General features: G+C 44.3%; 52 protein-coding genes (1 of these 52 cut by a window edge). 13 read left to right on the forward strand and 39 right to left on the reverse strand.

The features are described 5' to 3' along the window. From HMPREF9193_RS00930 to HMPREF9193_RS00940, 3 genes are all read left to right on the forward strand, one after another. The coding region (locus HMPREF9193_RS00930; RefSeq protein WP_021686160.1) for a leucine-rich repeat domain-containing protein at nt 1-1,664 on the forward strand (1,664 nt) is incomplete at its 5' end. A 78-nt stretch (nt 1,665-1,742) separates the two neighbouring features. Continuing rightward, the gene (locus HMPREF9193_RS10635) at nt 1,743-2,951 is read left to right on the forward strand and encodes a C40 family peptidase (protein WP_051305960.1); all 1,209 of its coding nucleotides are present in this window, start codon (nt 1,743-1,745) and stop codon (nt 2,949-2,951) included. A gap of 4 nt (nt 2,952-2,955) precedes the next feature. Continuing rightward, complete coding sequence (locus HMPREF9193_RS00940; protein WP_021686162.1) at nt 2,956-3,684, forward strand: hypothetical protein; 729 nt, start codon at nt 2,956-2,958, stop codon at nt 3,682-3,684. A gap of 99 nt (nt 3,685-3,783) precedes the next feature. Here HMPREF9193_RS00940 and HMPREF9193_RS00945 read toward each other — a convergent pair whose 3' ends face one another. The 6 genes from HMPREF9193_RS00945 to HMPREF9193_RS00970 form a co-directional block, all read right to left on the reverse strand. Beyond that, entirely contained in the window at nt 3,784-4,074 is a 291-nt protein-coding gene (locus HMPREF9193_RS00945) for a type II toxin-antitoxin system RelE family toxin (RefSeq protein ID WP_021686163.1), read from the reverse strand. Next, nucleotides 4,058-4,288, reverse strand: a complete 231-nt coding sequence (gene relB, locus HMPREF9193_RS00950) for a type II toxin-antitoxin system RelB family antitoxin (protein WP_021686164.1) — start codon at nt 4,286-4,288, stop codon at nt 4,058-4,060. The genes HMPREF9193_RS00945 and relB overlap by 17 nt, the downstream gene beginning before the upstream one ends. A gap of 174 nt (nt 4,289-4,462) precedes the next feature. Beyond that, on the reverse strand, nt 4,463-5,137 hold the full coding sequence (locus HMPREF9193_RS00955) for an ABC transporter ATP-binding protein (protein WP_021686165.1): 675 nt from the start codon (nt 5,135-5,137) through the stop codon (nt 4,463-4,465). After that, nucleotides 5,134-6,588: a hypothetical protein gene (locus HMPREF9193_RS00960; RefSeq protein WP_021686166.1), complete on the reverse strand. Its 1,455-nt coding sequence runs from the start codon at nt 6,586-6,588 to the stop codon at nt 5,134-5,136. The genes HMPREF9193_RS00955 and HMPREF9193_RS00960 overlap by 4 nt, the downstream gene beginning before the upstream one ends. Before the next feature lie 17 nt (nt 6,589-6,605). Next, nucleotides 6,606-7,802: a TraB/GumN family protein gene (locus HMPREF9193_RS00965; RefSeq protein ID WP_021686167.1), complete on the reverse strand. Its 1,197-nt coding sequence runs from the start codon at nt 7,800-7,802 to the stop codon at nt 6,606-6,608. Nucleotides 7,803-7,815: 13 nt separating this feature from the next. Next, the gene (locus HMPREF9193_RS00970; RefSeq protein ID WP_021686168.1) at nt 7,816-9,384 is read right to left on the reverse strand and encodes a tetratricopeptide repeat protein; all 1,569 of its coding nucleotides are present in this window, start codon (nt 9,382-9,384) and stop codon (nt 7,816-7,818) included. Between the two features lie 62 nt (nt 9,385-9,446). On the opposite strand from HMPREF9193_RS00970, the gene HMPREF9193_RS00975 reads away from it, so the two are divergent. From HMPREF9193_RS00975 to ppk1, 3 genes are all read left to right on the forward strand, one after another. Then, on the forward strand, nt 9,447-11,369 hold the full coding sequence (locus HMPREF9193_RS00975; protein ID WP_021686169.1) for a hypothetical protein: 1,923 nt from the start codon (nt 9,447-9,449) through the stop codon (nt 11,367-11,369). Nucleotides 11,370-11,501: 132 nt separating this feature from the next. Next, nucleotides 11,502-12,944, forward strand: a complete 1,443-nt coding sequence (locus HMPREF9193_RS00980) for an MGH1-like glycoside hydrolase domain-containing protein (RefSeq protein ID WP_040847262.1) — start codon at nt 11,502-11,504, stop codon at nt 12,942-12,944. Between the two features lie 9 nt (nt 12,945-12,953). Continuing rightward, nucleotides 12,954-15,194 carry a polyphosphate kinase 1 gene (gene ppk1 / locus HMPREF9193_RS00985; protein ID WP_021686171.1) on the forward strand — a complete coding sequence of 747 codons (2,241 nt, stop codon included), beginning with the start codon at nt 12,954-12,956 and terminating at the stop codon, nt 15,192-15,194. 11 nt (nt 15,195-15,205) lie between these two features. On the opposite strand, the gene HMPREF9193_RS00990 is transcribed toward ppk1, so the two are convergent. The 4 genes from HMPREF9193_RS00990 to HMPREF9193_RS01005 form a co-directional block, all read right to left on the reverse strand. Next, entirely contained in the window at nt 15,206-15,703 is a 498-nt protein-coding gene (locus HMPREF9193_RS00990; protein WP_021686172.1) for a TRAP transporter small permease, read from the reverse strand. A gap of 10 nt (nt 15,704-15,713) precedes the next feature. Then, complete coding sequence (locus tag HMPREF9193_RS00995; protein WP_021686173.1) at nt 15,714-17,000, reverse strand: TRAP transporter large permease; 1,287 nt, start codon at nt 16,998-17,000, stop codon at nt 15,714-15,716. A 16-nt stretch (nt 17,001-17,016) separates the two neighbouring features. After that, nucleotides 17,017-18,021: a DctP family TRAP transporter solute-binding subunit gene (locus HMPREF9193_RS01000; protein ID WP_021686174.1), complete on the reverse strand. Its 1,005-nt coding sequence runs from the start codon at nt 18,019-18,021 to the stop codon at nt 17,017-17,019. A gap of 174 nt (nt 18,022-18,195) precedes the next feature. Beyond that, nucleotides 18,196-18,975 (reverse strand): glycyl-radical enzyme activating protein, encoded by a 780-nt coding sequence (locus HMPREF9193_RS01005; protein WP_021686175.1) that lies wholly within the window; start codon nt 18,973-18,975, stop codon nt 18,196-18,198. Between the two features lie 126 nt (nt 18,976-19,101). Here HMPREF9193_RS01005 and HMPREF9193_RS01010 point away from each other — a divergent pair, with 126 nt between their 5' ends. After that, nucleotides 19,102-20,058, forward strand: coding sequence for an ROK family protein (locus HMPREF9193_RS01010; RefSeq protein ID WP_021686176.1), 957 nt, complete (start codon nt 19,102-19,104; stop codon nt 20,056-20,058). Nucleotides 20,059-20,077: 19 nt separating this feature from the next. Next, nucleotides 20,078-22,486, forward strand: a complete 2,409-nt coding sequence (locus HMPREF9193_RS01015) for a glycyl radical protein (RefSeq protein ID WP_021686177.1) — start codon at nt 20,078-20,080, stop codon at nt 22,484-22,486. 60 nt (nt 22,487-22,546) lie between these two features. On the opposite strand, the gene HMPREF9193_RS01020 is transcribed toward HMPREF9193_RS01015, so the two are convergent. From HMPREF9193_RS01020 to HMPREF9193_RS01030, 3 genes are read right to left on the reverse strand one after another with little or no spacing between them, the layout of a single operon-like run. Continuing rightward, a complete protein-coding gene (locus HMPREF9193_RS01020) occupies nt 22,547-23,485 on the reverse strand; it encodes a sugar ABC transporter substrate-binding protein (RefSeq protein ID WP_021686178.1) in 939 nt (312 codons plus the stop codon). Nucleotides 23,486-23,521: 36 nt separating this feature from the next. Further along, nucleotides 23,522-24,475, reverse strand: a complete 954-nt coding sequence (locus HMPREF9193_RS01025; protein WP_021686179.1) for an ABC transporter permease — start codon at nt 24,473-24,475, stop codon at nt 23,522-23,524. Between the two features lie 15 nt (nt 24,476-24,490). Continuing rightward, entirely contained in the window at nt 24,491-25,975 is a 1,485-nt protein-coding gene (locus tag HMPREF9193_RS01030; protein WP_021686180.1) for a sugar ABC transporter ATP-binding protein, read from the reverse strand. A 228-nt stretch (nt 25,976-26,203) separates the two neighbouring features. Here HMPREF9193_RS01030 and HMPREF9193_RS01035 point away from each other — a divergent pair, with 228 nt between their 5' ends. Beyond that, entirely contained in the window at nt 26,204-26,962 is a 759-nt protein-coding gene (locus HMPREF9193_RS01035; protein WP_021686181.1) for a DeoR/GlpR family DNA-binding transcription regulator, read from the forward strand. Nucleotides 26,963-26,966: 4 nt separating this feature from the next. Here HMPREF9193_RS01035 and mnmG read toward each other — a convergent pair whose 3' ends face one another. Together mnmG and metA are read right to left on the reverse strand one after the other, a co-directional pair. Continuing rightward, a complete protein-coding gene (gene mnmG / locus HMPREF9193_RS01040; RefSeq protein ID WP_021686182.1) occupies nt 26,967-28,829 on the reverse strand; it encodes a tRNA uridine-5-carboxymethylaminomethyl(34) synthesis enzyme MnmG in 1,863 nt (620 codons plus the stop codon). A gap of 12 nt (nt 28,830-28,841) precedes the next feature. Beyond that, nucleotides 28,842-29,750, reverse strand: coding sequence for a homoserine O-acetyltransferase MetA (metA, locus tag HMPREF9193_RS01045; protein ID WP_021686183.1), 909 nt, complete (start codon nt 29,748-29,750; stop codon nt 28,842-28,844). A gap of 49 nt (nt 29,751-29,799) precedes the next feature. On the opposite strand from metA, the gene HMPREF9193_RS01050 reads away from it, so the two are divergent. Both HMPREF9193_RS01050 and HMPREF9193_RS01055 read left to right on the forward strand, forming a co-directional pair. Continuing rightward, complete coding sequence (locus HMPREF9193_RS01050) at nt 29,800-30,705, forward strand: alpha/beta hydrolase fold domain-containing protein (protein WP_021686184.1); 906 nt, start codon at nt 29,800-29,802, stop codon at nt 30,703-30,705. 3 nt (nt 30,706-30,708) lie between these two features. Further along, nucleotides 30,709-32,106 carry a peptidase U32 family protein gene (locus HMPREF9193_RS01055; RefSeq protein WP_021686185.1) on the forward strand — a complete coding sequence of 466 codons (1,398 nt, stop codon included), beginning with the start codon at nt 30,709-30,711 and terminating at the stop codon, nt 32,104-32,106. A gap of 111 nt (nt 32,107-32,217) precedes the next feature. On the opposite strand, the gene HMPREF9193_RS01060 is transcribed toward HMPREF9193_RS01055, so the two are convergent. From HMPREF9193_RS01060 to HMPREF9193_RS01120, 13 genes are all read right to left on the reverse strand, one after another. Continuing rightward, nucleotides 32,218-34,149, reverse strand: a complete 1,932-nt coding sequence (locus HMPREF9193_RS01060; RefSeq protein WP_040847269.1) for a RelA/SpoT family protein — start codon at nt 34,147-34,149, stop codon at nt 32,218-32,220. Next, complete coding sequence (gene prmC, locus HMPREF9193_RS11355) at nt 34,064-35,209, reverse strand: peptide chain release factor N(5)-glutamine methyltransferase (protein ID WP_021686187.1); 1,146 nt, start codon at nt 35,207-35,209, stop codon at nt 34,064-34,066. The genes HMPREF9193_RS01060 and prmC overlap by 86 nt, the downstream gene beginning before the upstream one ends. 67 nt (nt 35,210-35,276) lie before the next feature. Next, nucleotides 35,277-36,812 (reverse strand): hypothetical protein, encoded by a 1,536-nt coding sequence (locus HMPREF9193_RS01070; protein WP_021686188.1) that lies wholly within the window; start codon nt 36,810-36,812, stop codon nt 35,277-35,279. A gap of 97 nt (nt 36,813-36,909) precedes the next feature. Next, nucleotides 36,910-37,860 carry an acetyl-CoA carboxylase carboxyltransferase subunit alpha gene (locus HMPREF9193_RS01075; protein WP_021686189.1) on the reverse strand — a complete coding sequence of 317 codons (951 nt, stop codon included), beginning with the start codon at nt 37,858-37,860 and terminating at the stop codon, nt 36,910-36,912. Nucleotide 37,861: 1 nt separating this feature from the next. Beyond that, a complete protein-coding gene (gene accD, locus HMPREF9193_RS01080; protein WP_021686190.1) occupies nt 37,862-38,629 on the reverse strand; it encodes an acetyl-CoA carboxylase, carboxyltransferase subunit beta in 768 nt (255 codons plus the stop codon). After that, a complete protein-coding gene (locus tag HMPREF9193_RS01085) occupies nt 38,629-39,954 on the reverse strand; it encodes an acetyl-CoA carboxylase biotin carboxylase subunit (RefSeq protein WP_021686191.1) in 1,326 nt (441 codons plus the stop codon). Before HMPREF9193_RS01085 ends, accD begins: the two co-directional genes overlap by 1 nt. Then, nucleotides 39,954-40,517 carry an acetyl-CoA carboxylase biotin carboxyl carrier protein gene (accB, locus tag HMPREF9193_RS01090; RefSeq protein ID WP_021686192.1) on the reverse strand — a complete coding sequence of 188 codons (564 nt, stop codon included), beginning with the start codon at nt 40,515-40,517 and terminating at the stop codon, nt 39,954-39,956. Before accB ends, HMPREF9193_RS01085 begins: the two co-directional genes overlap by 1 nt. A gap of 26 nt (nt 40,518-40,543) precedes the next feature. Further along, nucleotides 40,544-41,728, reverse strand: coding sequence for an enoyl-ACP reductase FabV (gene fabV, locus HMPREF9193_RS01095; RefSeq protein ID WP_021686193.1), 1,185 nt, complete (start codon nt 41,726-41,728; stop codon nt 40,544-40,546). Nucleotides 41,729-41,761: 33 nt separating this feature from the next. Continuing rightward, nucleotides 41,762-42,193 (reverse strand): 3-hydroxyacyl-ACP dehydratase FabZ, encoded by a 432-nt coding sequence (gene fabZ, locus HMPREF9193_RS01100; RefSeq protein WP_021686194.1) that lies wholly within the window; start codon nt 42,191-42,193, stop codon nt 41,762-41,764. Continuing rightward, a complete protein-coding gene (gene fabF / locus HMPREF9193_RS01105; RefSeq protein WP_021686195.1) occupies nt 42,190-43,437 on the reverse strand; it encodes a beta-ketoacyl-ACP synthase II in 1,248 nt (415 codons plus the stop codon). The genes fabZ and fabF overlap by 4 nt, the downstream gene beginning before the upstream one ends. Before the next feature lie 57 nt (nt 43,438-43,494). Then, nucleotides 43,495-44,238, reverse strand: coding sequence for a 3-oxoacyl-[acyl-carrier-protein] reductase (gene fabG / locus HMPREF9193_RS01110; protein ID WP_040847271.1), 744 nt, complete (start codon nt 44,236-44,238; stop codon nt 43,495-43,497). Between the two features lie 52 nt (nt 44,239-44,290). Continuing rightward, the gene (locus HMPREF9193_RS01115; protein WP_040847273.1) at nt 44,291-45,343 is read right to left on the reverse strand and encodes an ACP S-malonyltransferase; all 1,053 of its coding nucleotides are present in this window, start codon (nt 45,341-45,343) and stop codon (nt 44,291-44,293) included. Nucleotides 45,344-45,355: 12 nt separating this feature from the next. Then, nucleotides 45,356-46,315 (reverse strand): beta-ketoacyl-ACP synthase III, encoded by a 960-nt coding sequence (locus tag HMPREF9193_RS01120; protein ID WP_021686198.1) that lies wholly within the window; start codon nt 46,313-46,315, stop codon nt 45,356-45,358. Nucleotides 46,316-46,553: 238 nt separating this feature from the next. On the opposite strand from HMPREF9193_RS01120, the gene HMPREF9193_RS01125 reads away from it, so the two are divergent. Then, nucleotides 46,554-48,347 (forward strand): M3 family oligoendopeptidase, encoded by a 1,794-nt coding sequence (locus tag HMPREF9193_RS01125; RefSeq protein WP_021686199.1) that lies wholly within the window; start codon nt 46,554-46,556, stop codon nt 48,345-48,347. Further along, on the forward strand, nt 48,325-49,059 hold the full coding sequence (locus HMPREF9193_RS01130) for a tRNA threonylcarbamoyladenosine dehydratase (protein WP_021686200.1): 735 nt from the start codon (nt 48,325-48,327) through the stop codon (nt 49,057-49,059). The genes HMPREF9193_RS01125 and HMPREF9193_RS01130 overlap by 23 nt, the downstream gene beginning before the upstream one ends. On the opposite strand, the gene HMPREF9193_RS01135 is transcribed toward HMPREF9193_RS01130, so the two are convergent. The 11 genes from HMPREF9193_RS01135 to dnaA all read right to left on the reverse strand — a co-directional run. Beyond that, a complete protein-coding gene (locus HMPREF9193_RS01135) occupies nt 49,043-50,059 on the reverse strand; it encodes a peptidylprolyl isomerase (protein ID WP_021686201.1) in 1,017 nt (338 codons plus the stop codon). The genes HMPREF9193_RS01130 and HMPREF9193_RS01135 overlap by 17 nt on opposite strands. Before the next feature lie 3 nt (nt 50,060-50,062). Beyond that, nucleotides 50,063-50,953, reverse strand: a complete 891-nt coding sequence (locus HMPREF9193_RS01140; RefSeq protein ID WP_021686202.1) for a DUF6675 family protein — start codon at nt 50,951-50,953, stop codon at nt 50,063-50,065. Further along, the gene (gene jag / locus HMPREF9193_RS01145; protein ID WP_021686203.1) at nt 50,943-51,659 is read right to left on the reverse strand and encodes an RNA-binding cell elongation regulator Jag/EloR; all 717 of its coding nucleotides are present in this window, start codon (nt 51,657-51,659) and stop codon (nt 50,943-50,945) included. The genes HMPREF9193_RS01140 and jag overlap by 11 nt, the downstream gene beginning before the upstream one ends. Before the next feature lie 12 nt (nt 51,660-51,671). Further along, nucleotides 51,672-53,522, reverse strand: coding sequence for a membrane protein insertase YidC (gene yidC / locus HMPREF9193_RS01150; protein WP_021686204.1), 1,851 nt, complete (start codon nt 53,520-53,522; stop codon nt 51,672-51,674). A 33-nt stretch (nt 53,523-53,555) separates the two neighbouring features. Continuing rightward, nucleotides 53,556-53,792 carry a membrane protein insertion efficiency factor YidD gene (gene yidD / locus HMPREF9193_RS01155; RefSeq protein ID WP_021686205.1) on the reverse strand — a complete coding sequence of 79 codons (237 nt, stop codon included), beginning with the start codon at nt 53,790-53,792 and terminating at the stop codon, nt 53,556-53,558. Then, nucleotides 53,789-54,178 carry a ribonuclease P protein component gene (gene rnpA / locus HMPREF9193_RS01160; protein ID WP_021686206.1) on the reverse strand — a complete coding sequence of 130 codons (390 nt, stop codon included), beginning with the start codon at nt 54,176-54,178 and terminating at the stop codon, nt 53,789-53,791. The genes yidD and rnpA overlap by 4 nt, the downstream gene beginning before the upstream one ends. After that, nucleotides 54,159-54,314 carry a 50S ribosomal protein L34 gene (gene rpmH, locus HMPREF9193_RS01165; protein WP_021686207.1) on the reverse strand — a complete coding sequence of 52 codons (156 nt, stop codon included), beginning with the start codon at nt 54,312-54,314 and terminating at the stop codon, nt 54,159-54,161. The genes rnpA and rpmH overlap by 20 nt, the downstream gene beginning before the upstream one ends. Nucleotides 54,315-54,424: 110 nt before the next feature. Continuing rightward, nucleotides 54,425-54,829, reverse strand: a complete 405-nt coding sequence (locus tag HMPREF9193_RS01170) for a DciA family protein (RefSeq protein ID WP_021686208.1) — start codon at nt 54,827-54,829, stop codon at nt 54,425-54,427. Then, nucleotides 54,816-55,895, reverse strand: coding sequence for a DNA replication/repair protein RecF (gene recF, locus HMPREF9193_RS01175; protein WP_021686209.1), 1,080 nt, complete (start codon nt 55,893-55,895; stop codon nt 54,816-54,818). The genes HMPREF9193_RS01170 and recF overlap by 14 nt, the downstream gene beginning before the upstream one ends. A 5-nt stretch (nt 55,896-55,900) precedes the next feature. Next, nucleotides 55,901-57,004, reverse strand: coding sequence for a DNA polymerase III subunit beta (gene dnaN, locus HMPREF9193_RS01180; protein ID WP_021686210.1), 1,104 nt, complete (start codon nt 57,002-57,004; stop codon nt 55,901-55,903). A 214-nt stretch (nt 57,005-57,218) separates the two neighbouring features. Further along, nucleotides 57,219-57,671, reverse strand: partial view of a chromosomal replication initiator protein DnaA gene (gene dnaA, locus HMPREF9193_RS01185; protein ID WP_021686211.1) — the 3' portion only. It continues 1,008 nt past the right edge of the window; 453 of the gene's 1,461 nt are visible here — the last part of the coding sequence; its start codon lies off the right edge, out of view — the gene reads right to left on this strand; the stop codon is at nt 57,219-57,221.

A 57,671-nucleotide genomic window follows, 5' to 3' on the forward strand; every position in this document is an offset into this window, starting at 1 on the left:
TTACCTACACGCTCAAAGTTACGGCAAACGCACAGGTTTTTGTATTCTTTAAACGGAACGGTGAGCCGCCTCCTGCCATGTGCACGGTAACGCTTACCGAGCCGGAGCACGGCAGTGTAGATACTGTGCCGGTAATCCCGCCCGGCCATCACAAAGTGCCCGAAGGCACCGAACTTATCTTTACGGCAGTACCGGATGCAGGCTATGCGGTGAATAAATGGACGGTTTCGTCGGGCTCATTTTTACTAGGCGGCAGTCCGGGAAGCACGAGCGCGACGCTCAAAATTACCGAAGACGTTACCGTAACGGTTACCTTCGGCAATGTAATCTTCGGCGTAGACGGCGGACACGGTACGCTCAAGGCGGAAGTTGACGGAGCCGAAATCACCTCTCCTGCGCAAGTGGAAGAGGATAAAACGATTGTCTTTACCGCCTCTCCTCATGCAGGCTACATGGTAGACACGTGGACGATTACAGGCGGGCAGCTCCTTGCAGGCGGAAATCCTGAAAATACGACGGCTATGGTAAAAATAACCGAGCCGATAACGGTTGCCGTCTCCTTTAAGCTAAGACCTCCTACCACCTATGCCGTAATCTTCGGCGTAGACGGCACACCGCCGAATGGCACCATAAGCGCAACATACAAGGCGGGCGGAGCAGCCTTTACTTCCGGCACTGCGGTTGCAGAAAATACCGTACTTGTCTTTACGGCGTCTCCTGCTGCGGACTACAAGGTGGAAAAATGGACGGTAAACGGCACGGCCGTTCCGGGTCATATCTCAAACACCTACGAGCACACCGTAACAGAGGCGGCGGATATACGGGTAACTTTTGTGTCTTCCGTAACGATTCCCGATAATTTTACGCTCCCGAACGGTGCAGAGTATAAAGTAACCGACAAGGTGCAAAAGCAGGTAATAATGACAAAGCGGGAAAGCGATGCCGGCGGCGCTGTCTATACCGTCAATGTAAATCCCGAATATTCGGGTATTACATATACCCTCACCGGTTTCAGCAAACAAGGCATAATCAGCTTCGACGGTTTGCTGTACTTAGAAGCTTTTGCGTTAAGCGGTCCGAGTAACTTTTTAAGCGTAGAAGGCGGGGTTTTATTCGATAAGGATAAAACAAAACTGATTCGCTATCCGCGCAATAAAGCCGGCACCTCTTATATGGTACCTTCCTCCATTGAAGTACTGGGGACGTACTCTTTTTCCGTCAGTAATAATCTTACTTCCCTTATTTTACCGGACGGTCTTACAACGGTAGAAGATTTGGCTTTGTACGCTTGCCAGAAATTAAAAACGGTCTACATTCCTTCATCGCTTACTTCCATAGGGAGCCACTTCCTTGGCGCCAGCAAGGTTGAAGATGTCAAGATTCCCGAAGGCGTTACCAAATTAGGCTACCAGTTCCTTGACGGCTGTTCGGCGCTAAAAACGCTTGAACTGCCTGCAAGCCTTACTAAGGCGGGTAATCTCTGTACTGGCTGTACGGCACTGCAAAGCGTTACCTGTAAGGCGGCAACTCCGCCTGCTCTGGAAAGCGCTTTTGGCGGCGTAATCTTAGCCGGCGTAACATTAAAAGTGCCCGCCGCCTCGGTCGGCGACTACCAAAATGCCCCGATATGGAAGGACTTCAAAAAGCCGTTCGTGGGGTTTTGACGGTGCCGTGAGGGTTTGAAAAACTGTACGTCCGTGCGCGCTCTTGTACCTTTAGCGCTAATGGCGTATACTAAGTGCATGCGAAAATCCGTAGACGGCGCGGGAAAAGTATTTTTTGCCGTGCCGTTTTTTTGTTTTTTTTTACCGCTGTGCGTACCGCTTGCGGCACAGCAAACGGTTAAAAATCCTTCAGCAAGCGAGCTGCGTTCACGGGTTGTCGCAGCTGCAAAACAATATGTCGGCGTGCCCTACCGTTACGGCGGCACAAATGTATCCGGCATGGACTGTTCCGGTTTTATCTATACGGTTGCCCGCGAAGCCGCCGGAGTGCAGCTGCCGCGTACGACAACGGCAATGTACTCCTTTTGCCGCATTGTTCCGGACAAAGACAAAGAAATCGGCGATATTTTATTTTTTAAAACGGTCGGCTCAAAAATCTCGCATGCCGGTTTTTATATCGGAAACAATCAATTTATTCACGCGGTAAGCGACGGATTAAACACCGGCGTTATCGTATCGTCTTTAAACCAGCATTCGTGGAAAAGCGTGTATGCCGGCTGCGGTCAATTTTTGCCGCCGGGAAAAAAGCGTTCAAACGATACAAGCGAAACCGACCCGATGCTGACCGCACGCACGGACGAAAGCCCTGCCGCTGCGCGCGGGGAACCCGGCGAAGAGGGGAAGAGAGCTCGTGTTGCAGCCGGAAAAACAGCGCGCACAGCAAGCGCAGAACACAACAAGGAAGCGGCACAGAATACAACCGCCGCTTCTTTTTTTAACAACTGCGCTTTCGATTTTTCAACTCAAGTCGGCTGGAATTTTTATACGGTAAACAGTTTTTTATTTAACTTTCGCGGCGTGTATATGCAAGCGCATGCACGCTGGACAAAATGGACCGTGCAGCCGGGCTTTGCTGCAGAAATCCGCATAGAACCGCCTATGGGAATGTTTCAGTTTCCGCTCCTTTTTACGCTCAGTGTTCCGCACGGATTCCGCATATACGCAGGACCGGTTTTTACTGCAGGAAACGTACATTTAATCGGAAGCGATCAAATCGTTTCGGCTTCGATTTTTCCCGGAACCTTCGGTGCAGGATGGCAAAGTCCGGGGGTAAAAATCGGACGCACGGAACTTTCTTTTATTCAAGACATACGCTGGACGGTATTTAACAACCTTGACAATTCCGCTTTGCCGCCTAAAGAATCCGTTGTTGCCGGCTTAGTGTTTTCTACGGGAGTATGCGTAACGCTCAAAGCTTCCGATTTGTTAAAACAAAGGAGTTTATAATTTTATGAATAAAAAATCACGTTTTTTTGCAGCGGCTGCATATATTTTATGCGTCGCTTGTATTTTTACGGGTCTGGGCTGCAGCGCACGCGCTTCTCTTTCGGTAGCGCAAGACAAAAGCGCCGTATTGACTTTTAAAACCGCTACCGGAAAAACGCTTGACGGAACAATCCGTTCAATTACGGGAGCCGAACAAAACGCTTTGCTGTTTGACGAACAGGCAATCCGCAGCGCTTTTTCCCAAACGGGGCTGTCTTTAAAAGAACTGACGTTTCCTTCATCAACGGGCATATCGCTTACAGCCGAAAGCGCAGATTTAAACAGGGTAGGAAAGTCAAAATTATTTAATTTGCAAAACAGCCAAACGGGCGGTAAGCTGAGCGTGCATTTAACGCCGCAAACTTTAAATGAGCTTTTAAAAGCGCTGCCCGAACAAACAGCCGACTATGCCGATTTGCTTTTAGCGCCCGTTTTTACCGGAGAAAAAATGAGTGCAGATGAGTATGTTCAGCTTATCGGCAGTATGTATGGAAGCAATTTACAAAAAGAGCTGCAAAACGAGCGTTTTGTATTCGATATTGAAGTTCCCGGCCGCGTTACAAAAGCAAGCCTTACGCCTGCAGCTTCGGGCAATATACGTAAAACAGGCTCTTCGGTTTCGGCAGATTTATCGCTGTATAAATTTCTTGCCAATGCCGACGAAACGCAATTATACATCGAATGGGAAAATTAAAACGATTCTCCTTTTATCGTTGTTTATAAGAAATTTTGATACTTTGTCCCGAATATTTCGCCGAGTTTTCGCGCCATACGCGGACTTATCGCTCTTTTCCTATGTATTTGTCAGCCGCTTTTTAGCGATTTTATAAACTTCTCTTCGATGCGCTACAACCAACATAAACACAATAAGTTTATCATCCCGTAGCTGTGCAATAAGCCGATAATCGCCGACTCTATATTTCCAAAAAGTTGATAAATTATCCTGCAACGGTGCACCTAAACTTCTCGGATCCTGCCGTTCTTCTATCTTATTGATGTATTTCTGAATCTGCCGCTTTACAGAACCGTCAAGATTTTCAAACTCGGCAAGAGCTTTCTCTCCAAATTCAATCTTGTAAGCCATTGCGTCGTTTTACTTCTTCCCAAGAAATTGTTGAGCTGCGACCGGCCTCTAAATCCGCCAATCTGCTTTTTGCTAAATAAAGAAGCTCCATATCTTCCAATTTTTCATTCACGGCTTGTTTAATATAATATGATTTGGTTTTACCGGTCATTTTAGCAAGTGTTGTAAGCCTTTCAATCGTATCGGCATCAAACTTAGTAAGAACTGCTTCCATATGGTCTTCCTCCTATATACTTATTATCGTTGTTTATAAGAAATTTTGATACTTTTTATAACCATATATTGGTTATAATGTCAAGTTTCTTATACTATTCCCATTTGCGATCATAAAGACATGCGCTGTTTTTCCCGTGCCGCCATACGGCAACTATTACAGGGTTAAGAGTTTTCAGCTGTTTATTGCAATCTTTCCGTCTAAAATATGAATGCAGCGGTCGGCGCTGTGTCCGATAGTGCTGTCGTGGGTAACGATAATAACAGTTGTACCCCGTCCGTTTATTTCGCGGAACAATTCCATCACTGCTTTTCCGGTATGCGAATCCAAAGCTCCGGTAGGTTCGTCGGCTAAAATAATACGCGGCGCACAAGCTAACGCACGGGCAATTGCCGTGCGTTGTTTTTGTCCGCCCGACAACTCCGAAGGCCGGTGTTTTACGCGCTCGCTTAAGCCCACTTGCTCCAAAGCAAACATAGAGCGTTCGCGTCTTTCGCGAACCGAAAGTCCTTGGTAGCGCAGGGGCAGCATAACGTTTTCCAGCACGTTCATCGTCGAAAGTAAGTGATATTGCTGAAACACAAAGCCGACCGTTTCGTTTCGCAAATGTGCCAATTCGGTTTCGCTCATTTCGGCAGTTTTTTTTCCGTTTATAATAACATCGCCTTTTGTCGGGCGGTCTAAACAGCCGATCATATTCATGCATGTCGATTTTCCCGAACCGGACGGCCCCATTATGGAAAGAAATTCTCCTTGTTCAACTTCAAAGCTGATGCCGCGCAACGCGTCTACTTGCAATTCTCCCATTTCGTAAGAGCGCCACACGTTTTCCAATTTTATAATGCTCATCGGCTGTCTCCGCCGTTTACAAAAAGAAGCGTAAGATCGATATTGTAAATCAAACAATCCAATTCGGTTCCGTTTGTTTTATACAAAATACTTTCGTATGCGGTTTTTGCCCTAAGCACGTCGTCGGCAGAAACAATACCGTCTTTGTACCATTTTTGCGTATCTTCATACAAACGTTTGCCCAAATTCAGCTCTTCGGCATTTTTTTTGCGCTGCCACTCCAAATCGTCGGCTTTTACGGCAAAAAGCCGTATTTGCCGGTCAGCTTCTTTTTTTGCCGCTTGCACGGAAAACCCGTCCAGCTCTGCTGCATAAACACCGTCTTTTCGGGTAAAATCGGCACTTTTATGCTTGTTCATATCCCAGCCGAACGACAAATTAAATTTAGGTTTTTCCGGCGTTTCGACGGGAACGGAAACACCAGCGGCAGCCGAAACACCTTTCCATGAAGATATCAAGCCTGCCGAAAGCGTATTTACGCCGTTTGTGCTTGCCGCAGTGTTCGTATACGAGTAGCCGGCGCTCCCCCGAAGCGAAAAGTTTTTTTTTGCCGAACGTGCTTTTTCGGCATATTCGCTGTTCCATTCGGCTTGTTCGGTTTTTACATAGCGCTCTTTATCAAAATCCATAACGGAAAGCAAGGGCTTGTGAACCGCTTCATCCGGCACCAGAGGAAGCTCCCTTATATCCGAAGCGGAAAGTCCGCAATTTAAAGCAAAGTCAGCCAAAGCGCTGGCAAGCTCGCGCCGTTTTTTTTCCAGCTCGTGTTCATCGGTTTTTACTTTTAATTCGGCACCGCGGTATTTTGAAGAGCCTTTTTCATAGCCTTGCGTTTGCACCGAAGCAAGTTCTTTTTTTGAACTAAGCAGGATATCTTGCAGTTTTGCCGCCGCGGCAGCTTCGGTATATAAAGCGCGTAATTGTGTCCAAAAGTTTTTTTCCACTTGCAAAAAACGGTTTTCTAAAGCCCGGCGGGCAAGCTCCGTTGTGCGGCGCGCTTTTTCGTTTGCCAAATTCCGCACGCTTTTTGCACTCGAAACAATGTCGGTACTCAGCGAAACACCGGCTTGAGAAAGCTGACTTTTTGAAACGCTTCCGTCCGCCGTTTGCAGCGAAGAAGGAACTTCCGCTTTTATTTCCGTATTATTTAAAGAAGGCAGCGTCAGCTTTATTTCCGGCGATACCGAAACGGAAGTGTTTTTGCCGTCTGCAGTAAAAGTCATTGTACCGGTCGAAAGTGAAAGATTTACGGTATTTTCGCCGACCGTTTTTTGCTCGGCAAGGAGAGCGCGGCGCAGTTTTACATCCAGTTCTTTAAGTTCAATGTCGTTTTCGGCATAACCGGCAAGCAAGCGGTTAAAATCGAGTGCGGCAAGAAAAACAAAAGAGCACAGCGCAAAGCATATACACAACAGCAGTTTTTTTGCACGTTTACCGATCTGTATCCGCACTGGTAACTCCTTGTTCTTTAATGAAATAAAGAACTTATTAAAGCCGGAACGGCAATAAAATTTCCTATAGCGCCGCCCAAGCTGGAGAAAAAAAACACTAACAATACGCGTCCGATACGGTTTTTATACAAACCTTTTAAAGAAACCGCATCGTCGATAAGGTGTTCCATATCTTCAACTTTCGGCTTTCGCGCCCACGCTTGCACAAGGCCGGTAAACAGTCCGACGGCAAGAAAGGGGTTAAGCGTTGCCAAAGGGGCACCGAAAAAACCGACCAACACCGCCAAGGGGTGTCCGAAAGCGGCAAGCGTTCCCAGTGCGGCAAGAGAACCGTTCCACAACAGCCAGCGGGAAAGCATTGTAACCGAAGTTTGTGCGCCGTGCATAAAAAAGCCTGCACCGATCAAACACACAAGCAGCAGAGGGAAAATCCACCCTGCAATTTTTGAACCGATTCCGCTTACCGGTACGTTTTCAATTTCACTCACATCCGTGCTTTCTTTGCCTGCGGCAATTTGAGTAAGGTGTTCTTGAACGCCGGGAAGATGTCCTGCGCCTAAAACCGCAACGATTTTTTTGCCCGGACAATCCCAAATATGAGAAGCAAGGTATTGATCGCGCTCATCTATAAGCACTTGCTTTACCGTCGGCAGCGAATTTGCCAATTCTGCCATCATAGAATCCATTTCGTTTGAACTTTTTAAACTTTCGATTTGTTCGGCAGAAATTTCTTCTTTTTCAAAAGCTGCAGCCAGCAAAGCTGTCAGCAATTTTATTTTTCCCCACAAAGAATTTTTTGCCCACGCGCGTTTAAGTGTCGTTTGAATAGGGCGATCGACCATAACGGAAGTAATATGCATATCTTCGGAAACATGTAAAGCGCGGCGCATTTCATCTCCGGGTTTTACCCCGATATCGGCACCCATACGCCGCTGAAAAGCGCTTAACACCACATTTGCAAGCATAATAAAACCGCGTTTTTCTTTAAGCACTTTTACAATATCCAGATTTTTCCACGAATCCGGATCTTTTATGGACGCATAGCGCTGTTCATCCAACTCTATGGCAACGCAATCGGGATTGCGCTCCCGAATGGTTTTTTCCACTTCTTCCACACTTTCTTTTGAAATGTGCGCGGTTCCGACTAAAATAATTTCTTTGCCGCTATCGGTAAATGACAGTTCTTTTACGGTTTGCTGCATATTTGTTTCCATATTTGAAGGATGTCTATTCTTTTGTTTGCGCCGCTTTTTTGTCTTGCGGTTTCATTTTTTCAACCGCCCACTGCGTTAAACGGTATTCAAAAAATAAGGGCGCGTTCATATCGGCAACTTCAAGGTACAATTTGTTTGCCAAAGATTGTTTCCCGGTTAATTCATAAAAAAGTGCCATATAGTACAGCATTTTTCCCTTTGTAGTTCTGCTGTCTTGGTTTACCACTTTATTTAAAACGGCATTATCGCCCGTATCGTCATAATACAGTCTCGCCATTGCATAGTCAAGGCTTTTTCTGTCCAACGGTTTTATAACCTTTGTTAAAAAATCTTTGCTTGCCTTTGTTTTACCCATTTTGCGGTATACGGCAGATACCATAAGCGCATAAGATATGTTGTCGGGGTTGCCTTCTTGCGCTTTTATAAAATTTTTGAGCGCTTCTTCCCAATTTTCCACACGCCACGCGAGAAGGGCAGCCGATTCGTAAGCATAATAGTACTTGGGATTGCACCGGATAACGTTTTGATAGTCGGCTAGCGCTTCTTTATAACGGGCACGCTCGTCTCGCAAACCTCCGCGGTACGTATAGGCAAGAAAATAATTCGGATCGATTTCAATTGCACGTGTCCACGCTTTATCGGCGTTGTCGTAATCGTTTACGCCCAAATAATACGAACCGGCGTCAAGCCAATGATAATACGAATTGTTTTCGTATTTGAGCGCCGTTTTTATATAATCCAAAGCTTTTGCATAATTGCGGCTTTCTCCTGCAAGCTTTGCAAGGTACGCCCACGCCATATCGTTTGTAGGATCGAGTTCGGTTAATTTTGTAAACGTTTTTTTTGCAACGTCGATTTTGTCTAAATACCAGCTTGTTTGCGCATAACCGAATAAAGAAGAACGGTGTTCCGGATCACGCTCAAGACCTTTTCTAAAATAAACGTTTGCTTGCTTAAAATTACGCGTCAGCATAAAGGTGTCGGCAAACGCAGCATTGGCATCGGGGTCTCCCGGATCTTGTTTTAAAATATCTTTAATAATATCTTTACTTTTTTTTGCATCCCCGCCGGCTTTTGCTACCATAGCGCTTAACAATTTTATTTGTTTATCGTTCGGATTTTTTTTAAGCAATTCCGCGGTTTTTTCATCCGCTTGTTTAATGTCGCCGGCGGAAAGTAAAAGAGAAGCGTGCAAATAGTTTACGTCAGGGTCGTTTTTGCATTCATCCGGCATATCTTTAAAGGAAGCAAGCGCTTTTTCTATACCGCCTTTTTGCAAAACTTGCTGTAAATTGTCCGTAAAGCGTTGCGCCGGCGTTCTTTTTGCTTCCGCCGCACTGCCGTTGCCGGTTGCGCCGCTTTTGGCGGTTCCAGCGGTATTTGTTTTAGAAACGGCAGCAGCCGGAGCTGTCTCCGTTTTTTTTACGGATTCTGCAGTATTCGGCGCAGCTGATGTTTTTACCGCAGTTGCGGCAGAAGATACTGCGGGAGTTTTGCAAGAAATAACATGCCCCGAAAAGCATAAAAATCCTGCTGTGCATACAATCGTAAACATCTTTTTTTTCAAAAATCGGCTTCTCATTTTTTTTCCTTATCATTAACGGGGGAGTTGATTTTAAGAGCACCGTTGTGTACACTAAAACAATGGCACGTCATCCCGTTCGTAAATTTACCGCCCTTTTTGTCATATACGGTATTATTATTTTCGGCATTTTTGTATTGCAATTTAGAAATGAATCATCCGTTTCCAAAACTTTCGGCTCCCTTCAATTACGCCTTACTTTAGCCGACGTTCCCAAAAACAGCTTTTATGTATCTGCACACGGCTTAACACTGTATGCAGACGAGGCAAACCCGCTTGTATTGGAAAGCTCCGACAAACACAAAACGCCGCTTATGCTTCAAAGCTGGCAAGAAACAAGCAATACGTCTTTTGAATTGTTTTTTTCCGAAAATGTCGTTCTTTCGTTCGACGGTTCGGGCGATCAGTTTACTTTAAATACAACCGTCCCCCTAAAAAAACAAATCCTAAACATACCTTATAAAACAACAAAAAATCACAGCGTTACGGAAATCGGTCAACAGCGCGCGCTTATAAAATCAAAACTGCACACGTACATATTGCAAGCAGAAGCACTTAGCTACGATTATATACACACAAACAAAGCATCCGCATTTGTACACTTTACCCCATACACCGAAGTATTTACGTTTTCTTTTGCTTCGATTGCTTCGTTTAACGGCGCACAGCCGGAAACACTGAACTTACTGCGTTCACAAGCACGCACAAAACTGGTTGAAAAATTCGCAGATTCCTCTGCCGATAAATTAAACGAACAAAGCGTTGCCGCATACATAGCAGAAAACGCGTTAACCGGAAATTACCGCGGAGCTTTGGAAAACACTCCCGCAGCATTTAAAGACAGTTCAAAGCGTACGTATTTTACCGCTCCGTATTTTAATTCGCTGGCAAAAATGAACCAAACGCTGGTTATGGAGCAAGAAAACATCGCCTACCGCATTCAATATTCTTTAGATAAAAAAACGCCCGATGTTTTTGAACTTGACCGCTTTTGCTCCATTGTACGCCAAAATTCTCCGGAAAAAACAGCTGAAATTTTGGCGCTGCCGGCTTCTTTACCTGACTTTAAGCCGACTCTTGCTCAAGCGGCTGGTATTTTGTCGGTATATGCGAGATTGCACAGTCAAATGCCCGCTTCCGCCGCATATTTGGATTTGGTTTTAAGCATGTGCGTAGACAGCCTTGAAAGCGCGTGTTCTTTATCCGATAACGAAACGCTTTCTCTTTCGGAAAACGGACAGCCTGCAGACGCTGTTTTAACGGCAAAAGCCGGAAAAGCTTTGTACGACTACGGCATCATTGCATCCAAACACGATATACGCTCCGGCGGCATTATGCTTCTTGTTTCCGCGCTTCAAAACATAGACAGTGCCGACGTACGGACTTTAGCAGAATTGTACCCTTACATAGCGGACGACAACAAATTCTACCCGCACACGGAAGTAATCGGCTTTGAAAAAGGAAACCCCGTATGGGCATGGACAGTATCGCCGGAAATAAAGTATGCAAAAGACCAAAATGGGACGGTAACCGTCGAAGCCTCTTTTATTCCCGAAGAAACGCACTATATGATACTTAACGGCATAGAACCGTTCGGTTCCATCGAAATTTATGAAATGCCGTACCGCACCGATCCGCGTTTTGAAATTTACAATTCGTCCGGTTATATTTACAATGCTGAATCAAAAACGCTGTTTTTAAAATTCAAACACAAAAAAGAAGTGGAAGCAGTAAAATTATACTACCGCAATCAACGACAGCCGACTTACACCACAGGCAATGTGGGCAGTGTTCCGCCGGCATCCGAAGCAAAAGAGGCAAGCGCCGGTTTTTCGGAAACGGAAAAAGCGACTCAAAAACAAAGCACGCCGCCTGCCGCACCACCGCCTGCTGCAGCAAATACGGCACCGATCCAAGAACAAAAACGAGACCAAAGTGCAGCTTTAGAAACCGAACAGCAGGAAAACGCAGCGGAGGAACCTTAGCCGAGCTTTTTGCAAAATTTAAATAAAAAGAAAAGCATTTTTTTTAAAAAATTTGTACCCTTTTTTAAAATTCTGTGATATACTGAATAAATAACGGCTATGCCGGAAATCGCATTGGCGCAAGGAGTTTCAGTGAATAAGCGCGATTTTCCTAAGATCCATTTTTACGATCAGGACTTTGTAGATATATATGATAAAACATGGTCTTGGATTCAAGACTTTTGGAAAACACCACCGGTAACCAAAAAACAAAAAGAACAAAGCGATATCGGCTATTTTGTATATCCGGAAGAAGGACAGCCGCTGATTATCGACCAATTGGAATCAATTTTTGCTTCATTTTTTTTGGTATACTCAAACCGTAACTTTCCCGCTCAGCAAAATTTGGACTATTTATATGCCCGGCAAGAAAAAAGCGGTGCTATCCGTTGGAAATATAATTTGCAGGGAAACAGTCCCGTTACCGGCAAAGAAAACCCCGAAGGAATAGGATTGCCGCTGTTTGCATGGGCGGAATTCAACTTATACCACAAATCGGCAAACAAAAGGCGCATAAAAGAAGTTATGCCCGTTTTACAAAAGTATATAACATGGATAGACAATACATTTAAAAAAGATAACGGATTGTACGCGGTGCCGGCTGAAGCAAGCACTATGTTTAACTCTCCGCGTAAAAAAACCGCCTATCCGATCGATTTTAACAGCGCTATGGCTATCAGTGCATTGTATATGGCAGCTCTCGGAGATATTCTCAACGACAAAGATTTGAATTTTCAATACAAACGCTTATATTTTTCGCTCAAAACGCGCATAAATTCGCTGATGTGGGATAAAGACAGCGGGTTTTATCACGATTTGGATGAAAAAGGCAACCGTTTACCTCACAAAACCATAGCTTCTTTTTGGCCGCTTTTAGCTGAAATTCCGAACGAAGACAAAGCCGAAGCGCTTATTTTCCATTTAACCGACCCTAAAACGTTCGGTACGGAACACCCTTTTCCGACACTTGCCGCAAGCGAAAAATCGTTCAGCCAGCACGGCGAAGCTTACCGAGGCAGCGTGTTTCCGGCGTTTAATTTTATGGTTATAAAAGGTTTGGAAAAATATCAGCGGTACGATTTGGCGCGCGAAGCGGCTATACGGCACTTGTACTATATTTTGGACGGAATGTTCCCCCATGGAGACGAAAAAGGTGATTTGTGGGAAGCTTATTTACCGGGAAAAGAAGGGATTGCAAAAATGAACGGTAACCCGGGCTTTCCGCGCAAACGGCATTTAGCTTTTACCGCACTTTCGGCAATAGCGCTGATGATAGAAAATGTTATCGGCTTGTCGATAAGTTTGCCGCGCAAAACGGTAGATTGGATTATTCCGAATTTGGAAATCATGGGGATTGAAAACCTGTCGTTAAAGCGCAATATGATTACGATTTTATCGAACAAAAGTGCACGCGGCTGGGAAATCCAAATGGAAAGCGAAAAATTATACTATTTTACGATTAATATACTCGGTCAAAAGAAAAAAACGCTGCCCATTCCTTCGGGAAAGTGCTCCATGCTGATAGATAAGCTCTAAGATCCGGCTTTGAAAACAAAAACGGCACGCGAAAAACAAAAAAACGTTTTTTTTAACAGAGATTTGTCGTGGCTTGAATTTAATGCACGCGTACTTGCCGAAGCGGCAAGAGCGGATGTGCCGCTTTTGGAACGCATAAAATTTTCGGCAATTGTATCTTCGAATTTTGAAGAGTTTTTTATGGTGCGCCTTTCCGGTTTAACCGCAAAACAACAGCGCCACCTTATATGCGAACGTTCTCACAAAATATACACGGCTCAGCAAAAGCTTGTGCAAAACACGCTTTTACCCTTGCTCAAAAAAGAAAATATTGTTTACGTGCCGCCGAAAGATTTTACCGATAAAGACAGAATTCTTTGTAAACGTGTTTTTTACACACGCATATTGCCGTTTTTAACGGTGAAGCCGCTTTCATCTAGCGTCATCGAAAACTGTAAAACATACGCGGCGTTTTTACCGCATGGTAATTCCGCTTCAGACTCTTGCAAAAAAAAGATAGCGCTTATACCGGTTCCCCCGTCAATAGAGCACATTGTACCGCTTGATTCAACTACGCTCGCATACCGCTTTACTTTGGCAGAAAACCTTATCGCTTTGTTCGGCTCTGCGTTATTTAAAGACGATGCGGGAGAGTACACAGCAGACTGTGCAACGTCCGCTTATGCGGCAGATTGTGCCGCACCGGAGTCCCCGGCGGCACAAAGCCTCATATTTAAAACTTTAGGCAGCGCATCTTTTTGTATAGATAAAAAAAACGCCGGTTTAACGGACAGCGAATACATGCGCGCCGTAAAAAAAACGGTTTTAAAACGAAAAACTTCACCCGCTATAGCTTTAATTTGTACAGCAGGAAAAACCGGCATTATCCGTATGCTGTGCGAGCACTTGCATTTGGACAAACGCGACGTATACACAACCGGTACAATTTTAAACATCGGCGCACTAACGGCACTTTCAAAAAAGAAGGAATTTGCACACCTCGGCTATCCTGTGTGGAAAGCGCAAGTGCCGGCGTGGACGCGTACCGCAGAAGATACGTCGAGCCAAACCGCTTCGGCCGCCAGGGAAAGCGTTTCGGCAAATGCAGTCGCCTCAGGTAACACGGGTGCTCCACCCGGTATGCTATGGGAGCGTATAAAACAAAAAGACCGGTTGCTCCACGTTCCCTACGAATCCTATAACACCGTCCTAAACTTACTAAACTGTGCGGCGGACGATGAGCGCGTTACGGAAATAAAAATAACCCTGTACCGCACAAGCAGCTGTTCTGCCGTGGTAAAAACTTTGGAAAAAGCGGCGCGCTGCGGAAAACAGGTAACGGTTTTTATAGAACTTAAAGCGCGCTTTGACGAATTGCAAAACATCCGCTGTGCACACCGTCTTAAAAAAGCAGGCGCAGAGGTTATATGCAAAATTTCCGGTGAGCTTGCAGACAGCGCCGCTTTTGCCGGAACGAGTGCGTTCAATATAAAAGTACACGCAAAAGTTTTGCTCATCGTCCGCCGCGAAAAGACAAGCTTCGTTCGCTACGTATATTTATCTACGGGAAACTTTAACGAAAAAACCGCCTGCTTATACTCGGACATATCTTTACTGAGCGCAAATAAAAAAATCGGGAAAGATGCACTTAGTTTTTTTAAGTATCTTTCCGGCAAAAAAAACGGCTTAGAGTTTTTTGCAGCAAATTCTTTGCAGCACTTGTACATGTCGCCCTTTAATTTAAAATCCAAACTGCTTTTTTTAATAAATCGGGAACGTACCTTATCTACAAAAGAAAAGCCGGGCTTTATTATGGCTAAAGTAAACGCACTGGCAGAACCTGAAATAATAGAAGCGCTGTACAAAGCAAGCCGTTCTCATGTACGGATTATGCTGAACGTACGCGGCATTTGTTTGCTGGTGCCCGGCGTAAAAAATCAAAGCGAACACATTGAAGTTGTCAGCATCGTCGACCGCTTTTTGGAACACAGCCGCATACTGTATTTTCAAAACGGCGGTGATGAAGAAGTGTATCTTTCCAGTGCAGACTGGATGAGCCGCAACACCGACCGGCGTGTTGAACTTTTATTTGCAATAACACAAAAAGATTTGCTTTTGCGCTTAAAAGACACTTTGCTTTTGTACTTTAAGGATAACACCCACTCACACCGCTTAAATGCCGACGGCACGTGGACACTAAAAATGCCGCGATCAGGAGAAAAAGCCGTACGTGCACAGGAAAGCCTTTACAGACAGTATGCGCGCCGTTAGATATACTACCATCAGCTGCGTTTACATATACCGATAATTTCGTTTGCTATAAAAGCGACCGTATAAAACACCATAACGGCAGAAGAAATCGGCATACACGCATACAGCACCGAACGCGGTATTTGAAACACAGCGGTAACTTCTTTTGTCTTCAGCATTAAATTAAGCGAGTATCTAAATAAAATAATAAAAAATACACAGGAAATGCTGTCAATCAATATACGCAAAAACGCTTTTCCCGCAGGATGGGTAATCCGGTTTTCGAGCCAATTTCCGACACTGTAATGCCCTTTTATAATCCACACTGCGGCAGCGCCGTAAAAAGTCATTGCGGCAAAGCACAGTTCAATAATTTCGTCGAGCCAGTGAAAAGAAGTTATCGGCACCAACCGGTTAAACACGTTTAGAGCAATCATTATCATTAAAACGGCAAACATGCACAGGGTAACCGTTTTAAGCAAAAACCGTACAATGTTATCGGCTTTTTTTAAAACATCAGCTGGTTTCATAATTACCCCCTTATTCGGCGCCCATAATCAAATCGGGCAAAAAGGTTGCAATTTGCGGAACGTATGCCATTACAATGGTAATAACAAGCACTCCGATAATATAGGGTAAACATTCTTTTCCCAATTTAAGAATAGGAACTTTTGCATGACCTGCGACGGCAAACAAACACATACCGACCGGCGGCGTTAAATTTCCTATCATTATTAAAAGCGTCAGCACAACGCCGAGGTTTACCAAATTAAAACCGTACATCGTTATTATGGGAAGAAAAATCGGAATAACAATAAAAAGTATGGCGTTTCCTTCCATAAACAAGCCCAAAACAAGGACGACCGCAATCATAATCGCCATAACACCGTTTGCACCGGCACCTATAGAAGCGAGCGTTTCTATTAGTTTGTTGGGAATTTGCCGGTACATAACAAACCATCCGAAAAAGTTGGCAACCGCCATAATAAATAGCAGCCCGGCGGACGCTTTTACCGTGTCCCACATTATGCGCGGTAAATCTTGCAGTTTAAGGTCTTTATAAAGGAAGCCTAAAACGATTGCATATAGGCAGGCAACTACGGACGCTTCGGTAGGGGTAAACAAACCGGACATTATGCCGCCGATAATAATTACCGGAGTCATCAGCGGAAAAAAAGCGCCGCGCACGGCACAAAACAATTCTTTAGCGTTTACCCGTTCACTTTTGGGAAAACCGCGGACTTTTGCCAAAACCGCAATGATTATCATCTGAGCGGCAGCCATTATAATACCGGGAATAAAGCCCGCCATAAATAAACGGGGTACGGAAACCGCAGTCAACGCCCCGTAAAATACAAAAGGAATGGACGGCGGTATTATCGGTCCGATTATGGAAGAAGATGCAACCATAGAGGCGGCAACAACCGGATCGTATCCGTCGTCAATCATAGCTTTTTGTTCTATTTGTCCGAGCCCGGCAGCGTCGGCAACGGCAGAGCCGGACATTCCGGAAAAAATAATCGACGACACAACGGAAACTTGCCCCAAGCCGCCGGGAACATGCCCAACCAATGCGCGGGCAAAACGGAAAATTCTGTTCGTTATTCCGCCCGAATTCATAAGGTTTCCCGCTAAAATAAAAAAAGGAACGGCAAGCAGCGTAAATCCCGTAGTGCCGTAAAACATTCTTTGTGCAAGCATGGTAAGAGAACCGGTTTGCCCGAAACCGATAAAAAAGCATACCGCCGTCATACCCATAGCGACCGCAACGGGCACATTTAAAACGATAAAGGCAATCAATACGATAAAAATTAAAAAGGTAAGCATACCGGTTCTCCCATCTTTACTTTCTGCTTTTTTCGAGCAAGTCCATAAAGTACTTGTAGTCCGCTTCTCCTACTTGAACCTTTAATTCTTCATACACGGGAGCTGCTGCTTGAATAAAAGGTTTGGTATCGGGGAAAGCAACTTGCATTCCGTTTTTTTCCAGCTCTTTTATTTGCAGCGCTTCTTGCTCACGCACGATTTTTTGCAGCGCTTTTCCGGCTTTAACGGCTTCTTCAATCAGTACCTTTTGCTGCAACTCGGACATTTTGTCGAACTTGTCTTTGTTCATCAGCAAGTGGGTGGCATTATAGGTATAGTTGACGACCGACAAATACTTTTGCGTTTCGTACATTTTGTTCGTTAAAATGGTAGCTATCGGGTTTTCCTGACCGTCCACAACGCCCTGTTTAAGCGCCATCGGCAGTTCCGTAAACGAAATGGTTTGAGAAATGCCGCCGAGCGCTTTTACCGTTGCCGCGTTTACAAAATCCGGCGGCGTTCTGATTTTTAAACCTTGCATATCTTTCGGTGTGGTAATTTGGCGAACCGACGTCGTATAATTGCGGAATCCGTATTCCCAGCGCGCCAAGTATTTTAAGCCGACGTTTTCAAGGTCGGGTTTTACCCATTCAAGAAATTTTCCGGCAAAAAATGCGTCTGCGGCATTATAATCCTTAAACGCAAAAGGCGCGCCCACCATATTGAATTTTTTTACATACTTTGCAATTGCAGGGTCTGTCGGAATAACCAAGTCCAGCGCCCCGGCAGTGGTTTGCTCTACCAATTCTTGAGAGTTTCCGAGCATACTGTTCGGATACATAACGACCGTTACGCTGCCGCCTGTCCGTTCGGCAACGGCTTTTGCAAACGCCGCGGCAGCTTGGTGGGCAGGGTGCGATTCTGCAAGATAGTGCGCAAATTTGATTTCAAAGCGTTTTTCGCTTTCGCCGTCTTTGTTTCCGGCTGCCGTAAGCATTGCAGCCATGGCAATCAACAATACGCACGATACGATTTTTTTCATACGAATTCCTCCATTCTTTGTACAGTGTGTTTTAAAGTGTAAGCAAAAAAACCCAAACAATCAAGTATGAGGAACGGCTGTTATGAGGTGAGGGGGCAAGGTAAACACATCGGCAGCAATCTTCAGGTACGTTTAGCCGCCGTTAGATGTACCGCCAGCCGTGTTTACACAGCGTTAAACAAAAGCATTCAAAGAAAAAGTTTTAAAGACGGCAACAAAAGAGTCCAAATCTTCGGCGTGCAGCGGTGCATAGGTTTCGCACGTATACGGAACACCTAGTTGACGATATTTGTTTTGCCCGAACTGATGAAACGGCAACAGCTGTACATCAACGGCACCGATTTTTTTTAAAAGAACGGCAAACGCTTCGGCATCCGGCAATCCGTTGTTATAACCGGGAATAACAGGAATACGCACAAGTACTTTTTTTTCCGCATTTAATACAAAGCGCAAATTATCCAAAATAATATCGTTATACACGCCGGTTCCTTCAAAATGTTTTTGCCGGTCGTAGTGTTTTACATCAAATAAAAACAAATCGGTAAACGGAATTATTTTTTTTAACGTGTTAAGCGGCGTATAACCGGTTGTTTCAACAGCCGTATGTAAGTTTTCTTTTTTACAGCGTTGCAATAACGAACGGGCAAAATCGGCTTGAACAAGCACTTCGCCGCCGGAAAGCGTTACCCCTCCGCAAGATTCTTTGTAAAAATCCGTATCTTGCATAATTTCACCCATTATGCGTTCTATGCCCATATATTCGCCGCATACCGTCGGCTTGCCGCCTTTTTTTAACGGCATAAGCGTTTCTATTTTACCCGAGCGCGATTCGGGGTTAGAACACCATTTGCACGACAGAGGACAGCCTTTAAAAAAAACAACAGTTCTAATTCCCGGTCCGTCGTGAATACTGAATTTTTGAATATTAAAAATAAGAGCCTGTGTGCTTTTCATATCTTTAGTATATCACCTTTTCAATCTTTTGAAAAGCATTATGTTTCATTCGTAAATATTTTACTTGCAAAAAAAACACCACCGTGATATACTTAAGATAAAAGCTGGTAAAAGGAGGTCGAGGCAATGAACGCGCCTTACAGTATCGGCATTGACGTCGGCGGAACTAAAACCGCTTTAGGACTTTTTGCGTCCGACGGTGTTTTAATCGAGCGCACACAATACCCGTCAAACAAAACGGCGGAACCGGAAGCTTTTTTTGACGAACTTGCAGAGCATTGTAAAAAACTTATCCAATCGCAAAATTTAACGGTAAAAGATTTGGATGGAATTGGAATCGGAATGCCGTCTTTTGTTTTGTTTTCGGAAGGAAGAATTTTAAAAACAAGCAACTTAACAAACATCCGCGACTTTCCCGCCCGTGACTATTTTTCCGAACGTTTTGAAAATGCCGTCCGCATTGTTATAGACAACGATGCACACACCGGCGCTTTGGCGGAATTCCGGCACGGAGCGGGGCAAGGCTTTGAACATATGCTGTTTTGTCCGGTCAGTACGGGCATATCATCGGGAATTATTATAAACAAAGAATTATTCCGTGGCTCATACGGCTGGGCGGGAGAAAGCGGCCACATGCTGATAACGCCGAACGACGGTATTTTGTGCGGCTGCGGCAACCGCGGCTGTCTTATGTCGTGGTGTTCGGGAAGCATGATAGTCAAACATGTTCAGCAAAAAATTGCAGCCGGAGAAAAAACGCTTATAGAAGAGCTTGCCGGCGGAAGCGAAAAAATTACCGCTATGCATATTTGCCAAGCGTGGGAACAGAACGATCAAACGGCAAAACAAGCTGTCGAACAAATGGCTCAATACCAAGCCGTATGGCTGTTCAATCTATATGTTACGCTCAATATAAACTGCTTTGTGTTTTCCGGCGGCTTGCTTTGCATGGGAGACAAACTGTTCAAACGCAGCAAAGAATTATTCGACGCATACAACAATAATTCGTATCCCGTTTACTTTAAACACGCGTCTTTGGGAGAAAATGCCGGCATTATCGGCGCACGGGAATTATTATACTAAACCGTACAGGGGGTAAAATATGTATTTCGGCGAATTAACCGACAGAATGAAACATTTTAGAGAAGAAGTGCTCAGCACACCGCCGCGTGTGTGTGCACAAAGAGCTTTGTTAACTACGCAAAGTTATAAATTGCACGCAGACAAGCCCGTTATTTTAAAACGTGCATACATGATGAAAAATATTTTGGAAAACATGAGCATTTACATTGAAGACGACAGTCTTTTAGCGGGGAACCAAGCATCCGAAAACCGTGCGGCGCCGATTTTTCCCGAATATGCCATGGACTGGGTTATCGCCGAATTGGACGAATTCGAAAAACGTTCCGGCGATGTGTTTTTTATTTCGGAAAAAACAAAAAAAGAACTCCGCTCCATAGCGCCTTTTTGGGAACACAATACAACAAAAGATAAAGGTCTTGCCGCCATTCCGCCGGCAAGCAAAGTGTTTTACGATTTAGGCGTTATAAAAGCCGAAGGAAACATTACATCGGGAGATGCACACATCGCCGTAGATTATAAACGCGTGCTCCAAAAAGGCTTACTCGATTTTAAAAAACAAACCGAACGGGCAATACAAAAGCTTAACTTAACCGATTTTAATAATTTGCAAAAATACTATTTTTACCAAGCGGTTTTGATTTTAATTGACGCATCGGTGCAGTTTGCAAAACGCTATGCCGATTTAGCCGAAGAAAAAGCAAAAAAAATACAAAAAACAAAACCCAAGCGTGCAGCGGAATTAAAAGAACTGAGCCGCATTTTGCGAAAGGTGCCTGCGCACAAAGCTGATACGTTTTACGAAGCCGTACAGTCCTTATGGCTGGTACATTTAATTTTACAAATAGAATCGAACGGACACTCTCTGTCTTACGGCAGAATGGATCAATATTTATTTGAATATTACAAACGCGATATTAAAAATAAAGTCCTCACGGAAGAAAAAGCGTGCGAACTGTTGACCAATTTATGGATAAAAACATTTACCATAAATAAAATACGCAGCTGGACGCATACCCAATACAGTGCCGGCAGCCCTTTGTACCAAAACGTCACCGTCGGCGGACAAACAGCGGATAAAAGGGATGCGGTAAATCCGCTTACCTATCTTATATTGCGCTCGGTAGCGCAAACGAGACTTCCGCAGCCCAATTTAACCGTACGCTATCATTCGGGGCTGGACGACGCTTTTATGAAAGAATGTGTAGAAGTGGTAAAACTGGGCTTCGGTATGCCCGCATTTAACAACGACGAAATTATCATACCGTCTTTTATTAAACGCGGCGTAAAAGAAAAAGACGCTTACAATTACAGCGCTATAGGCTGTGTAGAAGTTGCCGTTCCGGGCAAATGGGGATACCGCTGCACGGGTATGAGTTTTTTGAATTTCCCCAAATCGCTGCTTATTGCAATGAACGACGGAGTTGAACCGAAAAGCGGCATAAAACTGACAAAGGGCTGCGGGCACTTTAAAGATATGAAGCGTTTTGCCGACTTGCAAAAAGCGTGGGATTATACAATACGCGATTTTGCCCGGCACAGCGTTATTATCGAAAATGCATGCGATATTGTTCTCGAAAAAGATGTGCCCGATGTGCTGTGTTCGGCTTTATGCAACGACTGTATCAAGCGCGGCAAAACTTTAAAAGAAGGCGGCGCCGTATACGATTTTATCAGCGGTTTACAAGTCGGCATAGCTAATTTGGCAGACTCGCTTGCCGCAATAAAAAAATGTGTATATGAAGACAAAAGCATAAGCCCAAAAGAGCTTTGGGATGCACTGACAAATGATTTTCAGGGAGAAAACGGCAAGCGAATTCAAGAAATTCTTATAACGCAAGCGCCAAAATACGGTAACGACAGCGATTATGTGGACGATTTAATCGTAAGCGCTTACAGCAGTTATATAGATGAAATCGAAAAATATCCGAACACCCGGTACAAACGAGGTCCTATCGGCGGTTTGCGCTATGCCGGAACATCTTCCATTTCTGCAAACGTAGGGCAGGGGATTGGAACACCGGCAACTCCGGATGGACGCAATGCGGGAACACCGCTTGCCGAAGGCTGTTCTCCCTCGCACGCGATGGATACACATGGGCCGACATCCGTGTTTAAATCGGTTGCAAAACTTCCGACGGCAAAGATTACCGGCGGTGTTTTACTAAACCAAAAAGTAACGCCGCAAATACTGCAAAAAGAAGAAGACAAAGTTAAAATGGTTGCCCTTATTAGAACCTTTTTTAACTGTTTAAAGGGGTTTCACGTACAATATAATGTAGTATCCCGCGCAACACTGCTGGATGCACAAAAACATCCCGAAAAACACCGCGACCTTATCGTCCGGGTTGCCGGCTATTCGGCATTTTTTAACGTGCTGTCAAAAGCAACTCAGGATGACATCATAGAAAGAACGGAACAAGCCGTATAAAAATAAAAAAGCGCTTTCGGAGTTAACTGAAAGCGCTTTTTTAATTATGAATGAGTTTTTTTATTTATACTTGGCAACGTTTTGTTTTGTTACCAGTTCATACGGAATATCGTACAATTTATCTATGCTTTCACCTTTTGCAATTTTTACCGCAACGTCAACAGCAGTACGGGCTTGCGCTGCCGAATTCTGTAAAACCGTACAGTTTAATCTTCCGGCTTCAACCGCAAGCAATGCGTCGGGAATGGCATCCACACCGCCGATAAACTTTCCCTTTACATTAGCGCCTTCGCACGCAAGTAAAGCTCCCATCGCCATTTCATCGTTTTCCGAAAAAATTGCATCAAACGCCATTCCCGATTGTATAATATTTTGAATGGCATCCAAAGCTCGCGAGCGGTCCCAATCGCAAAATTTTTCCGCAACGATTTTTGCGTTCGGAAAACGTTTCATCACTTCTTTTAATCCGGCATAGCGCATAACTTGTGCGTTTTGACCGGCAGGTCCGTGCAGGACAATAATTTTTGCATCGGGTTTTACATTTTTAAACAATTCTTCTGCAAGCAATAAACCTGATTGAATATCATCGGAACCGACATAGGCAAGTTTTTTATCGGACACGGTCGATGCGCACATTTCAATAAGCGGAACGCCCGCTTTTGCCGCAGCTTCAACTGCGGGCACTTGCTGTTCGCGATCAAAGGGAATCATTACAATGCTGTTAACTTTTTGAGTTATTAAATTGTCGACTTGGCTGTTTTGTTTAACCGGATCGGACTGCGCATCTAAAAACACCAATTTTACGGAAGCATATTCCGGTTTTTCCGCAACATACTTTTCCATATGTGTTTTTAACGACGTCAAGTATTCCGACGTTAAATTAAACATGGAAACGCCGATTTTGTAAGTTCCCTCACCCGACGCTTCTCCTTTGCCCCCTGCAGCAAGCGGCATTAAAACCGCAAAGGCAAGCAACACGAACAAAATTTTCTTTTTCACACAAAGCCTCCTTAAAATGTATTTTGTGTTTTAGTGCTATTCAAACCTGCGGTTTGCTTTATCCGCCCAAACCGCTCCGATAATAATTAAACCTTTTATAACTTGTTGAATATATGAAGATACATTTAAAATATCCAAGGCGTTTTGGATAATACCGAAAATCAAAACGCCGAGTAACGTGCCGAATATGCTTCCTTTTCCGCCGGACGGAGAAGTTCCGCCGATAATAGCTGCGGCGATGGCATCCAATTCGTAGCCCGTTCCGGCATTGGGCGCTCCTGCATTTGTTTTGGCGGTCATTAAAATACCTGCCAACCCGCAGCAAAAGCCGGTAAACGTATAAGCAAACATTTTTATTTTTGCCGTATTTATACCGGATGTTTTAGCGGCGCTTTCGTTTCCGCCGACTGCAAGCGTATAGCGTCCCAATTTTGTCGTGTGTAAAAGCACATAGCCGACCAAAAGCATACATACGAATATCCACACGGGAAGCCCTATTCCCAAAAAGGAAGATTGCCCCAATGCGGTAAACGCTTTATTCAGCTTTATAATCGGGCTTCCGTGTGTGTACACGTTGGTAAACCCGCGTGCAATAGACAACATACCCAGCGTTACTATAAAGGGAACTATTTTTGCATAAGAAACCAAAACACCGTTGACAACGCCAAACACAAGTCCTGCGGCAATTCCGGCTAAAACGGCTAACAGCGGATTTCCTCCGCCGGATACCAAACTCGCCGCTATAACGCCGGAAAACCCCAAAAGAGAACCCACCGACAAATCTATGCCGCCGGTTATAATAACAAAGGTCATGCCCACGGCAAGAATTCCGTTTATGGAAACTTGTTGAAAAATATTTTTTATGTTTTGAGCGCTTAAAAAATTCGTGTTCAGTACGGATACGACAATTATAAGAACCAACAACAATATATACAAACTGTAAGCCGAAAATATTTTTTTTACTGCAGCCGCATTTATGGTTTTTTGCATAATTTCTCCTCTACTTTAAAACGCTAATGCACAGCGCATTATTTGTTCTTTATTGATTTCGTCTTTTAAAAGAACGCCGCGCACTCTGCCGCTGTTCATAACAATGATACGATCGCTTATCGCCATTATTTCCGGCATTTCCGAAGATATAACAATAACGGCTTTCCCCTGTTTGGCAATCGCGTCGATAAGCATATATATTTCCTGTTTTGCCTTTACATCTATGCCGCGCGTCGGTTCATCGAGTATTAAAATTTCAGGATTTGTCGAAAGCCATTTTGCCAAAACAACTTTTTGCTGATTACCGCCGGAAAGCGAAGAAACGGGTACCGTAAACGACGGCGTTTTAACGCTTAATTTTTTTAAAATGGCGGCACTGATGTTTTTTTCGGTTTTCTTTTTTATAAAAGGTCCGAATACCATTTTGGTAAGATTTACCAGCGAAGTATTAAATATAAGCGATTTATCGAGAAAAAGCCCTTGCTGTTTGCGGTCTTCGGTTACCAATGCCATACCTCTTTTTATGGCATCTTGCGGTTTTTTTATACAAACTTCCTTTCCGTCGATTAGGATTTTCCCCGAACTTATCGGGCGCAAACCGAATAAAGCTTCAACAACCTCTGTCCGTTTGGAACCGATTAAACCGGTTATGCCCAAAATTTCTCCCGAACGCACATCGAAAGATACGTTTTCAAAACAGCCGGGAGAACACAAATTGTGCACCGATATTTTAACATCTCCGAAACTTTCACCTCTGCGCTGAAAAAGCGCCGAAACATCTCTTCCCACCATCATATTTATCAAACGCGTTTGATCCGTTTGAGAAGCTTCATCCGTTCCAATCATAGTGCCGTCACGCATAACCGAAATCCGATCGGAAATCCGAAAGATTTCATCCATCTTGTGCGAAATATACACAATCGAAACGCCGCTTGCCGTTAAACGTCGTATAATATTGAACAGCAATTCAACTTCCGTGTCGGCAATAGCCGATGTCGGTTCATCCATAACAATAATCCGCGATTTATACGCTATGGCTTTTACTATTTCAACAAGCTGAATTTGTGCAATGCTGAGCGTGTTCATCGTTACGTTTGCAGGAATAACCGGAAGATCAAAACTTTTAAACAAAGCTTCCGTTTGTTCATTCAACTTTCGTTTATTAACAAAACAGCGGCCGGGTAAATGTCCTAAAAAAATATTTTCTGCAACTGTCATGGCGGGAATGGGGCTTAACTCTTGGTGAATCATCGATATGCCCAATTGAATTGCATCGTGCGAACAGCGGGGGCAAACGGTTTTACCTTCAAGCTCTATGGAACCGCTGTCTGCCGTATACATTCCGTTTAAAATTTTCATAAGAGTGGATTTCCCCGCTCCGTTTTCTCCCATCAGTGCATGAACTTCGCCTTTGTACAGTTCAAAATCGACGCCTTGTAACGCTTGTACACCGGGAAACGTTTTACAAATACGCGACATTTTTAAAATGCTTTTTTGCATTTTTCTCCTCTTTTGCAGCGTTTTGAACAAAAGCAATTTACATTCAAATGAAATTTAAAAAGCTTCGATAAAATATACTAGCACGCGTTTTCTCAGAAGTCAAGTTTTTTTTATAAAGATTTTTATTTCAAATAAAAGCTATGTATACTAAATTCAAAAGCAAATACTCGATTGACAAGTATTTAATCTGCTTATAGAATTAAAGAAACCACCAAACCGGAATAATTTATGGGAACCGATATAATACAGCGGCAGCTAGATATTGTTAATTTATTAAACGAATACGACAAACTGAACGTAAAACAAATTGCGGACCGCATACAAGTGTCGACGGTAACTATCCGTAAAGATTTGCAAGTACTCGAAGACAAGGGACTTTTACGCCGTTTTCACGGCTATGCGCTGCGTATTTCGCGCGACGACATAAATTCGCGCTTGTCCTACGCTTACGAAACCAAACAAAAAATTGCGCGTACGGCACTGTCTTTTTTGCAGCCGGGTGAAACGGTAATGATAGAATCAGGCAGCACATGCGCTTTGCTCGCTATGGAAATAGCCCTTGCTGCAAAAGAAATTACCGTAGTAACCAATTCGGCTTTTATTGCAAGTTATGTACGCCATATTCCTTCGGCAAAAACCGTTTTGTTAGGAGGCGACTACCAAAACGATGCGCAAGTTATGGTCGGTCCCATTACGCAAATGTGTGCAAAAGAATACCACGTGGAAAAACTATTTACCGGTATAGACGGTTATACGGTTGAACATGGGTTTTCGCAAGAAAATCACACGCGCGCGCGAACGGTAAAAGAATTAAGTAAAAGCGCGGATAAAGTATTTGTCCTTTCGGATTCGTCCAAATTCGGAGTGCACAGTGTTGCACGTTTGTTTTCGGCACAAGAAGTGCACACGGTAATTACGGACGAACAAATTCGATCCGACTTAAAAGTCGATTTGCAAAGCAAAAACGTGCGCATTGTCTGCGCATAAGCGCTTATCGAAGGTATGTCATTAACAGCATTATGTCCGAATTGCGGATACCGGAAATCCTAAGCGCTTGCCCGAGCGTGCGCGGACGCACTTTTTCCAGCTTTTGCCGGGATTCGGAAGACAGCGCCGCAAGAGCTGCATAATCAAAACCGTCGGGTATAAGCGCGTTTTCCATGCGGCGTAACTTTTGAATGGATTTTTCTTGTTTTTCTATATAATACTTATATTTATAATCTATGCGCGCCGCATCCCAAGCACTTTGACTATAGGGTGCGGGAGCGTCTTCGGTTTCGACGGCACGGGCGGCTTGTACAGGATTTGTTTCAAACCCTTTTATAATTTCATCACGCATACGGATTTTTTCGCGCACCCGCTCCATTTGCATGTCCGTTTTTAAACCGGCTTTCCATCCTTTTTCCGTTAAGCGTACATCGGCGCTGTCGTGCCTCAGTTTTAAACGGTATTCGGCGCGGGCGGTAAACATGCGGTACGGTTCTTTTGTGCCGAGCGTAACCAAATCGTCGATTAAAACACCGATATACGCTTCATCGCGCGCAAGCACAAGTTCTTCGTAGCGGGGTATATCGTGCAAACGGTCAACGTGCCCTTCAATACTCGCGCCGCACAAATCTTTGTGGGCGGCAATATAATTTCCCGCGTTAATACCGGCGACTAAGCCTTGACCGGCAGCTTCTTCGTAACCGGAAGTTCCGTTTATTTGCCCTGCAGTAAAAAGACCGGCAACGGCTTTTGTTTCAAGAGCTGCAGTTAATTGGGTAGGATCGATAAAATCGTATTCGACCGCATAACCCGGCCGTGTTACAACGGCGTTTTCAAAGCCGCTCAGCGTACGCAAAAAACGGTCTTGTACTTCTTCAGGAAGCGATGAAGAAAATCCGTTCAAATACATTTCATCGGTATCCAAGCCTTCGGGTTCCACAAACAGCTGATGGCGCTCGCGCTCGGCAAAGCGCATTACTTTATCTTCTATAGAGGGGCAATAACGCGGGCCTATGCCGCTGATTTTTCCGCTGTACAAGGGAGAGCGCCCTATGTTTTGGCGGATAATATCGTGCGTATGTTGATTTGTGTAAGCAAGGTAGCAGGGCACCATAGGACGTTCGACGTTTTCGGTGTCAAAAGAAAAAGGCAGTATTTTTTCATCCCCGTTTTGGATTTCCAGCCGGGAAAAATCGATGGAAGAGCGTAAAATACGCGGCGGTGTACCCGTTTTTAAACGTGAAACGGTAAAACCTAAGCGCACAAGCGTTTCAGTTAAACCGAATGCTCCCGGTTCTGCCAAACGGCCGCAATTTTCTTCGTAATCGCCGATAAAAATTTTTCCGCCTAAAAAAGTTCCGGTTGTTAACACCGCCGCGCACACGGGAATACGCCTGCCGCGCTGTGTAACGATCGCTCTTATTTTTTGCCGCTTTCCGGAAGCGGCTGCAACCGTTTCCATGTCGGTAACGGTATCTTGTAAAAGAGTTAAATTTTTTTGCGTTTCCAGCATATGGCGGGCAAGCGCGGCATACAACAGTTTATCCGCTTGTGCGCGCGGCGCTTGCACTGCAGGGCCTTTGCTTTTGTTTAAAAGCCGAAACTGAATCATGCTTTTATCGATTAAATGCGCCATTTCTCCGCCGAGCGCATCTATTTCGCGCACAATATTCCCTTTGGAAATACCGCCGATAGACGGATTGCACGAAAGCCGGCATATCGCGTCGATTGACTGCGTTATAACGATTGTACGAAAACCGCGCCGAGCCAGTGCAAGAGCGGCTTCAAGTCCTGCGTGTCCTGCTCCCACAACGGCAGCATCAAAAGAAGCGTTGTAACCGACGCATGTATCCACATTATTATCCATCTTATACCCCGATTACGCAAACCCGAACGGGGTTTCTTGGTACACATAATAGTTCAGCCAATTCGAGTAAAACAAGTGCGCATGGCTTCTCCACGTGGAGCGGGGAATGTTTTCCGGATTATCGTCGGGAAAATAATTTTCCGGTATGTCTATTGCAATGCCTTTTTTTATGTCGCGCTTATATTCAAGCTCAAGCGTATCGGTATCGTATTCCAAATGACCGGTCATAAAAAGCTGGCGGTTATCTTTGGATTTTACCAGCAAAATGCCCGCTTTTTCTGAAACAGCCAAAACGGTTAAATCTTTACAGCGCTCAACATCTTCGCTTCGCACGTGAGTATAGCGCGATTGCGGGCATACAAATCTATCGTCAAAACCGCGCAGCAATGGTTCGGTCGGCACTATTTTTTTATTGTAAAACACGCCGAACAGTTTTTTGGGTAAATCGTATTTTTGAATACCGTAACGGTAATACAAACCCGCTTGAGCCCCCCAGCAAATATACAGCGTGCAAAATACGTTTTGCGCCGCGTAATCCATAATCGCTTTTAAATCGTCCCAATAATCCACTTGTTCAAAGGGAAGCTGTTCTACCGGAGCACCGGTTATAATCATCCCGTCGAACTTTCGCTCAAGCGCTTCTTTTGAAGTAATATAAAACTTTTCCAGATGGTCGGTTCGGATATTTTTAGGTTTGTGTTTTTCCATGTGCACCAGCGATATTTCTACTTGCAGCGGCGTATTCCCCAAAAGGCGCAAAAGCTGTGTTTCGGTAGCTATTTTGGTGGGCATAAGGTTTACTATGGCTATTTTTAACGGGCGGATGTCTTGCACTTTTGCACGCCGCTCGGTCATAACAAAGATATTTTCGCTTTCCAAAACGGTTCGAGCGGGCAAATCCGAGCGAATTTTTATAGGCATATGCACGGCAGTATAGCATATACGCTTTTTTTTTGCTATACTTGACTTTATGATGCGGCAAAATACAAAAACGGCGGTAAAAAAATTAAAACGCTTAATTTTGGACCCAAAAGACAATGCAGAAGATTTCCGTTCACGTTTAGAAGCCGAATTTGCCGACGCTATGCTCCCCAATCGAGTTGAAAAAGAAAAGCGGACAATTGACGGTATTGACTGTGCCGTGTTTGTGCCGGAAGTATATGCTTCCAACCGCCTTATGCTGTATGTACACGGCGGCTGTTTTGCTGCAGGCTCTTGCGCTTCGTGGGCAAATTTTTGTGCTTCCCTTGCCAATATTTCGTGTACCAAACTTATTTTACCCGAAATCCCGCTGGCTCCCGAACACCCCTATCCTGCCGCTTTGGAAACCTTAAAAACCGTTATAAAAAAACTGTATACGGAAACAGACAATATTATCATCGGTGCGGACGGTTCGGGTGCGCTGATCGCCGTTTCGCTGGTGCTGACGATTAAAGAAAAATTCAGAGGAAAAATAAAAGAATTGATTTTATTTTCTCCGTGGCTGGACATATCTGCAGATTCGGAAACTTTAAAAACACTCAACAAAAAAAATACCGATCCGGTGCTTTCTCCGGCAAACGTTCGAGCGGCAGCACAACTGTATACGTATGAATCAAATTGCACAAACCCCTTTGTATCTCCGATGTTTGCAAGCCCCGAATTGCTTTCAGGTCTTCCGCCCGTGTATATGCAAATGGCGGACGACGAATTGCTTTTAAAAGACGCTGTGTGTTTTCAAGATAAATTAAGAAAAGCCGATGTTCCCTGTACGCTTGACGTGTGGAAAGACACGCTGCATTTATTCCAAATGGCGGATGAAGTTTTTCCGCAAGCGCATTTAGCTATGGAAAAAATCGGTACTCATATAAAAACAAAACATTCAAACGGAAATTAAAACATGGAATTGGTAGCCCCCGCCGGGAATTTAGATAAGCTGCGTTACGCCTATACATACGGAGCGGATGCCGCTTACATCGGCTTAAAACACTTTTCTTTGCGCTTAAAAGCAGACAATTTTCACAGGCAAGAACATCGGGCGGTACACGAATTAAAAGCGTGCTATCCCGATAAAAAACTATTTTGTGCGCTGAACGTCAGTTTTCACAACCGCGATATCGACCTTTTTTTAAACGAAATTGAATATTTTAAAGCATTTCCCTTTGACGCTTTTATCGTACAGGACATGGGCATGGTGCATATTCTGCAAAAGCATTTTCCCAACACGGCACTGCATTTGAGCACGCAAGCAAACTGCATTAACCGAGAAGCCGTTAAATTGTACAAAGAATTGGGATTTTCCCGAATTGTGCTTGGGCGCGAAGCTTCCCTTGCGGAAATTGCAGAGATTAAGCAAGCCGTTCCCGACATGGAATTGGAAGTGTTTGTGCACGGAGCAATGTGTATTGCATATTCGGGACGCTGTCTTATGAGCGCGTATATGAATGGACGCAGCGCAAATGCAGGTTTTTGTTCTCATTCGTGCCGGTGGAATTATAAATTACTTGCGCAAAGCGGAAATTTGGTTTTGGAAGAAAAAGAGCGGCCAGGTTCATACCTTCCCGTTTTTGAAGGCGATAATTTTACTGCCGTGCTTTCTTCAAAAGATTTATGCATGATAGAACACTTAGACGATTTAAAAAAAGCGGGTGCCGACAGTTTAAAAATTGAAGGCAGAATGAAAAGCCTATATTACACTGCAGTGGTAACACGCGCATACCGCAAAGCCGTAGACCTTGCAGAAAACCGCATAAGTAAAAAAGACGCACAGCCTTTTATAAAAGAACTGTACAAAACAAGCCACCGCGAATTCGCTTCCGGTTTTTTTTACAATGCAAAAAACGCTGACAAAACAACGTGCGGCGAAACAAGCGGTAAATACGAAATGACCGGAACAATAGGACAAACGCTGACAGCGGAAAAAACACAAAGCATTTTTGCAAGGGCTAAGGAAGTTCAATCGACTTTTTTACAATCGCTAAAAAAACTGCACCCAAAAGCGCGCGCGGCAAAAGAAGCGGATTTACAAAAACACCCCGAAAAACAGCTGCGCACGGTAAAAATGCGCAAAAACCGGTTTTTTTACGAATATCAGCCACTTAATTTTACCGACAGCCAAACAGCCTTGGAAGCAGTCGGTCCGGATACGGTTTGCGTAAAGCTAAGTGCAAACAGTTATGAATTCGTTAACCCGGAAACCGGAGAGCTTTTACGCAGCGTAAGCCACAACACGCCGTGCCTGTTGTATACGGCGCACGCTCTCCAAAGCGATTGGATTATACGGCAAAAAGCCCGGTAAAGTACCATTTATAATAAAAAACCTATAAACCGTTCGGCTCTCGTCGGTTTTAGAAACGCTTCATTCGTCCGCCTTGCTTTTAATACGCCGGTTTTTTAGAAGTACCCTGTTTTAACGTGCCGGTTTGGGTGTGCCGTTTTTTTGTTCTTCCCAGAGTACGGGGATTTTGCGTTCGTTAACGTTGGCGATGCGGTTAAAATTTTTGCAATCGGCGCGGTGTACGGTTATGCCGCGTCCGCGCGATACATAGCCGACAATGGAATCGCCGTAGCGCGGATTACAGCATTTTGCGCGGGTAACCAAAAAATTCGATGTATCGTCTATACGGATTTTTATCGGCGTGTTTTGTTCACTTTCGGTTTCGCTGTGCGCACCCGCATAACAAGCGGACGATGTTTGAGCAGACGTTTGTGCCGATACGGCAGCTAGAGTTTGTCCCTGCCCTTGATTTTGCGTTTGCACCGGAACCGAACCTTGAGTGCCGTCTTGAGCATGCTGGGCAAGATATGCGCGTATTTTAGAACGCGCACGGGCAGTTTTTGCCATTGCAAGCTGGTTTTCGGTAGGGTGGGCTTGCGGATGGGTGAGGATTTCGACTATCTGCGTATTTTTAAGCGCGCGCGACAAAGGGATTATATGACCGTCGGCTTTTGCGCCGGTTATCGTTTGCCCTATGTGCGTATGCACGGCATAAGCAAAATCCAAAGCCGTAGCGCCTGCAGCAAGTTTTTTTACTTCCCCTTGCGGCGTAAACACAAAAATGGAATCTCCTAACAGTTCGTTTTTTATTTCGTTAAAAAATGCTTCGTCGTTTAAGTGGTCGCGGCGCAATTCCCGCAATTGATTGATAATACTTAAACTTCCGATATCCACACTGTCTTTGTTCATCCCCTTTTTATACAGCCAGTGGCTGGCAACACCCAGCTCGGCAACCGAATGCATTTCGTGAGTACGGATTTGTACCTCCAAAGGACGGGTGCCGCACAACACGGTTGTATGTATGCTTTGGTAGCCGTTTTCTTTCGGCATAGCGATGTAATCTTTAAAGCGCCCTTCAAGCGGTTTCCACAAGTTATGCACAAGCCCTACCATAACATAACAATCCGCACTTGTTTTACACAAAATCCTAAGCGCAAGCAAATCGAGCAATTCTTCGGCTGTGCGGTTTTTCCGCTTCATTTTTTGGTAAATTGAATAAAAGTGCTTTGCCCTGCCGTATACGGTTACTTCCAAGCCGGCTTTTGAAGCTGCTTTGTAAATTTCTTTTTGTGCTTTTTCTATGTATTCGGCGCGCTCGTTTTTTTTCAGTGCAACGATTTGCTTAAGCTGAGCAAACACATCGGGGTTGGAACATTTTAAGCTTAAATCTTCCATTTCGATTTTTACGGCGGACATACCCAAACGGTTTGCAAGCGGCGCCCAGATTTCGATAATTTCTGCGGCAAGCTGTTTTTGCCGATCTGTTTTTAAAGATGAAGCGCTTCGGATGCTGTCCAAACGTTCAGCCATTTTAACCAAAATAACGCGGATATCGTCGGTCATGGCAAAAAGCATTTTGCGGAATGCATCCGCTTGGTCGAGCGTTTTGCTTTTCATATTAAGACCGGTAATACGCCGGATTGACTGCACTATGTTTAAAACGGCACAACCGAAGCGCTTTTCGATTTCGCGCTCACAGGAAGCGTAGGTGTCGGGTTGAGCGGCGCCGGAAGAAAGTCCGGAAAAAGATTTTGCAGCGTTTTGTACCGTATCGGTTTTGTTTTGTGCGGTTTTCAAATTAAAGATATTGTGCAGTATGCCGGCGACAATGCAGTCGGTATCGAGATTATTTTCGGCTAAAATACAAGCCACTCTAAAAGAATGATCAACGGCGGAAAAAGCTGGCGGCATAGCACAAACTTTGTCTGCAGTTTGTGCGCACGAACACAAAAAATCCCACGCTTCGGTTATTGTTTTTTTACCGTTTACCTCGTCGGCATAGCGCGGATAAGTTTGAAAAAAACTTTTTAAAAGTTCGCAGCAAGCAGCATTTTCCGAGGTCACCGGTTTTTGTATATACGCTTGCTCTTGCTCGGTAAGCTGAAAATCGCTCATCGTCATTGTCCCGTTTGCGGCCGCGGGTTACGCGCGGCATACCGGATAAATCGTTATACGTTACTATATCGGTAAAGCCCGCCTTTGTCATCAGCTCGGCAGTTTGCCGCGCATTGTATTCACCTGTTTCCAAAAGCAAAACACCGCCACTTTTGAGCGCACCAAACGCTTGCACCACCAAACGCCGAATAAGATCCAGTCCGTCTCTTCCGCCGTCGAGGGCTAAAAGCGGCTCGCTTCTTCCGTCTTGCAAAAGTTGTGCCGCCGCCGCAGACGGTACGTAGGGCGGATTGCTTACAATAAGATCAAACGGCGGATGCGGAAAATCAAGTAAATCGGCGCGGACAAAGCGGATGCTGTGCGCTTTTTGCGGCAAAAGCAGGTTGTGTGCGTTTATGCGGGCAATTTTAAGCGCTTTTTTTGAAATATCGCTTGCGATAAAAAACACGGGCGGTGCAAAACCGGAAAACGGCTGCACAACATTTGTATTCACCGCTTGAAGCGAAGCAAGCGCCGAAAGCGCAACACAGCCCGACCCCGTGCACACATCGGCAGCATATAACGCGCTGTCTGTGCCGGCACTGGTATCAATAGCCGTGCTGCCAGAAGCGGTGCCGATAGCAATATCGGTTTTAGAACGGCGCTGCGCTGCTAAGCATTCCAGTTCGCACAATGTGCGTTCAACCAGCAGTTCCGTATCGGGTTTGGGAATAAGCACATCCGGCGTTACTTTAAAATCAAAGCCGAAAAATTCTTTTGTGCCCGTTATATAAGCAACGGGCAGCCCCGCATTTCTCCGGCTTACGGCATAAAAAAAAGCACGCTCTTGTGCTGCAGAAAGTTCAATTTCGTCGTGAGCCAACAAAAAAGAGCGCTCTTTGCCCAACACGTGTGCAAGCAAACAATCCGCATCGAGTGCGGGCGTAAACATAAAAGAGGACGTAAAAACAGGATCTAAAAGGTTTTGAAAAATACTTAAAGCTTTTTTTCGCGCTTGGCGTACCGTCATTATGTATCCATAAAAAAACCCCTGAAGCGCGTGCGTTTCAGGGGATACATAAACTAAAAAGTTTTATTTAGTTTTTCTTTGCAGCTTCGGTTTTTTCCGCACCTTTTTTCGCCTTAGGAGCTTTTGCTTTAGGCTGTCCGAGCGGAATAAATACTTGTGCCGTGTACTTGTCAAGTTCCGTTAAATTGCCGGTTGCATACACATCGATATGCACACCGCCAGCAAAGTCGAAAGTAAGACCTACAACGTGCTCTTCTTTGAACTCAGGCTTAAAAGCAACGGTGCGGCTTCCGATTTTGCCGGTGTCCAACATAACTTCGTCATACTTAACATCCGCAGTCAATTCTACAGACGGTGTTGCTCCAAGCATAAAACCGCATACCCATTTTTCGGGTTTTATCGTTATACCCATCGGCAATTCAAATTTGGTAACAACTTCATGTGCAGACTTCCACTGTTTAGGATCTTCATGCGTGGTTTCCGCTGCGCCATCGACAGCTTTAGTTAAATACGCTTCAGCTTTTTTTGCATTAGCGCTATTGTGTGCGCCGTTATAACCGAAACCAACACCGGGACGGATTTTAAAGTTAGCGCTGTCTGCGATGTTAAAGTTAAACAAACGTTGACCTTCAAGCATAAAACCGCCGCCTACTGTTGTTTTATATTTTTTTTCTCCCTTTTTGATGGCAGGGGGGTGAGGACCTTCAAGCTCTTTTTTGTAGTCTGCACCTGCAAATCCGATATTAAAGTTTCCGCCGATTATCCAGCTGTCTTCTTCGCGATCGCGCACCGGAAGGCTTACTTCATACTTTGCCCCAACTTTAGTATATGCTTCCACATCGGTAATCTTAACTTCTTGTTTAGCTCCGCTATCAGGCGTACTTTTGAAAGAACCGTCTTTATTGGTAATATTGCTGTTTACAAAAATGCGGGCAGAGTGTTCTGTAGCACCTTTTGTAAAAGAAAGCGGCATGCCAATTTCAAAATTGTTTGTAGCTGAATTAGGATTAGCATTTGCGGCAGCCATATTCCATAATTCAAGGGTTCCGGCAGCAATTCCGCCCTCTATTTTAGTTTTGCTAAAGTGTTCGGGGTCCAAAGCAGAAAAATCGCTGTGCATAAAAAATTGACCGCCGATAACAAGATTTTTTTCTCCGCCTAAAGCGGTTAAAAACTGTAAATTTGTTGTATACTTTTTAAAAAGGAACACTCCTAAGGGGGTAAACTCTGTTTTTACTCCGCCAATTTCTTGTTTCCAGCTTCCTTGGCGGCTAAAATCACCTTCAGCACCCCAGCTGCCAAAAACAGACCAGGGTTTTGCCGTAGGACGGTAGTAGCCGAACATAATATTTGTTACTGCTACACTGCCGTTTAACAATGCCCCTTCTTTTCTCGGATTGCCCAAACCGCCATACAAAAACTGCTGATCGTAGCTGCCAAAATCTGCATTTGCAGAAAATTGTTTGTCAAATTGATTTTCAAACAAACCTGCAGTTTTGTCATTTAACAAAGACGATACCGGCGGCTGGTATTGGGTTGGTGTTTGTGCGAAACAAACAAGCGCCACGCTTAAAGCCGCTGCAAGTGTAATAAGTTTTTTCATATTTTTCTCCTCTTTGAAAAAAACGTTTTTATAATCTTATACAAGACTGTTTTATCATAAATCGGTATCCGCATCCTGTCAAGATGCCGCACGCCGCTTAGTGTTCCGAAAAACAGCCGACCGACCGAATCTTTTTTTTGCGGTACTTAACCAGCACTTCGACATCGCGTTTGCACAAATCGGCAAGGTCTTTTACCAATTGTCCGCGTACCGCCGCGGCAGCTTTTTGCGGATCAATATGCGCACCGCCGTCCGGCTCGGCAACAACGCCGTTTATCATTTTTAAGTCGAGCACTTCGCGGCTGGTTATTTTAAGCATAACGGCAGCGTCCTTTGCACGGCTTGAATCGCGCAGCAAAATGGAAGCGCATCCTTCAGGCGATATAACCGAAAAAATAGCGTTTTCGAGCATGTATATTTTATCGCCGACACCGATACCCAAAGCACCGCCGGAACCGCCTTCTCCGATTATAAAACAAATCACCGGTGTTTTTACGCGGCTCAGTTCGCGCAAATTAACTGCAATCGCTTCGCCTATTCCTCGTTCTTCCGCTCCCAATCCCGGATACGCCCCTTGTGTATCTATAAAGGTTACTACCGGACGATGAAATTTTTCCGCTTGTTTTATAAGACGCAGCGCTTTGCGGTAGCCTTCGGGGTGTGCCATGCCGCCGTTGCGGTCTATTGTTTCGCGCAAATTGCGTCCTTTTTGATTGCCTATAACGGTTACCGCTCTTCCTTCTATAAAACCTATGCCTCCGACAAGGGCAGGATCATCACCAAAAAAGCGGTCGCCGTGCAATTCGGTAAAATCTTCAAAAATCATATCGATGTAATCGAGCGTTCGGGGGCGGTCACTGTGGCGGGCAAGTTCAACCCTTTCCCACGTTTTAGCGCCGACAGAGCAGCTTTGCAGTTTTTCGTTTATTTTATGTAATTCTTCACTTATATCCAAGCCGGATTTTTCGGCTATATCTTTAAGTCCGGTTAACAATGCGCTTTGTTCACTGTCGGTTACAGTATTGGCGGTTACGGTTTTGTCGTTCACATTAAACCTCCTTGTGTACGTGAGCGTCTATCATACGTGCAAAAAACTGACGCTGCATTTGGCGCGGAACAATACAGTCTACAAAGCCTTTTTTTAGCTGAAATTCTGCGCGCTGAAAGCCTTCGGGCAATTGCTGGCGGATAGTGCCTTCTATAACACGCGGACCGGCAAAGCCGATAAGCGCGCCCGGTTCGGCGGCGATGATATCGCCGAGCATGGCAAAGCTTGCGGTAACCCCTCCTGTCGTAGGGTCGCACAGCATAATAAAAAGAGGTACCCCTTGTTCATCCAATTCGGCGGCGGCTCCGGACGTTTTTGCCATTTGCATAAGCGAAAACAAACCTTCTTGCATGCGCGCGCCGCCGGAAGTGGCATACACAATAACCGGCGTTTTTTCTTCGGCGCCTTTAAACATCAAACGCGAAATTTTTTCGCCGACAACCGAGCCCATCGAACCGCCCATAAAATTAAAGGCCATAAGCGCAAGCAATGCTTTTCGTCCTTTAATTGTGCAAGAACCGGTAATTACCGCTTCGTTCATCGACGTCTTTGCTTCGGCTGCAGAAAGTTTTTCTTCGTAGCCTTCCATTTGAATGGGATTTCCCGTTTTAAGATTTTTATCCAATTCCGTAAATGAATTTTCGTCGGTTAAATAAGCAATCCGTGCGGCGACGTTTATGCGTAAATGATAACCGCAGTGCGGACATACCATTAAATTATCCGCAAAGACCTCGTCGTCATGCGATACTTTACAATGAGGACAGTCCATTATTTTTCTCCTGCCGTAAATAATTCTTCATACAAACCGGTGCCGAAATTTCCCGATTTAAACAAAGCCGAGTTTAAAATTTTTATTTGTTCGTCTTTGTTCGTTTGGATTCCTTCTATGCACAGTTCATCCAGCGCGCTCAGTAATTTTTGTATGGTTTGCTCCCGTGTTTCGCTGTGTACGATAAGCTTTGCAGTCATCGAGTCGTAAAAGGGTACAACCGTATAGCCTTGGTACAAAAATCCGTCAAAACGCACTCCGTTACCGCCGGGAATACGCAGTGTTTTAACCGTACCGGGCGTACGGGCGTTTATGCGCGCTTCCATAGCCCAACCGCGGGTTGGCAGCACGCCCGAAGGAAGGCTCATTGTGCCTCCGGTACACACGCAAATTTGTTCGCGGATAATATCCGTACCGGTTATCATTTCGGAAACGGGGTGCTCCACTTGTATGCGCGCGTTTACTTCCATAAAATAAAAATCATCGCCGGATACTAAAAATTCAATGGTTCCGGCTCCGCGGTATTTAAGCGACGAAAACAAACGGATTGCGCCCGAACACATAGCTTGACGCATTTTATCGCTTACAGCAGGAGACGGGCTTTCTTCTATCAGTTTTTGATGATTTTTTTGAACCGAACAATCGCGCTCGCCGAGTACGGCAACCGCACCCTTACCGTTGCCGACTACTTGTAATTCCACGTGGCGCGGATTGCACAAATATTTTTCGATATACACCGTGCCGTCAGCAAAATTCGACAGCGCTTCCGCCGAAGCAATAGAAAGGTTTTCTGCCAAATCTTTTTCTTTCCATACAATGCGCATACCCTTTCCGCCGCCGCCGGACGCCGCTTTAATAATAATCGGATATCCGCATTTTTTTGCTTCTTCGGCTCCCTGTTTGGGTGTTTTTACGGCGTTTGCAGAACCGGGGGTTACCGGCAGTCCGCTTTTTTGTGCAGTAGCGCGCGCTTTTACTTTGTCACCGAGCATTTCGATAGTGTCCGGTTTGGGACCTATCCAGTATAAGCCGGCTTTTTCCACTTCGCGCGCAAATTCTGCGTTTTCGGACAAAAAGCCGACCCCCGGATGCACCGCTTCGCAGCCCGTACACAGGGCGGCAGTAATAAGCGCTTGGCGGTTTAAATAACTTTTTGCCGACGGCGCAGGTCCGATACAAACGGCTTTATCCGCAAGCTGTACATGCAAACAGTTTTTATCTGCAGTAGAGTATACGGCAACTGTTTTAATACCCATTTCACGGCACGCTCTGATAATGCGCACGGCGATTTCGCCGCGGTTTGCAACAAGCAGTTTTTTTATCATTATTTTTTCCGGATAACAAAAAGCGGTTGATCGAATTCAACCAAATCTCCGTTTGCCGCCAAAACATCTTCAACAACGCCGTCGTATTCGCATTCAAGCGTGTTCATCATTTTCATCGCTTCCAAAACACACAAAGGTTGTCCTTTATGCACGGTGCTTCCTTTTTCAACATACGCGGGTGCATCCGGAGAAGGCGAGCGGTAAAAAGTGCCGACTATCGGACTTTTTACCGTTACCGTGTTTGCATCCGCGGCAGTATTTTGCTGAATATTGTTTGGCAGCGCTGTTGTAGCGGATGCCGCAACTGCGCTTTCTACGCTTTGCCCGGCTGTTTGCAACGCTGCTTCTCCCATGGGGGCAGTAAATACATTTTGCGCAGCGTTTGACAGCACAGCAGCGTTTTGCGCCGGATTTGCCGGAAAGCCGACCGGTATCGGAGACACTGAGTGAAAAGCTCCTTCTTTTTTCAGCGTCAATTCGTTTTCGCCGTCTTTTATATGCAAAAAAACGCTGTTGCTTTTTTCAAAATGCTGCATTAATTTTAAAACAAAAATATCTTTCATAGCCTTACCTAACCTTGTGCGCAGTTTTACAGCCGGTCAAAACGTTCAATATCGGCTTGGTAATCGACGCCGGCAATATCAAAGCCGTTGGCCGCTAAAAAGTCGTGCCGGTACCCTTCCAAATCGGTAAGTTTTTCGCTGTTTTCATCGGTAACTTGTTCCATTAAAGCACGCACTGCCGACTGCACATCGTCGCTTAATTCCCAATCGTCTATGCGGATACGGTTTTCGCTGTCAACCGGAATTTGTTTGTCGCTGCGATATAAGCGTTCGTCGAACAAACGGTTCATTTGTTCTATACAGCCTTCATGGTTTCCTTTTTGCTTCATCACTTTAAACAGCGATGCCAAATACAGCGGAATAACCGGAATAACCGCGCTTGCACGCGTAACCAAACCTTTGTTTACGGAAACAAACGCTTTGCCGCCAAAAGCCGCCATTTCTTTATTCAGCGTGTGTGCAGTCGCTTCAAGGTGTTCTTTTGCTTTGCCGATAGTACCTTTGCGGTACAGCGCTTGTGTTGCATCCGGTCCGATGTACGAATAGGCTACGGTAATACAGCCGTCGGCAAGAACTCCGGCTTTATATAGTTTGTCCATCCAGCGCTGCCAATCTTCGCCGCCCATTACTTTTACCGTTGCAGCCGCTTCTTCGTCGGTTGCAGGTTCGGCGGTAATTTCAGAAAGTTTTCCGGTAAACGGGTCGAGCGTTTTTCCGCAAAAAGCTTTACCGAAAGGTTTAAGAACGGATTTGTGCATAACACCCGTATCCGGATCGACGCGGACAGGACTTGCCAAACTGTACACAACCAAATCGAATTTCATTCCCCGGTTTTTTGCTTCGCCGATGACGGTTTCTTTTATGCCGTCGGAAAAAGCATCTCCGTCTATGGTTACGGCAGTTAACCCCGCTTCTTTTGCCGCTTGATCAAACGCCAAATTATTGTACCAACCGGGTGTTCCCCATTTTGTTTCGCTTCCCGCTTTTTCAAAAGAGACGCCGATCGTCGCCGCTCCGTAGCCGAAAGAAGCCGTTATACGGCTTGCAAGTCCGTAACCGTTTGAACAACCTAAAATTAAAGCGTTTTTAAGCGCCGATGTACGTTTGCCGCCTTTTTTTGTGTATGCGATTTGGTCTTCTACGGATTTTTTACATCCTGCAGGGTGTGCATTTAAGCAAATATTGCCTCGCACCATAGGTTTAATAATCATAGTATAACTCCTGTGTTATTTCTTTTTGCGTGTTTATTGTTTGGCGCCTACAAGGCACATCCACTCGGCTTCCGCCGCCAATACATCGCCTACAAAGGCTTTACCCGCTTGTTTTACCATCCTCGGCGAAACGCGCAAATTCGTTATTTCCATACGGACGGTGTCCCCGGGACGTACTTGAGAGCGAAATTTTACTTTATCTACGGTTGCCAAAAAAAACAACGCACCTTTTTCAAACGTATTTTGAAAACTAAGCGCTGCCCCTCCGGCTTGCGCCATCGTTTCTACCAATATAACGCCGGGCACAACCGGATATTCGGGGAAGTGTCCTTTAAAAAAGAATTCGTCTTGAGTAAACGTATGCTCGCTGATGCTGCCTTTATCGTCTGCGCTAAGAATTTCATCCACAAACAAAAAAGGTTTGCGGTGGGGTAGCAAATTTTCTATGTTTTTTGTTAGGCTCATTGTTCCACCTTTTTAAATACGACAACACCGTTGTGCCCGCCAAAGCCCAAAGAACCGGAAGCGGCACAGTTTATGGTGCCAGAAACGCCTTTACAAGGAACGTAGTCCAAATCGCATCCGGCTTCCGTATCCGGTTCGGTTAAATTGACGGTTGCAGGATAAAAACTGTCTTCCATCGCTTTTATACAAAAAATAGCTTCAATAGCGCCGGCTGCACCCAAACAGTGTCCTATCATCGATTTTGTAGATGAGATTTTCATATTATACGCGTGTTTGCCGAATGCTTTTTTTATCATTGCCGTTTCGGCAGGGTCGTTTACCGGAGTTGATGTTCCGTGTGCGTTGTAGTATTGCACGTCTTCGGCTTTTACGCCTGCATCCTGCAGCGCTTTTGTCATAGCCAAAGCGCCGCCTTCTCCGGACGGATCGGGGCTGGTAAGGTGGTAAGCGTCCGAAGATCCGCCGTAGCCTGCAAATTCGGCATATATTTTAGCGCCGCGTTTTTTTGCGTGTTCGTATTCTTCTAAAATAAGAATTCCGGAGCCTTCGCCCATAATAAAACCGCTTCGTTTTTTGTCAAAAGGACAGCACGCATTTTGTGGGTCGCTGTTGTGACCCGCAGCAAGTGTTTGCAAAATGCTGAACGCACCTATTCCGAATCCCGTAATGGCAGCTTCGGTACCGCCGGCAAGACAAATGTCCAACCTTCCGGAACGTACCATATCGAGCGCATTGCCGAGCGCATCCGTTCCCGAAGCGCACGCGGTTGCAAGCGTCCATGCCGGACCGTGAATACCGAACTGCATGGAAATGTTTCCTGCAGCTTCGTTGGGAATCAACAGCGGAATGGTCATAGGAGGAATGCGCGGCGCTCCTGCTTCAAAATATTTTGCAAAAGATGCTTCGTATATTTCAAAGCCGCCGATGCCGTTTCCCAAAACAACACCTGTGCGGGAACCGTCGATATTTTCTTTGGAAAGTCCGGCATCTTTCATCGCTTGAGAAGCGGCGGCAACGGCAAACTGGGTAAAGCGTGCCATTTTACGCGCGTCTTTTTTATCAATAAATTCGGCAGGGTCGAAATTTTTTATTTCGGCAGCGATTTGTACTTTAAAATCAGAACAATCGAAATTCGTAATGTTTCCTATGGCGCAGCGGTTTTCTTTTACGCCTTTCCATGTTTGCTCAAGCGTGGTTCCTAAAGGCGTTACCGCTCCCAAACCCGTAATTACAACCCTTTTCATATATTCTCCTATAAAGGGGCTGTCTTAAAAGCCGATCACTTTTTCGACAGCCCTGTTTTATGCACCTAATCCGCCGTCTACACCCAGCACTTGAGCCGTAATATAAGACGATAAATCGGAAGCCAAAAAAACGGCGGCATTGGCAACATCAGCCGGCGTTCCCGCACGTTTAAGCGGAATTCCTTCCACCCATGCTTTACGCATTTCTTCGTTTACTGCCGCAGTCATATCGGTTTCGATATATCCGGGCGCTATGGCATTTACGCGCACTGCGCGTCCTGCCGTTTCTTTGGCAAGGCTTTTGGTAAAGCCGATAAGACCGGCTTTGCTTGCCGCGTAATTTACTTGTCCGCCTTGTCCGTGCAAGCCTACGATGCTCGACATATTGATAATAGAGCCGGCTCTTTTGCGTATCATATCGGACGATACGATTTGTGAAGCGATAAAAGCGGCGGTAAGGTTTACGCGTAAAACGCTTTCCCAGTCTTCGATTTTCATGCGGAACGAAAGACCGTCGCGCGTTATACCGGCGTTGTTTACCAAAACGTCAAAGCCACCGGATTGTTCGAGCGCGCTTTTTATTACAGCGCTTAATGCAGAAGCATCCGCACAGTCGGCGTATATTTCATAAAAAGAACTTCCGTTGGCACGGGCAAGCTCTTCCAACTCGGCTTTTGAAGACGAGGGTTTGGTGCACAAACCCCATACTTGTGCGCCTTCTTCCAAAAAGCGTTTTACGATTTCTTTACCTATTCCCCGTGAAGATCCGGTTACCAAAGCTTTTTTTTCTTTTAATAACATATTCATCCTTACCTAAAAATATATTGAATGTAAAGCGTTGCCGCTTTACACCTTAGTGCAAAGCTTGCAGTACGGTTTTTATATGATCCAGCGTACCGGTCGGCATACACACGCTTTCACAGCCGCTGTCCCGCCACAAATTGCACAGCGTTGTTCCCGGTCCGATTTCCAACAAAGTCCGCTCGCTTGCGGGTATATAAGAATCGATTTCTTTTTCTTCTTGCGTCCAGCGAACCGGATGCGTTATATGCAATACGGCGTTTTTTTTCGCTTCTTCACCGGTTTTTACAAGATCTCCGGTAACATTCGAAAAAAGCGGAATAACGGGATTTGCAAAGACTACGGTTTTTAAAACTTCGGCAAAATCTTCGGCGGCGCTTGCCATAAGCGGAGAATGAAACGGTCCTGCTACCGCAAGACGGATAAAGCGCTTTGCACCGGCTTGCATACACAGTTTTTCCGCTTCGGCAAGACCTTCAGCTGTACCGGAAACAACCGTTTGCACGGGGCTGTTCATATTTGCCGCAAAAACGCTGCCGTTTTTTTCCGACGAATACGGTTCTAAAAGCTGCACTACCGTTTCCGGCGAAAGCTTTATAACAGCCGCCATTCCCGGAGCGGCGAGCGCAGAGCTTACGGTATTTGGACTTGCCGCTTCACCGGTTGTACCGGCAGCGCCCGCCGTAATTTTTCCGGCACCGGTTGTGCCGACATCCGTTTGCGAAGCGATACGGTCACAGCACGCTTGCATAATTTTACCGCGCGCGCATACCAGTTTAGTTACATCGGTTAAGGATAAAACTCCGCTTGCATACAGCGCAGCAAATTCTCCCAAGCTAAAACCTGCGGCAGCTGCAGGCTGTATTCCTTTGTCTTTTAAAACCTCGCATAGTGCTATTTGCGAAGCCGTTATGGCAAGCTGGCTTTTATCGCTTCTCGAAAGCTCGGCGTTTTCAGTATGCCACAAAAAAGAAGCTATGTCTTCACCGCAAATATCGCTCATTTTATCTATCGTTTGGCGCGCTTTAGGATATTCGGCACACACATCTTGCAGCATTCCTTTAAATTGTGCGCCCTGTCCTGAAAACAAAAATACATATTTCATACCGTACTCCATTTAAAATCTGATAACACAGCCGCCCCAGGTAAGCCCGGCTCCAAAACCTGCAGTAATAACAGTCATTCCCTTGCCGATACGACCGCTTTTCATAAGATCGTCCAAAGTAATGGGAATGGATGCGGCAGACGTGTTGCCGTAATTTTCCATATTGCACACGAATTTTACAGGGTCGCATTTTAAACGCTTTGCGGCGGCTTCCAAAATTCTTTCGTTCGCTTGATGACACACTACCAATTCTATGTTTTCTATGCTTAAATGCTCTTTTTCAAGCAATTTATTTACCGTTTCGGTTATAACGTTAACGGCAAAGTTATACACTGCGCGTCCGTTCATCCGAATGCGGTTTTCTTCATCCAAATACAATTCTCCGGCGCCCGTTCCGTCCGCACCGAGCACCACAGCCCCGATTCCTAAACCGGAGCGTACAAAAGTGTTTTCCAATACCACCGCCCCGGCGCCGTCGCCGAACAAAATACAAGTTGAGCGGTCTTTCCAGTCGACAATACGGGTTAAAACTTCCGATCCGCACACAAGCGCATAACGCCAACTGTGCCGTTCCATTAAAGAAGCGGCAGTATCAAGCGCATATAAAAAACCCGAACACGCAGCCGACAAGTCAAAACACGCGGCGTTATGCGCACCCAAAGTTTGCTGAATAAGGCACGCGTTCGACGGAAAACCGCTGTATTGCGGAGTTGCCGTAGCACATAAAATTAAATCGACACTATCCGCGTTTAAGCCGACGGCGCCGCGTTCGCATGCGTTTTGCAACGCGCTCATACATGCAGCCGAAGCAAGCGTTGCGCTCGTGTCGGTTTCAGAAGCGACCCGTCTGCTCGTTATTCCCGTATGACTTTTTATCCAATCATCCGAGGTATCGATTACGGAAGCTATTTCCGTATTTTTCATACACTTTTCGGGAAGCGCTTTTCCGGTACCTTGAATTATAACAGACATTTTTTTACTCCACGGTAATTTATGACCAGATTATGACATTTTACCTTGTTGTGTCAAGTGAAAATCCCTAAAATCCTGTAAAATAAATCATGTAAAATAATATAAAACCCACGCCTCTTTTGCCGTCTTTTACACAATTTTTTCACAATCGTATAAATATCCACAAGTTTTCCACAAGAGATTACCTTGCACAAAGGTGTAATTCTCGGTATTATTTGTATATAACAAAGGAGCAGTTATGAAAAATACTTCCACACATACAAAAGCCCCGCGTTGGGACCTTTCAACTATTTATTCGTCGGTACAGGGAAAAGACTACGAGGCGGCGTTAAAAAAGCTGGACAAAGACTGCCTTGCGCTCAAAAAACGCTTTACGGACGATAAAATACGCACTTCTTTTGTCGAATGGCTTAAAAAAACCGTCGATTTGCGCAATTCGCTGAGCGCGTTATACGCTTCTCTTCTATCTTATGCAAACGCCGCTTACACAACCGATACGACAAATACGCTGTATTTGAATGCAGTGTCGGTTTTACAGGAAAAAGGCTTAATGCTCAACGAAATGCACAGAACTTTCCGCAGCATTTTAACCGAACATTCACAAGAACTGGACGGGTTTTACACAAGTTTTCCACAAGCGGAACGCTATCGTTTTATTTTTGAAGAAGATATCGCTTTTCAAAAACACCGGATGTCTGATGACCAAGAAAGCATCGCCGATGATTTGCAGCGTTTTGGTGCGGATGCGTGGAGCCGTTTGCAAGAACAAATTTTATCTTGTGCCGTCGACAGCGAAACGGGTAAAACGTTTAATGAACTGCGAAACGAAGCGCATGCTCCGTCCAGAAAAGTACGCAAAACCGCATACGAAAAAGAACTTCACATTTTAAAACAAGCAGAAATTCCGCTTGCCGCTTCGCTAAACAATATTAAAGGCGCTACCGTCAGCTTGTGCAAGCGCCGTTCGTGGAAAGAAGCGATGGAACGCAGTTTGTTTTACTGCCGCATAAAAGAAAAAACATTGAATGCTTTAATTTCGGCTATCGAAGACTCTTTACCAATGTGGCGCTCGTATTTAAAAACCAAAGCTTCGCTATTAGGTTTGCCTTCCTGTGCTTTTTACGATATTTTTGCACCGTTGCAATCCAAAGAAAACCACAACCAAACGTGGACGTTCGCTCAAGCGCAAAAGTACATTATTGAACGCTTTTATTCTTTTTCCGCCGATATGGGTGATTTTACCCGCCACGCATTTGAAAACAAGTGGATAGACGCACAAGTACGGCGCGGAAAAGTCGGCGGGGCGTACTGTACCGAATTTCCGTTTCATAAAGTAACGCGCGTATTGTCCAATTTTACGGGAACTTTTTCCGATGTTATGACGCTTGCCCACGAATTGGGGCACGCATACCATGCGTGGTGTGTAAAAGATTTGGATTATCCGTTTGTGCAATACCCGATGACCCTTGCCGAAACGGCAAGTATTTTTGCCGAAACAATCGTAATGAAAGACATGCTTTCAAAAACAACCGGATTTGAACGCGCAAAACTGCTGGAAATGCATTTATCCGACGGCAACCAAGTATTGGTAGATATTTTATGCCGCTTTTACTTTGAACGTTCAGTATTTGAACAACGGCGCACAAAAGAGCTGTCGGCAGCCGACTTTTGCCGTCTTATGGCAGATGCACAAAACAAAACGTACGGCTCAGGGCTTTCCAAAGAACGCCATGAATATATGTGGGCGGTTAAAACCCACTATTACATTCCTTCTTTTGATTTTTACAATTTTCCGTATGCCTTCGGTCAACTTTTTGCCCTTGCCCTGTACGCGCGCTTCGAAAAAGAAGGAGATTCTTTTCCCGAACGCTACAAAGAATTGCTGCAAAATACCGGCTCTTTTTCATGCGAACAAGTGTGCCGCAAAGCGGGCTTTGACATTCAAACAAAAGAGTTTTGGCAAAACGGTATACGTACTTTTGCCGATGAATTAAAAGAATTAAAGACTTATGCCGCTTCCGGGCGTAAATAAAAGCGGCTGCATTTCAGCCGAAAACGAAACGCGATTTACGCGGACGGAACAGCTTATCGGAAAAACCGCCCTTAAAAAACTGCAAGCGGCAAAGGTTGCCGTTTTCGGTTTGGGCGGCGTCGGATCTTACGTGCTCGAAGCGCTTGCGCGAAGCGGAGTAAAAAGCTTTGTGTTAATCGACAGCGACCGTATAAGCGTTTCCAATATAAACCGCCAATTATTTGCTTTGGAAACGAGTGTCGGTCAATTTAAAACCGACGCCGCCGTTACGCGGCTTTCGGCTATAGCTTCAGATATTAAAACCGATTGTTTGAACGTGTTTTACTCGGAGCAAACTGCCGCTTCGGTCGAACTGCATATAGCCGATTGCTCGTACATTGTCGATGCCGTAGACACCGTAAGCGCAAAACTGTTGATTGTACAAACTGCGCAAAAACTGCATATTCCGGTTATAAGCTGTATGGGAACCGGGAATAAAACAAATCCCGGTTTATTGGAAGTTGCCGACATTTTTAAAACAAGCGTGTGTCCGCTTGCAAAAGTTATGCGCCGCGAATTAAAAGCGCGCGGTATAAAATCGCTTAAAACGGTATATTCAAAAGAAAACCCGATATGCTCACAGCGACCGCCGGCAAGCATTGCTTTTGTGCCTGCCGCCGCTGGTTTGCTTATCGCTTCTCAAGTGGTTAAAGATATTATTTCACCCGAATAAGCTCTATATCGAACACCAAATACGCATTGCCCGGAATAACACCGGGTATTCCCCGCGCACCGTATGCAAAAGACGGCGGCAGTATAACAGTGCGTTTTTCTTTTAATTTCATATCCTGCACCATAATATCAAAGCCACTTATCATTTGACCGGCGCCCGTAGTAAATGCAAGCGGTTCGCGCCCTTGAGAAGAATCGAACATGGTTCCGTTTAAAAGAGAACCGGTATAATGCACGGCAACGCTGCGGTTTTTTCCGATTTTTGAACCGGACCCGTCTTTTTTCGTTACGTAAAAAATACCGTTATCGTCTTTTTTTGCTCCGGGGAATTTTTTTTCTATTTCTTTAAAAATCTTTCCCGCAGCTTCTTTTTTTAATTTGTCAAAATCCGCTTGCGTTGCGCTGAATTTTTTTGCTTCTTCACCGTTTCGCACAATCGTTACTTTTTTTATAACATCGTCTTGCTTTATCGTGTTTACAATGTTTTGTCCGGCAATAACTTCACCGAACACGGTGTGTTTTCCGTCGAGCCAAGGGGTAGGGACAATCGTTATAAAAAACTGACTGCCGTTGGTATCAGCCCCGGAATTTGCCATAGACAAAATACCCGGCTTTGAATGCTTAAGCGTGTCTACAAATTCGTCGGGAAACGTGTAACCGGGACCTCCCGTTCCGTTTCCTCTGGGATCCCCGCCTTGGATCATAAAATCCTGCTCATCCCCGTTAGCTTTGCTTATAACGCGGTGAAACTTCAAACCGTCGTAAAACGGCTTTTCTTTTGCCGCATCAAGCTTTCCTTCCGCCAAACCGACAAAATTGACAACCGTCAACGGCGTTTGTTTGTAAAACAAATTAATGACAATATCACCCTTTGCCGTTTCCATAACGGCAAAAATACCGTCTTTACTGCCGATTGCATTTACACCTTTATTCATTTGAGCATACCCTCCGCACACGAGTGCGCATAAAATCAACATACCGAACATAAATTTTTTATTCATACCTTATTCCTTTTTCAAAAGCGACACACACCATTCGTATATGGCGTCCGCCCTTGAACCGTAAGATTTTGCAAGTTTTTCAGAAACCAGCGGTATTTTTGCCGCATCCGCGCGTACTAAAATATAAAAAACAATGCCTTCTTTTGTTTGAACTGCGTGCACGTTTAACACAAGGTGCTCCGGTTTTAAAATACTAAAACCTTTGTACTGTACTTCGTCCGTATTTACCGCGCGCGCGCCGATTTCATTTTGCGTTTGAAAAAACGAAAACCGGTACACGCAGCCGCTTAAAGAGCGGTCTTTTTGGTACACGTACGACACCAAAGCGTCCGCGCTTACGTCCAGCGGATCCGGCACGCTTTTTTTCTCTTCCGGATTGTTTACGCAATGCACATCCATATACAATGTTTCGTAACGTTTGCGGGAATTGGAATAATAGCGCATGCCCGTCATTTTAGAAAAACTGCGCAGCACAAGAGAAACATCGTTTATATCGGCTATGTCTTTCTCATCGGTTACCGGTATTAAATATAAAGATTCGACTATAAAAACAGGTTCTTTTTTTCCGTCCCAGTTTGCCGCAGTATCCCGTCCGGCTGGGGTATCGGGAAACAATTCGAGCTTAACGTTTTTTTTGCCGTAAAAAGATCGCTGCATTCGCCCCGTTTTTACAAGCTGTAAAACCGTATCGGATGAAAAAAGGTTTTCAATCGAAAGCGCCGTATTTTCGTCAGCTGCTGTTTCGCAGGCAGACATTTCAACGACAGGTGTTTCGGCGGTTTCCGAACATTCAGCCGCTTCGGATATTTCAAGTGTTTTAGCTGCCGCAAATGCCGCGCACAGTAAAAAAAACGAAAATAAAAAACCGTAATAAAAACAACGCTTAACGGACACCTTTATAAAAAACCCTCACTTGTTTATATAAACCCTCGCCTTCGCTTTTGGTTTCAACATCGCCGATTTCGTTTAGCGTAGTGTGAATAAGCCGGCGCTCAAAAGGATTCATGGGTTCAAGCAGCAGCGAACCGCGGTTCATCCTCACTTTGTCAGCGGTTGTATACGCTAAACGGACTAAAGATTCTTCGCGCCGGATGCGGTAATTTTCGCTGTCCAAAATAACTTTTATATCTTCATTACCCAGCCGTCCGGCATAGATATTTGCCAAAAGCTGTAATGCATCCAGTGTTTTTCCTTTGCGTCCGATTAAAACCGAAGAATTAGGAGAAGACAGTTTTAAACCGATTTTGTGTTCTTCACGAAACATAATTTCAGCCGAACACTCATAACCCATTTTGTGAACCAGCGATAAAATAAAATCAATCAGTTTTTTTTCAAAATCGTTTTTAGGTTCGGGATTTGCAAAAAACCGTTCTTTTTGCTCGCCCGCGTCCGCTTGAGAAAAAGCACTATCTTTTGCTGCTGCCGTATGCGATACGGGAACATCGGTGTGTACGCGGATTTTTACATACCCTTTTTTAAACAACCCGTTTTTTTGTGTTTCAATAATTTCTACATCAAATTGGTCTTGTTCCAAACCCAGTTCCGCTGCAGCCGTTTCAATAGCTTCTTTTTCCGTTTTAGCTTCGTACTCATATATCATACGCACCTCTTATTATCGTTTCCGTTTTCCGGTAAAACGTTTTTTATCGTTTTGTGCTTCGGCTAAACCCATTTCCACCCGTTTAGCGTGCATAACTTTATTTATTACAATTTGCTGAATAAGCTGCAAAAAGTTGCTTACCGTCCAATATAAAAGCAATCCGGCAGGCGCGCTGTAAAACATAAAAAAGAAAAACAGCGGCATACCGTACATCATCATTTTCATAGAACCGCCGTTTGCGCCAGCCGTATTCGCCGCAGCGCTTTGCGTTACCTTTGTAAACAAAAGCTGAGAAGCAACATAGATTATCGGTAATAGACGAAGCGGAGTATCACCTATAAAAGGAATAGAGGCGGGAAAAATATAAATACTGTCGCCGACGGATAAATCGGGAATCCAACCCGGAATAAACATTGCCCCACGGAATTCAAAATAATTGTTGAACAAATTGAACATTGCAAAAATAAGCGGAAATTGGATAAGCAGGGGCAAACATCCGGAAAGCGGATTATAACCGGCTTCTTTATAAAACTTAGCCATTTCGGCGTTCATTTTTTCGGGATTTGCTTTATATTTATCCTGTATTTCTTTTATGCGCGGCTGCAATTCCTGCATTTTAAGCGTTGCCACCGAACTCTTTTTAGTCAGCGGGTACATAACCAGCTTTAAAAGCACGGTCATTAAAATAATAGAAACGCCCCAGTTGGGAATTATTTTATAAAAGAATTCCATTAAAAACTTAAGAATGGTTTCAAGCCAGGTAAGCCATCCGGAACCCAAACATTCATCAAGCTTTAAATCTGCCAAATGCCATTTGTTTTCCGCAGCGTTGTTGTATATGCCTATATTTTTTTCTACTTTTGGTCCCATATAAATATAATACGAATCTTGCGTATATGAAGTATTTATAGGAGCGCGCACGACAAAAAGCTGTGCATCTGAAAACTTATCAACCGTATTTTTTGTTGAATATGATACGCTTTGTACGGTATCGGCACCGACCGGAACAATTTGCTGGACAAAGTATTTTCCCGCAACGCCTGCCCATTTAAAACCTTTGTCGTAGTTTTTTACTTGACCTGCGCCCAAATTCATTTTTTTAAGTTTACCGTTTGAATAAAACATAAACGTGCGCCGCTCGTAGCGGTCTACTTTAGGATTGTAATAAGGTCCGATTTGCGGCGATGTGCGCAAAGTGTATGCGGCGTTGCCGAAGGCTAAAGCGCTTGTGCTTTCTCCGCCGTCTATTGTAATGTCTAATTTAAAAACATATTCTTGCAGATCAAAGGTGTACTGTTTTACCAAAGTAAATGTGTCGGTATTTCCGGAAAGGTTTTTTACGCTGAATTTTTTATAAAACCCGATTGTTTTATCGTCAATACGTTTTACGTTAAACAAATCATTTATAATGTTTTCGCTTTGTCCACCAAAAGAAAGAGAAAATGCTCGGTTTGTAGCGGTAATATTTTTTGCCATTTGCACATAGTTTGAACCGTCCAAATGGTCTTTTAATTCAAAATCGATAATATCGCCGCCGCGGTTGGTAAAAACGGCTTTTATTTTTTCGGTTTCTATCGTATAAGTTTGTTCGGTTAATTGTGCGTCATCCGATTGCATTTCGCCGCCGTTTTCCGTTTCCGACTGTACGGCGGAAAGAAAAGAGTTTTGCACGGCGGTATTTTGCATAGCAGTTTTTTCCGAACCGGCTGTGTTTACACCGGCTTGAGATCCGGCAGTGCTTGTGCCGTTTGCAGCATCGGCTTGCATTTGTTTTTGCGGTGCAAAAAATTTATTTTGAATAAAAAATGAAGCAAACAGCACTATCGAAGAAAGCACGATAGCCCATATCGTATTTTTGTCCATCCATTGCTCCTCATAAAAAAAGTATCGTTTACCTTACGGTACCGGATCGTATCCGCCGCTGCAGTACGGATTGCACCGCAAAATACGTTTTACCGTTAAAAACAAACCCTTAAAAACCCCGTGTTTTTTAAACGCTTCAAGCGCATAATTTGAACAAGTCGGATAAAACCTGCAGCACGGCGGAAAAAGGGGAGAAAGGCATACTTGATAACAGCGTATTAAAGCAATGAAAAAAAGTTTCGGTATTTTTTTCAGTATCGTTGTATTCATACAAATAAACCGGCTTTTTTGTATAAATCGCACAGCTGCGTATACCGCGAAGTAAAAGAATTTTTCCCCGGATACACCAGCAAAACCATATCGTATCCGCCGTTTAAGCGCGCTTTTATAATCCGGTATGCTTCGCGGCTAAAGCGTTTACATCGGTTTCGCTGTACGGCGTTTCCGTATCCTCTCGGAAGAGCAAATGCAATTCTGTTTATTGTTTTGCCGTTTAACAAAAAAAACAGCTTTGCCCCGTTTGTTCCGACCCTTGTTCCTTTTTTAAACAGATTTTGAATATCCGCATATTTTTTTATCCGTTCGCAGCGGGTAAAATTCCCGGTTTTAACCGGACTGTTTTTGTGTTCTATAAAATCAATAGGGCTTTTTTTCATCGGAAACGGAAAGCTTATAACGTCCTTTTGCTCTGCGCCGTTTAAGCACCAAGCGGCCTCCGCGTGTTTTCATCCGCGCACGAAAACCGAATTTTCTGTTTCTTTTAACTTTACTGGGTTGATATGTCCGTTTCATGGAACATTCTCCTTATATGTCAAGAACCGTGCAAAAGCAAGATTCCCAAGTATTGCACAACAGGTTTGTTAGAATAACATATCGATATACAATCGGTCAAGGGGTTTTACTTATATTTCCTTGCTTTTAAGATACGCTTCCCGCTGTTCAACCGTAATAGTACGCAGTCCGCTTTCTTTTTTTTGTTCTTTTCCCTTAAGCGTAAACGAAAACCCGTGTACCGAAAGCTCCGGAAATTCTTTTTTTAGCGAACGCAATATGCGCTGACGGTACAATCCGAAAAGCTGTATCCATCCGGGGTGGTCGGTTTCTATGTACAATAAATTGTTTTTTAAATCGACAATGCGGCTGTGTGCAGCAAGTTTTTCTCCGTCTCCGTTTATACTTTGTAAAACCTTTTTCCACCCGCGCTCTAAGTTTAGAGGTCCTTTGTCTGAAAAAGATAAAATATCGGTAAATAGCGTATCCAACAGTTCGGGTACCGTTTGTATATACAATTCGTTATGAGCTTTCACTTACGCACCCTTCTTTTACCGAATAAACGCGGGTTTCATTTTTCATATAGCGGCGGTACGGTTCTTCGGTTAAAAACGTACAAAACAATTGATCGTAAGGGGGGAGCATTCCGGTTACCGATTCGCGTTTGTTCGGATCAAGTTCTAAAAGAACGTCGTCCATAAGCAGTACCGGTTTTTTTCCGGTTACTTCGGTATAATGCACGGCTTGGCATACGCGTAACAGCAATGCGGCAAGCCGGCGCTGACCGGTAGATGCGCTCGGGATAAACGGTTGTTCAAAACGCATAAAACGTATTTTATCCCTGTGCGGACCGCTGAGCGTGGTTTTCATTATTTTATCGCTTTCACGTTTTTTTTGCAGTATATCTAAAACCTGTTCGTATTTTTTATCTTTCCATGCCGAATCGTACAGTAACGTTACACCGTTTATTCCCGTTATGCGTTCATACAAATCGGTAAAAATATGATTAAAACGGTACAGCGTTTCGTAGCGTTTTTTAACGATTTCTCGTCCGGTTTGAGCAAGCTCAATATCGTACACATCGAGCATATCAAAACGTTCTTCGCGCAAAACACTGTTGCGGCTTTTTAATATTTTTTTATATTTTCGCAATACGTCCACATACAAAACATCGTACATAGACAAAGATTGGTCTATAAAAAAACGCCGGCGTTCCGGTTCTCCTGCAGCAAAATCCAAGTCATCATGACAAAAAAGCACACAAGGAATGGTATCGATTAAATCTTTGCGATCGTTTACCGTTTTGCCGTTTTTTAGAATTTTTTTTTTGCTGCCGTCATACTGTACGGCTACCGTATCCGCTTTGCCGTTTTGGTCTCGGTAAAAACCGCGTACGCTGTAAGAATTTTCTTTTGTTTTAACAAGTTCAGCTTCAGTTCTTGTACGAAACGACGAAGCGTAAGAAACAACATACAAAGCTTCCAAAATATTGGTTTTGCCTTGTCCGTTGTCTCCTACAAAAAATACTTGCGGAGCAAGCAAATCTATAGTCGTATCCTGTAAGTTGCGGAAATGAACCGGCGATACCGATAAAAACGGCACGAATTTTACTCCGCTTGCATCGGCATAATAATGTGGAAAAAGTCTTGTGCCGGTTCAGGTCTCATTGTAATTGCTTTCATAGCTTCACTGAATTCAAAAGTTATGTATTCGGTGTCGATTACTTTCATCGGTTCTTCCACATATAAATAGTTTAACGCAATGGTTATATTTTCGCCTGCATAGCGGCACGGTACTTCTTCTTTTGCCGTTCCGATTTCCGACTCTTGAGCGGTTATGGAAAGCATACCGTCTGAAAGATCAAAATACACTCGCCGCGATTTTTGTTCAACAAGCAATCCTACACGCCGCAAAGCATCGAGTAAATCTTTTCTGTTTATTTGAAAATGCTTTGTTTGCGTTTCGGGAATTACGCGTTTATAATTCGGAAATTGTCCGTCTATTAAAACCGAAGCAAAACTGTAATTTCCGAATTTAAAATAAATCATTTTATTTACAACGGCAATTGAAAGATTTCCTTCGGACGGAAGGCGTTTAAGAATTATATTTAATACTTTCGGCGGAACAATTGAACTTTCAAAATCGTTTACACCGGCACACAAAGGTTTTGAAACATACGCAAGTCTTCTTCCGTCGGTAGCAACCATAATAAGATTTTCTTCTTGTTTTTCAAAGTAAATACCGTTCATAAAATAGCGTGTCTCATCATCGGAAACGGCAAAGATGGTTTGCGTAATCATATCTTTAAATTCGGCACAGGGAACGTCGAACCACAAATTGTTTTGTTCGGAAGCAAATTCGGGAAACTTATCGCTTGCCATACTTTTTAATTGAAAGCGTACTTTTTTTGTTATAGGCTTTATAACGATATTTATATCGCTTTGAGAAAACTCAACATCGCCTGAAGGAAGCGTATTTAATATGCTGATAAATTTATCGCAAAAAACGGTTGTTGTTCCTTCTTCTTCAACTTCAACCGGAATTTTAGTTTCAAAGTTAACTTTAATGTCAGTGGCCTTTATGGTAAGCGTATTTCGCTCTGCTATAAACAATACGTTCGAAAGTATTGAAAGCGCATTTTTTGTGGAAATGATTTCCTGAGCTATTCCTATTTCTTTTAATATGGCATCCCGGTCAAATGTGAATTTCATGATTCCTCCAAATTTATATATACATAAATATAAACAATAGTAATAATAAAGCTTGTGTAAATGTGGATACGCACGGTATTTTTATTTTATACAATAACTTAGACATTTAATAAATGGCATTTATTTGTACAAAGTTATCCACAAAATACAATTTTGCTTTATTTTTCCCCGTCTTTCCACAATATACTATCATATTTTCCACAGTTTGTGTATCTTATTTTTTATAATCTTTTACGGTTTTTATTAAATACTGTATTTTCGAATCGAGCTTTGAATCGGTAAGAATCGCTTCGCGGATTTTTTGGCATGAATGCATAACCGTCGTATGATCTTTTCCTCCGAATTCAATACCCAATTCCGTTGTTGAAAATTCGGTTATTTCTTGCGCTATATACATAGCTATTTGACGTGGAAGGGTTACGTTTTTTGTACGCTTTTTTCCTTTGATGTCGACAAGTGATATGTTAAAGTCGTCGGCGACAACACGCTGTATAACATCTATACTGATATTCGAAGGTTGAGACGATGAAAATTTATCGCGTAATTGTTGTTGAGCTATTTCTAAAGTTACTTTGCTTTCAACCAATTCGGCATAAGCTATAATTTTAGTTAAACAAGATTCCAAATCTCTGACATTGGTTTCCACATTTTGTGCTATTAAATCGAT

Origin of the sequence: Treponema lecithinolyticum ATCC 700332 (assembly GCA_000468055.1) — a bacterium.
In the GTDB taxonomy this organism is placed as follows: Bacteria; Spirochaetota; Spirochaetia; order Treponematales; family Treponemataceae; genus Treponema_C; species Treponema_C lecithinolyticum.

Excerpts from the sequence above, each read along its gene's own strand:
- HMPREF9193_RS10635 (WP_051305960.1), top strand. The coding sequence starts at position 1,743 with ATGCGAAAATCCGTAGACGGCGCGGGAAAAGTATTTTTTGCCGTGCCG.
- HMPREF9193_RS00940 (WP_021686162.1), top strand. The coding sequence starts at position 2,956 with ATGAATAAAAAATCACGTTTTTTTGCAGCGGCTGCATATATTTTATGC.
- HMPREF9193_RS00945 (WP_021686163.1), bottom strand. The coding sequence starts at position 4,074 with ATGGCTTACAAGATTGAATTTGGAGAGAAAGCTCTTGCCGAGTTTGAA.
- relB (WP_021686164.1), bottom strand. The coding sequence starts at position 4,288 with ATGGAAGCAGTTCTTACTAAGTTTGATGCCGATACGATTGAAAGGCTT.
- HMPREF9193_RS00955 (WP_021686165.1), bottom strand. The coding sequence starts at position 5,137 with ATGAGCATTATAAAATTGGAAAACGTGTGGCGCTCTTACGAAATGGGA.
- HMPREF9193_RS00965 (WP_021686167.1), bottom strand. The coding sequence starts at position 7,802 with ATGGAAACAAATATGCAGCAAACCGTAAAAGAACTGTCATTTACCGAT.
- HMPREF9193_RS00970 (WP_021686168.1), bottom strand. The coding sequence starts at position 9,384 with ATGAGAAGCCGATTTTTGAAAAAAAAGATGTTTACGATTGTATGCACA.
- HMPREF9193_RS00975 (WP_021686169.1), top strand. The coding sequence starts at position 9,447 with ATGGCACGTCATCCCGTTCGTAAATTTACCGCCCTTTTTGTCATATAC.
- HMPREF9193_RS00990 (WP_021686172.1), bottom strand. The coding sequence starts at position 15,703 with ATGAAACCAGCTGATGTTTTAAAAAAAGCCGATAACATTGTACGGTTT.
- HMPREF9193_RS00995 (WP_021686173.1), bottom strand. The coding sequence starts at position 17,000 with ATGCTTACCTTTTTAATTTTTATCGTATTGATTGCCTTTATCGTTTTA.
- HMPREF9193_RS01000 (WP_021686174.1), bottom strand. The coding sequence starts at position 18,021 with ATGAAAAAAATCGTATCGTGCGTATTGTTGATTGCCATGGCTGCAATG.
- HMPREF9193_RS01005 (WP_021686175.1), bottom strand. The coding sequence starts at position 18,975 with ATGAAAAGCACACAGGCTCTTATTTTTAATATTCAAAAATTCAGTATT.
- HMPREF9193_RS01010 (WP_021686176.1), top strand. The coding sequence starts at position 19,102 with ATGAACGCGCCTTACAGTATCGGCATTGACGTCGGCGGAACTAAAACC.
- HMPREF9193_RS01015 (WP_021686177.1), top strand. The coding sequence starts at position 20,078 with ATGTATTTCGGCGAATTAACCGACAGAATGAAACATTTTAGAGAAGAA.
- HMPREF9193_RS01025 (WP_021686179.1), bottom strand. The coding sequence starts at position 24,475 with ATGCAAAAAACCATAAATGCGGCTGCAGTAAAAAAAATATTTTCGGCT.
- HMPREF9193_RS01030 (WP_021686180.1), bottom strand. The coding sequence starts at position 25,975 with ATGCAAAAAAGCATTTTAAAAATGTCGCGTATTTGTAAAACGTTTCCC.
- HMPREF9193_RS01035 (WP_021686181.1), top strand. The coding sequence starts at position 26,204 with ATGGGAACCGATATAATACAGCGGCAGCTAGATATTGTTAATTTATTA.
- mnmG (WP_021686182.1), bottom strand. The coding sequence starts at position 28,829 with ATGGATAATAATGTGGATACATGCGTCGGTTACAACGCTTCTTTTGAT.
- metA (WP_021686183.1), bottom strand. The coding sequence starts at position 29,750 with ATGCCTATAAAAATTCGCTCGGATTTGCCCGCTCGAACCGTTTTGGAA.
- HMPREF9193_RS01050 (WP_021686184.1), top strand. The coding sequence starts at position 29,800 with ATGATGCGGCAAAATACAAAAACGGCGGTAAAAAAATTAAAACGCTTA.
- HMPREF9193_RS01055 (WP_021686185.1), top strand. The coding sequence starts at position 30,709 with ATGGAATTGGTAGCCCCCGCCGGGAATTTAGATAAGCTGCGTTACGCC.
- prmC (WP_021686187.1), bottom strand. The coding sequence starts at position 35,209 with ATGACGGTACGCCAAGCGCGAAAAAAAGCTTTAAGTATTTTTCAAAAC.
- HMPREF9193_RS01070 (WP_021686188.1), bottom strand. The coding sequence starts at position 36,812 with ATGAAAAAACTTATTACACTTGCAGCGGCTTTAAGCGTGGCGCTTGTT.
- accD (WP_021686190.1), bottom strand. The coding sequence starts at position 38,629 with ATGGACTGTCCTCATTGTAAAGTATCGCATGACGACGAGGTCTTTGCG.
- HMPREF9193_RS01085 (WP_021686191.1), bottom strand. The coding sequence starts at position 39,954 with ATGATAAAAAAACTGCTTGTTGCAAACCGCGGCGAAATCGCCGTGCGC.
- accB (WP_021686192.1), bottom strand. The coding sequence starts at position 40,517 with ATGAAAGATATTTTTGTTTTAAAATTAATGCAGCATTTTGAAAAAAGC.
- fabV (WP_021686193.1), bottom strand. The coding sequence starts at position 41,728 with ATGATTATTAAACCTATGGTGCGAGGCAATATTTGCTTAAATGCACAC.
- fabZ (WP_021686194.1), bottom strand. The coding sequence starts at position 42,193 with ATGAGCCTAACAAAAAACATAGAAAATTTGCTACCCCACCGCAAACCT.
- fabF (WP_021686195.1), bottom strand. The coding sequence starts at position 43,437 with ATGAAAAGGGTTGTAATTACGGGTTTGGGAGCGGTAACGCCTTTAGGA.
- fabG (WP_040847271.1), bottom strand. The coding sequence starts at position 44,238 with ATGTTATTAAAAGAAAAAAAAGCTTTGGTAACCGGATCTTCACGGGGA.
- HMPREF9193_RS01115 (WP_040847273.1), bottom strand. The coding sequence starts at position 45,343 with ATGAAATATGTATTTTTGTTTTCAGGACAGGGCGCACAATTTAAAGGA.
- HMPREF9193_RS01120 (WP_021686198.1), bottom strand. The coding sequence starts at position 46,315 with ATGTCTGTTATAATTCAAGGTACCGGAAAAGCGCTTCCCGAAAAGTGT.
- HMPREF9193_RS01125 (WP_021686199.1), top strand. The coding sequence starts at position 46,554 with ATGAAAAATACTTCCACACATACAAAAGCCCCGCGTTGGGACCTTTCA.
- HMPREF9193_RS01130 (WP_021686200.1), top strand. The coding sequence starts at position 48,325 with ATGCCGCTTCCGGGCGTAAATAAAAGCGGCTGCATTTCAGCCGAAAAC.
- HMPREF9193_RS01135 (WP_021686201.1), bottom strand. The coding sequence starts at position 50,059 with ATGAATAAAAAATTTATGTTCGGTATGTTGATTTTATGCGCACTCGTG.
- jag (WP_021686203.1), bottom strand. The coding sequence starts at position 51,659 with ATGATATATGAGTACGAAGCTAAAACGGAAAAAGAAGCTATTGAAACG.
- yidC (WP_021686204.1), bottom strand. The coding sequence starts at position 53,522 with ATGGACAAAAATACGATATGGGCTATCGTGCTTTCTTCGATAGTGCTG.
- yidD (WP_021686205.1), bottom strand. The coding sequence starts at position 53,792 with ATGAATACAACGATACTGAAAAAAATACCGAAACTTTTTTTCATTGCT.
- rnpA (WP_021686206.1), bottom strand. The coding sequence starts at position 54,178 with ATGAAAAAAAGCCCTATTGATTTTATAGAACACAAAAACAGTCCGGTT.
- rpmH (WP_021686207.1), bottom strand. The coding sequence starts at position 54,314 with ATGAAACGGACATATCAACCCAGTAAAGTTAAAAGAAACAGAAAATTC.
- dnaN (WP_021686210.1), bottom strand. The coding sequence starts at position 57,004 with ATGAAATTCACATTTGACCGGGATGCCATATTAAAAGAAATAGGAATA.